Below are 54763 nucleotides of genomic sequence, written 5' to 3'. Positions count from 1 at the left end.
CATTCAACATTGACGTCGACTGACAGCCCCCCTTCGCGAGCAAGCCCGCTCCCACAGGTATTGCGGGTTACTTCTCGACGAATGCACGCTCGATCAGGTAGTCACCCGGCTCGCGCATACGCGCCGAGATCTTCAGGCCGAAGCTGTCGAGCACTTCGCTGGTCTCGTCGAGCATGCTCGGGCTGCCGCAGATCATTGCGCGGTCGTCCTGCGGGTTGATCGGTGGCAGACCGATGTCGCTGAACAGCTTGCCGCTGCGCATCAGGTCGGTCAGACGGCCCTGGTTCTCGAACGGCTCGCGGGTCACGGTCGGGTAGTAGATCAGCTTGTCACGCAGCGCTTCACCGAAGAACTCGTTCTGCGGCAGGTGCTCGGTGATGAATTCGCGGTAGGCGACTTCGTTGACGTAACGCACGCCGTGCACCAGGATCACTTTTTCAAAGCGCTCGTAGGTTTCCGGGTCCTGGATCACGCTCATGAATGGCGCCAGACCGGTGCCGGTGCTCAGCAGGTAAAGATGCTTGCCCGGGTTCAGGTCGTCAAGCACCAGAGTGCCGGTAGGCTTCTTCGAGATGATGATCTCGTCGCCTTCCTTCAGGTGCTGCAGCTGCGAGGTCAGCGGACCATCCTGCACCTTGATGCTGAAGAACTCGAGATGCTCTTCCCAGTTCGGGCTGGCGATCGAGTAAGCGCGCATAAGCGGGCGGCCGTTTGGCTGTTGCAGGCCGATCATCACGAACTGACCGTTCTCGAAGCGCAGGCCCGGATCACGGGTGCACTTGAAGCTGAACAGAGTGTCGTTCCAGTGATGAACACTGAGGACACGCTCGTGGTTCATGTTGCTCATGTACGTGGGACTCCTGGATATTGGGTCTGCGCTCGCCTTTGCGGCCAACAGTGCGCAATTGCATCGCATTCTAATAGCGACGACAATATCTGTTAACTGGATTATTAAGATAAGGGTTATCGGTTATATCGATATGCGATTTACTCTTCGTCAACTGCAAGTCTTCGTCGCCGTCGCCCAGCAGGAGAGCGTATCCCGTGCTGCGGGTCTGCTCAACCTCTCGCAGTCGGCGGCGAGCACCTCGATCACCGAACTGGAGCGCCAGTCCAGCTGCCAACTGTTCGATCGCGCCGGCAAACGCCTGAGCCTCAACGCCCTCGGCAAACAGCTGTTGCCGCAAGCGGTGGCACTGCTCGACCAGTCCAAGGAAATCGAAGACCTGCTCAACGGCAAATCCGGTTTCGGCTCACTCTCGGTGGGCGCCACCCTGACCATCGGCAATTACCTCGCGACCCTGCTGATCGGCGGCTTCATGCAGCGCCATCCGGAAAGCCAGGTGAAGCTGCATGTACAGAACACTGCCAATATCGTGCATCAAGTCGCTCATTACGAAATTGATCTGGGTCTAATCGAAGGCGACTGCAGCCACCCGGACATCGAAGTGCAGAGCTGGGTCGAAGATGAGCTGGTGGTGTTCTGCGCGCCACAACATCCGCTGGCCAAACGCGGCAGCGCGACCATGGAAGAGTTGACGCACGAAGCGTGGATTCTGCGTGAACAGGGTTCCGGCACGCGCCTGACCTTTGATCAGGCCATGCGGCACCATCGCAGTGCGCTGAATATCCGCCTGGAGCTGGAGCACACCGAAGCCATCAAACGCGCGGTGGAATCAGGGTTGGGGATTGGCTGTATTTCGCGGCTGGCGCTGCGTGATGCGTTTCGGCGCGGCAGCCTGGTGGCGGTGGAAACCCCGGATCTGGATCTGGCCCGGCAGTTCTACTTCATCTGGCACAAGCAGAAATACCAGACTTCGGCCATGCGCGAGTTTCTCGAGCTGTGCCGCGCCTTCACCGCCGGGGTGCAGCGCAGCGACGAGATCGTCTTGCCGAGTATCGCTTAAAGCAGAATCACCGCCCACACCAGGGCAATCATGCTCAGGGCCACGAATTGCGCGGCGCTGCCCATGTCCTTGGCGTTCTTCGACAGCGGGTGCAGTTCCAGGGAAATGCGGTCAATCGCCGCTTCCACCGCCGAATTTAGCAACTCGACGATCAGCGCCAGCAGGCACACAGCGATCAGCAGTGCCTGTTCGACGCGACTGACATTCAGGAAGAACGTCAGCGGAATCAGCACCACATTGAGCAGCACCAGTTGGCGGAATGCGGCTTCGCCGGTGAAGGCTGCGCGCAGGCCGTCCAGCGAGTAGCCGGATGCGTTGAGGATGCGTTTCAGGCCGGTCTGGCCCTTGAAAGGTGACATAACGTAAAAACCAACCAGAAAGGAGTGGGAAAGCTAGAGCAACAAAAGTCAAAAAAGCGTGAAGACGCCAGCCTTTATTGGCTCGGAATTGACTCAAGTTGTTGCAGAAGTAATGCCGCCTGAGTCCGGGTGCGCACATTCAACTTGCGAAAGATCGCCGTGACGTGGGCCTTGATGGTCGCTTCGGACACGCTCAACTCGTAGGCAATCTGCTTGTTCAGCAGGCCTTCACAGACCATAGTCAGTACGCGGAACTGCTGCGGGGTGAGACTGGCCAGGCCGTCGCTGGCGGCTTTGGCTTCATCGGAGACACTGACGGCTTCGAACGCCTGCGGGGGCCAGAACACGTCGCCATCGAGGACCTTGCGCACGGCTTGCTGAATCACATTCAGGTCGCTGGACTTGGGAATAAAGCCACTGGCGCCGAACTCCCGGGACTTGACCATGACCGAAGCTTCTTCCTGGGCCGAGACCATCACCACCGGAATCTGCGGGTACTGCCCGCGCAGCATGACCAGACCGGAAAACCCGAACGCGCCGGGCATGTTCAGGTCCAGCAGGACCAGATCCCAGTCGGACTTTTCGGTCAGGCGCGCTTCCAGCTCGGCGATGCTCGCCACCTCCACCAGTCGCACATCCGGGCCAAGGCCCAGTGTCACCGCTTGATGCAGCGCGCTACGAAACAGAGGGTGATCATCGGCAATCAGGATGTCGTATGTGGCCATTTTTCAAATGATCCTGTTTTTTGATGGCAGACCCGACGCATTCGGGCCTCGCCAAAGCAACTCGAGATACCGCCGCACAGCGCTATCCACAGGGGCACGTTCAACGCCAATCACGAGCAAACACGGCGTTTCAAACCTTGGCCGCACCCCAATCGGCGCCAAGCATGCCCAGCGTAGCCGGGGTGGTCAAGCAGCACGGCCGCCGCTGGGTGAAGTATGGGCCACTATGGGGCCAACACCGCTTGCGGCTTTCGTATATAAGGCAAGAGCTCGGCGTGGGCCGGAGTCGACTCGTTGAGCGGCAACTGTTGTTTGGCGCCCAGATAGTGCTGGCTGAACACATCGAAGTAAGCGTCCAGCGCCGACGCTGCATCGCTGTCCCCGGCCAGTTCCAGGCACAAAGCCGCGACTTCGGCGGTGCACAGGTGCTCGCTGCGGGTCGAGCGGCGCAGGCGATAACGCGAGAGTCTGTCGGGCAGCAGGCTGAGAATCGGCAAACGGTCGAAGTACGGACTCTTGCGGAAAATCTTGCGCGCCTCGGTCCAGGTCGCATCCAGCAGGATGAACAACGGACGCTTGCTGCTATCGGGCACGACGGTGTTGGTCACCCGCGACGGTTCTACATATTCGCCGGGAAATACAAGGTACGGCTGCCATTGCGGGTCGTTGAGCAGCGCCAGCATCCGCGGGTCGGGTTCGGTGCGCGACCAGATGAACGCGTGGTTGTCGCGCACCACATCGGCGATCAACCAGCCGGTGTTGCTCGGCTTGAACACTTCCTTGCCGGTCATGATCAGACACACACCGGAACGGGTTTCGACGGTCGGCCGCCAAGCGCACAGGCAGTGGCTGATGATCACCCGGCAGTCGCGGCAACGCTCGGAGCGAAAACCACGGGCCTGAATCGGCTTGATACCTTCGTCCTCGCGCTGGTCACGCAAGCGGGCTACGGCGTTGGGGGCATGATGGATCACGGGCAACGCCTTATGGCAGGAAAACTCGACACACACAGCACTCGGCAAGGCAATAAAGGCCGGCAGTTTACCAGAGCGACGAGCGCAAACCTGTACCGTCCCGACCGGCTCCCCTATAATCCGGCGCCACTGAACGCACAGCCACGGGGCTGGTCGAACCACCAGTCACTGAATCAGGAGAGTTTCATGCTGCGCCTTATCGTTCCTACCGCGGCCATCGCACTGGCGTTGTCCTTCAGCGCACAAGCGGCGTCCTTGAAAGAGCAGAATCTGAACAAAGAACTGCGCAACATCGCCGAGCAAAGCAGCGTCGGCACGCCGCGGGCGATCAATGAAGACATTCTCGATCAGGGCTACACCGTTGAGGGCGTTACTCTGATCAACCACCTGAGCGTCCAGGCCAGCCACGCCGAAAAGATGCGCGCTGACCCAAAAGCCGTGTATTTCCAGTTGGGTGCTTCGGTGTGCAATAACCCGTCGTACCGCAAGCTGATGGCCAAGGGTGCGATCATGCGTTACGACTTCAGTGAATATAAAACCAACAAGGCCATCGGCTCGGCCAGCTACCAGGATTCCGATTGCCCGAAAGCTGCCCCGGCGAAGAAGAAGTAATCATCGGGTATTGGCGCGCCGTTGTTCATCCTCGGCGCGCAATTCGGCCACCAGGGCCTGCAAGTAGCGAGAACGTCGTTCTCCACCTGCCAACCGACGGCAGCACTCCTCTTCGAGACTCACTTGATTGGTCTCGGCTGATGCTTTCAGCATCCGATACAACTGCGTATCGATTTCCAGAACCACTCTGGCCATCTCTCCCGCCTCCATGCCTGCTACCCGCGAATCCTTGAAAAGCGCGCACCCTGCGTACGGTTGCCGACTCAAAGCTGTCGTACAGTGCCTGTAGGTTAGTAAATCAGAGTGATTGCTCTACGGCGTACGTTCGGACGAGTGGTGAATATTCATTGCCAGCCAGCCCGCAACGGTTGCCAGGAAAGCCTGCGCGGCGTAAAGATCAACTCAGCGCAATGGCTCGCAAGGGTCTAGATTCAAAGTATTCCCGATCACCTGTTCACGGCAGAAAAAGGAGCTGCCGAGTGTGTGTTTTTTTGCAGCGCGGCACTGACGCCGCACGTCAGGGCCACCCGCTCTGTGCAGAAGGAGACGTTGAATGCCTTACCAACCGAATGACCTGCTCAGCCGGCATTTTCAGGAAAGCGGCCCCGACCTCATCAGCAAGGTCGAAGAACAGCTCAAACAGATTTCCCCCGACAGCCCGAACCTGCCGATTTATCGCGACATGATCCTGACCGTGCTGCGCATGGCCCAAGAGGATCACAACCGCTGGAACGCCAAGATCACCCTGCAGGCCCTGCGTGAACTGGAGCAGGCGTTCCGGGTGCTGGAACAATTCAAGGGACGACGCAAAGTCACGGTATTCGGCTCGGCGCGCACGCCGGTCGAGCACCCCCTGTATGCAATGGCCCGGGAACTCGGCGCGGCCCTGACGCGATCAGACATGATGGTCATCACCGGTGCGGGTGGCGGGATCATGGCCGCCGCGCACGAAGGCGCCGGGCGTGACCACAGCCTCGGGTTCAACATCACCCTGCCCTTCGAGCAGCATGCCAACCCGACTGTGGACGGCACCGGCAATCTGCTGCCGTTCCATTTTTTCTTCACCCGCAAACTGTTCTTCGTCAAGGAAGCCGATGCGCTGGTGCTGTGCCCTGGCGGGTTCGGCACCCTGGACGAGGCACTGGAAGTACTGACGCTGATCCAGACCGGCAAAAGCCCCTTGGTGCCAGTGGTGCTGCTCGATGTGCCGGGCGGAACATTCTGGCAAGGCGCCCTGGATTTCATTCGCCAGCAACTCGAAGAAAACCACTACATCCTGCCCACCGACCTGAAATTGATGCGTCTGGTCTATAACGTCGATGAGGCGGTGGAGCAGATCAACCAGTTCTACAGCAACTTCCACTCCAGTCGCTGGCTCAAGCGTCAGTTCGTGATTCGTATGCATCACAAGCTCAGTGACGTGGCGATGGCGCATATGCAGGAGGCTTTCGCCGATCTGTGCCTGAGTGACCAGTTCCATCAACACGCTTACAGCGGCGAGGAACATGACGAAGCGCAGTACAGCCACCTGGTGCGGTTGGCTTTCGCGTTCAATGCCCGAAATCATGGCCGTCTCAGGGAACTGGTGGATTACATCAACCTCCCCGAAAACTGGGCTCACACCCAACCCCAGACCGCCCAACGTGCACGTGAGCCATCAAAGGTAATTTGAAGGCAAAAAAAAACGGCCCGCTATTTTCATAGCGGGCCGTTTCTATTTAAACCGATTTAATCGTCCATCCCTCTGCCGCTGAACAAGCGGTTGATCATCTCCATCGAAAAACCCCGATAGGCGAGGAAGCGGCCTTGTTTGGCGCGCTCCTTGGCGTCAATCGGCAAGTGTCCGGAGAACTTGCGTTGCCACGTCTCGCGAAGCTGCTCCTGCCAGTCGATACCGCTTTCACGCAGGGCGAGTTCGATATCGGCGCGTTGCAAACCACGCTGACCCAGCTCTTCGCGAATGCGCAAGGGGCCATAGCCGGAGCGGGCACGGTAGGAAACAAAGCTTTCAAGGTAACGGGCTTCGGAAAGCAGCCCCTCTTCCGTCAATCGGTCGAGGGCTGTTTCGATCATTTCCGCCTCAGCGCCGCGCTGACGCAGTTTGCGCGTCAGTTCGACTCGACCGTGCTCGCGTCGAGCGAGCAGGTCCATGGCGGTTCGCCGCACCGCGACGAGGGTATCGAGTACGGCGGTGGTCATCGCTGCGATCAGATATCAGCGTCAGCCAGGTCGTCTTCGGTCTCTTTGACCGCAGAAGCCTTGGAATCGGCGATCACCGCTGGCGACAGCAGTTTGTCACGCAGCTGCTTCTCGAGCTTGGCAGCGACTTCCGGGTTGTCTGCCAGGAACTTGGCCGAGTTGGCCTTGCCCTGACCGATCTTGGTGCCTTCATAGGCATACCAGGCGCCGGATTTCTCGACGAAACCGTGCAGCACGCCCAGGTCGATCATCTCGCCATTGAGGTAGATGCCCTTGCCGTAAAGGATCTGGAACTCGGCCTGACGGAACGGCGACGCCACCTTGTTCTTCACAACCTTGACGCGGGTTTCGCTGCCAACCACTTCGTCGCCTTCCTTCACCGCGCCGGTACGGCGGATGTCGAGACGGACCGAGGCGTAGAACTTCAGCGCGTTACCACCGGTGGTGGTTTCCGGGCTGCCGAACATCACGCCGATCTTCATGCGGATCTGGTTGATGAAGATCACCAGGCAGTTGGCGTTCTTGATGTTACCGGTGATTTTACGCAGCGCCTGGGACATCAGACGGGCTTGCAGGCCCACGTGCATGTCACCCATTTCGCCTTCGATTTCAGCCTTCGGTACCAGTGCCGCCACCGAGTCGACGATGATCACGTCTACTGCGTTGGAGCGCACCAACATGTCGGTGATTTCCAGTGCCTGTTCGCCGGTGTCCGGCTGGGACACCAGCAGGTCGTCGACGTTGACGCCCAGCTTGCCGGCGTATTCAGGATCGAGAGCGTGTTCGGCGTCGACGAAAGCGCAGGTCGCGCCGGCTTTTTGAGCCTGGGCGATCACGGACAGTGTCAGTGTGGTTTTACCGGAAGATTCAGGACCGTAGATTTCAACGATACGGCCTTTTGGCAGACCGCCGATGCCGAGTGCGATGTCCAGACCCAGAGAGCCGGTGGAGATAGCCGGGATCGCCTGACGGTCCTGATCGCCCATACGCATTACGGCACCCTTGCCGAATTGACGTTCGATCTGACCCAGGGCCGCAGCCAAGGCTTTCTTCTTGTTGTCGTCCATTAAAGTCCTCACGTAATCAATAAGGCCTGACGGCCAACACCTGTATAAGTAGCCAGTATTATTCCACAGCGTTCGCGGATCGCCTACCCCTGATTTTCGATTTCTCGTGCCGCTAGTCGCAACAGCCCCTCTAGCGCGGCCTTCACCGTTTGTCGGCGGACTTCATCGCGGTTGCCGGAGAAGTGCTGAACCTCACTGGAAACCGCATCGCCCACGCCCCAGGCCAGCCACACCGTGCCCACCGGTTTGTTCGGTGTACCGCCATCGGGCCCCGCCACGCCGCTGACCGCCACGGCAAACCGCGCCAGACTGTGCTTCTGCGCACCACGCACCATCGCCTCGACCACTTCGCGACTGACTGCGCCCACCGTGCCGAACAATTCGACGGGGACATTCAGTTGCCGGGTCTTCTGCCGGTTGGAGTAGGTCACGTAACCGGCCTCGAACCACGCCGAGCTCCCGGGAATCCGCGTGATCGCTTCAGCAATCCCGCCACCGGTACACGACTCGGCCGTGGTGACGTGGGCGTTGAGCAACTGCAAACGTCGGCCAAGCTCGGCAGCCAGTTGAGTGATCTCTTTCACGGTGCGCTCCGGATCGGGTGGAATGACTACCACCGTACACGACCCGGTTGCGCTTTCAATACACAGACTCATTCAAAATGTTCGGGCGCCAGCGCTCTGACATAGGCCTGACAGGCCTGCAAGGCAATCAGTCCGCGGTCGCCGGTGTCGGTGATGGCGATAATTCGTTGAGCATGCGCCGGGTCAAGTCGGGCGCGTACGGCTGCATGATCCACGCCGCCGGCGCCGGTGGCGGCTGGCATCCCGCAGCCTGGGGCAGCATCGCCGGCGTCGATGAGGACTGACAGGCGCAGATCAGCAGTGGCAAGACGATCGCGCAGGCGATCCTGATCACGTTGGGCATCACTGAGTGCTCGATAGTGGGTTTGTTCACTGGCCGCGAGGCGTTGCTCAAGGGCCAGACGTTTATCCTGCTCGACCTGCTGCGCGCTGGCGGCGGCCACATTCAGCTGATTGAGAGTGTCGGCGTTTAACCGCGCCTGCTCCGCGAGTTGTCGCCCGTAACGCCAGTCCTGAAACTGCCAGGCCAGCGCAGCGCCTCCCAAGGTCAGTAACAAAAAGCCGGTTAAACGCCAGGAGACGGACATAGCACCGCCCTCGCCCGCGTCCAGATGTCGAGCCGATCCTGCAGGCCATTCAACCCGCCGTTGATTCGGCGGGTGATGCTGTTGAACTGATCGCGGTCGGCCAGATCGTTCAGGCCGTTCTGTTCCCAGAACCATGCCGCCGATTCCGCTGCCCATTGCGGTTGCTCAAGCAATTCCGGCAAGGACAGCAAGCGCTCATCGCCGAACAGGCCGAGGCTGCACTGCCGATAGTTGCTGCGCCCGGTGATCTGGATCAGCCCGCGACCGCGGTATTTCTGCCCATCGCCGTCGGCCTCGGGCGTGTTGCCCAGACGTAACGCCAGCGTGCCAGTGTCGTATTTGCTCAGGTATTGGTTGTTGCCCAGTTCGCGCACGTATTGCAACTGGCCCGACTCGTGACCGATTTGTGCGAGAAACGCAGCGATACGTTTTGGCGAGTCGATATGGCGGCGAGTCATTGCATTGTTGAGTGCAGAAACAAAAACGCCCGCTTGGGAGCGGGCGTTGGGCATGATGGTTTTAAGGTTGTCTTCAGTGATTTGCATGATGCGTAATCCTCCCTGGATGCTCCGATTGAATCATGGTTGACGGACAACGCCCCCCAGCCATTTTTTTGCCAGAGTTGTCAGGGTGTTGTTCGGTGCCGCGACTTCGGGGGCTGTGAACACCCAGCCGAGGGTGCCGAAGTTGGCGTTCCAGTCGATTTGCGGTGTCGGTGTCACGTCGGTGATGTCGACCCACAGCAGATCCGGATGGAACATATCGGCCATGTTGCCGTCAGTCGAGATCAGTTCGGCCACAGTGTTGTTGACGATGCGTGCGTAGGTTTTCATCAGGCGTACTCGTAGATAATCACTGCACCAGGGGCACCGGAAGCCCCCGGTCTGCCAGATTGACTGGGGGCGTTGGCAATGCCGCCCGCCCCGGAACCGAACCCGGAACCAGGGGCCGCGATTGCTCCCTGCGCACTGCTGGCAACACCACCATTGCCCAAGGGCGAGTTGGCACCATGTCCGGCCAGGGTCGACGCATTGATGGAAATACCTGTCGAACCGGCAGAACCCGCCATGCTGACGATGTTCCCGCCTTTCGCAGCTTGGCCGGGATACCCACCAACATACAGACCGATCCCTGGGAAGCTGGTGTAACCCAACGAGGTCGAACCAGCACCGCCAGGCGCTGAAACCAACGATCCCAAGGAGCTGGTTCCGCCCGTTCCAGCGTCGGATGCGATCAAACCTGCGGCGCCACCAACGCCCACCGTGACGATCTGACTGGCTCCAACCGTTGCGGCCGAAAGCCAGGCTTCCGCGTAACTACCAGAGGCCCCTCCACCTGCAAGCGAATACTGGGAAGCAGTTGTCCCAACAATGCCTGCACTCCCGCCCCCTCCGCCGACAACTTTCACCAACACATTCTTCATCCCCACCGTCGGCACATAAGTGCCAGACGAGGTGAACGTCCTCACACTCAACAACCGCCCACTGGCACCACTGCCACCGCCGGCATACACCAGCACCCAACTTTCCAACGCCGCGCTGTACACCACCGAACAAACACTGCCGCCGACAATCTCGGCAGGCCGCAATGCACTCGATGCAAGATTTACCAGCGGCTTGGGCATCAACCCGTTCGGTGCAAAGGTACTCGCTCCGGTATTGGCATTACCGGCGGTAAAGCGCAGCGCCAAGCCGTCCTTCAATGCGGTGACGGGAGGCACATAATTGGCCATGTATAGATTGGCGGCGCCGATGTCAGTGGCATGTTTGTCTTCACCTGCCTGACTGAGTTTTTGCACCGCTTGCAACAATTGGGTTGCATCGGCTTCGCTTGGCTCAAGGCCGGCGGATTTGACGACGTTCAACAACTCATCGGTGACGCTGTTGCCCCAGGTCGCCGGGATCAACGATCCGGGTAATCCCGCGACAACATCTTCATTGACGAACTTGCCGTTCACCAGCCCGACGCTGGGAACACTTTTTGGATAATCCATGTATGTTTCCTCTACGGCTCAAACCGCATTTGCCAACCAACGCGGCGCTACAGGCCGATGCTCACTGAAAGGAAAAAAAGAACCCTGCGGCCAATCGCGCAATTCGCGGCGATAGGTTTGCAGCTCGGCATATTGCTCGCTGGTCAGCGTCGTGCCACCACCGTCTTCAAGCTCATCACGATCACGTGCAACCAGACCATCGGTGGCAGCCAGTTGTGCTGTACGCCAGCTACGTTCAGCATCTGCCGCTTCTTCTGCCGAATAAGGTGGTGGATCAACCAGAGTCGGATAACCGTTATCCGCGTGCACACCGACCACTTTTGCACTCACCGCCAGTTGCTGCAGCAGTGAGATCCAATAGGTCTGGGGAATTTCAATGACGTCATCCGGAATATCCGATGAGTTGATAGCGGGAACATAAACCCCACGGGTGCTGGCGCTGAACAAGACATTGAACGGATTCATTTAATAACCCTTTGCGAAGAAGTTGATACCCCAGCCTGCAGACACTTCGCCGCTGTAGCTTCGAACTTTCAGACGGCACCCCTGCTTCGACGCAGAGTTCGCGTACATGACGACCATCGCTCCATCGCCTCCTACGTGCATAGCGATGATCGAAGAAAACGCGGTAGGGAAAGAGATCGGAAAGACGACGTTGACATCGCCATTGGCATCCGTCGTGCCAACACCCCATTGATCGATATTGCCGCTGGCATAACGCTGGTAGCCAATGTTGCCGTACACACCGGAGTGCGCCGACGCATATCGATCACTCACCGAGCCGCCATAGAGGCGCCACTGTCCCGTGAGTTTGATCAGGTAGGCAGTGTCACCAATACCCAACTTGAGCGGGCCGGATGTGCCATTACAGGTGAGAAGCCCATCGTTACCGGAAGGATTGACGGTCAACACGCCGGTACCTGCGTTGATTACGTGAATGGTGCTCGCATGGGCCACACCATTGGTAGACGGCAGCGTCGCAGTCAGCGCGCTGGCACTGGAGAAACTCGCGACACCGCCAATATTCGCAGCGTTCAATACCGTGCTGGCGGCGTAAGAAGCAAAACCGGAGAACTGTAATCCCGCCCGCGTAACAAACTCAGTGGTGGCCATCGACTGATCATTGGAGAACTGCGGTGAAGTCAAAAACAACTTGTTGCTGCGTAATGCGGTTAACACCTGATCATCTTTCGCTTCCGTCGGAGCGGTGCCGCCAGCATTGATGATATTCAACAACTCTTGGGTAACGCTGTTGCCCCATTTCGCCGGAATCAACGACCCCGGCTTGCCGGTCAGCGGGTCTTCATCGACAAACCGGCCGTTGACCAGACCGGCACTCGGGACACTGTTTGGGTAGTCCACGGTACTTCTCCTTATGTGTGAGTCAGGTGTTTACTGCTGATTCGGGCGCAACCGGCCAGGTAATTTCGTCAGGAAAACCAGCCTGTTTTTCGATCCGGTTCAGCTCGACGCTGTAGAGCTTCCATTCGATCAGCAGCAGTTGTTCGTCGTGGCTGGCATCGCCAATATCCTCGGCGTATTGCAGCGGGGCGATGCGCAGGACGGCGTCGCGCAGCAGTGCGTCGCGCTTGCCGAGACATTGCTGTCTGATGCTCGCCAAACGAGCCTGCTCATCCAGCACCCAGGCGTTGTCGCGCCAGAGGTGGAATTCACCTGGCCATGGTTGCGCGGTCAGGGTGTCAGGCAACTCACCCAGCTCGGTCCATATCTGTTGCGCGCCACCGTCCTTGCGATAAACCATGCCACGGCGGTCTATCAACTCACGGGGAACACTGTTAACCAAGGTCCACACTCGGCCGCTCTCAGGCGCCGGCAACTGGAAAGAAAGTTGAATCGCATTACTCGGCAGTTGAACACCAAGACCCGGTGTGACATCGAACTCGACAGGGCCTGTCAAACAGCCCAAGTGATCAATCAGATAATTAAACATGGGCACCTCAGATAAGTTTGATCCGACCCGGATAGGCAATATTTCGAGGGCGCGTGATACCGCCATGGTTCAGCAAATCAGCGTCCGAGATTGGCGTAACCGGCGCTGCAGGTGTGATGTATTTAACAGTGGAGCCCACGTAATCGGTGTAGTTACCCATATCAAAGCCCAACTGAGGTTTTTGGGAGTTGATATGTGTTGCGAACAAAATGTTGTCGCCCATTCCATTGTCGCCCTGAACTAAAGAGCCTTTTTGCCAAGAGCCAGGTGCACGTCCCGGGTCGATCAATCCGCCTTCAGCGAGTACCCGTAAAAATTCACCGCGAGCCTCTGGTAAACGGAAGTTCGTGGCACCATCTCCAGGCGTCCACGCACCACCACGATCAGCTTCGGAACGCAGCATTCCGGACTGTTGCGCGTGATCCCAAAGCCACGGCCACTCTGCGCGACTGAGTAACGAACCGTTCAAAGCGGCATAGCCACCCGGTAATACTGCCAGCGCAGTTTCAAAGACAATGTGCCCCAGTGAAGAGCCGTCGAAACGACCGACCGGCCACCAGTTACCCGCGCCATCACTGCGCAGATGCCACCAGTCACCTGCGCCCATCAACACCAGAAATGGATACCCCGAGGTGTTCAGGTGGGTATGGAATTTGATTGAGTCACCACTTGAAACTTGAACAACCAGACGACTACCGCTGTTATCCAGCCGCCGGACAATAACGTCTCGCACCCCCAGACCCGCATTGGCTGACGGCAGGCTGACACTGAGTGCGCCAGCACCGGCATCAATGAGGACCAGGCCTAGCTCTTCGCTGGTCAACAACCGGGATGAGTTGACCCGTGTGATGGACGAACGCATGGGGCTGGCCTTGCCGATAATCGACTGAATTGCCTTGAACAGCTGCCCGGTATCCGCCTCGGACGGCACCAACCCGCCACCGTAAATCACACTCAGGATCTCCTGAGTCACGCTGTTGCCCCACACCGCCGGAATCAACGACCCCGGTGTGCCGGCGACCGGGTTTTCATCTACGAAGCGGCCATCGACCAGGCCAACGCTGGGGACGCTTTTTGGATAATCCATAGGTTTCTCGTTCCTCTGAAATAACAAATGAACCGCGTCGTGGCGATCGCGAGTACGAGCCAGCGGCGGTCTGTTTTCTGAAAATAAAAAGCCCACGGTGAAGTGGGCTTGGGTGAAGCAGAACGAAAGCGTTACGACTAGAGATTCTGGCTGCTGAGCAGTTCGCGAATCGCCGCCAACGCGTCATCGCTCGCACTTCGCGCCAGATCGAGATTGCCTTTGGCCGCATGCGCGCGGATCTGGCTTTTGGCCTTCAGGCGCAAGGTGCGCAGGGTCAGCAGATGATCGGTGAGTTGGTCGGCCTTGCTCAGGATCTGCTCGGCTGCCTGTTTGGCAGTTCGACCTTTGACTACCCACGCAGCGACCGACAATGGCACCTCTTTTTTCGGATAGCCGGCGTCTTGATAAACCTGAGCGTCGGCAGCAGCCTGGGCGTACTCCATGGCTTTGAGCGGGTCGCCGGCCAAAACGGTGCGGGCACTGTCGGCGGCCGCGTCGACCTTGGAACACAGCTGTTCGGCTACCTGAAGTTCCAGCTCGGCAACTCTGGACGGATTCAGCTGCCATTTTTCTCCATCCCAATCATGGGCACTGGACGGCTGGGCCGGGCGCAAGCCTTCCTCGAACTGATGCAGCTCTTGAATGATGATCATCGGATCAGCTCCCAGGAAAGATTGATATTCACCGCCGCTGAAAAATTGATCGCAACACCGTTGGCGTAGTCGCTTGGGAGGAGATTTTTGATGCCCATGCTGAACAGCAATTCGTCACTTGAACCGTTATCGGCACCAAAAGCGTGTTCGGCTTGATAGGTCTGCCACAAGGAACGCAACATGCTGTGGTCGAAGCTGGCGGTCAGTGTCGACACGGTTGTGTCACTCACCTCGTTGTTGGTAATAACCCGTACCGTCTCACCCGCAATGGCCCAACCATCCCAATTGCTCGACGCGGCAGCCTTTGGATTGAGAAAACAGTAGTTGGCACCCAGCCATCCGGGTGTAGCAAAATTCACGGCTGTGACGAGCGTCGGATGCGGCGTCGCATTGCCCACCACCAGCCGCGCGGCACGGGCATGCGGGTCAAGTGGCAGGTACACCACGCCATTACCGCTGATTGTTTGCGTCCACGACAAACGACCGCGGTTATAAATCGGTCGGACAATCGGCACCGAGCCAGGGCCTGCTGTCACCACCCATGCCAGACAAATATCCAGCGGCGTCGACTGAAAACCGCCTCCCGCCGCACCATTGATCGTGCCCTTCAAGCCTTCGGGCGTAGCGTCATAGATGATGCCGCGCTGCGTGTAAAAGGTCAGCACGCCGGCAACCACTTGCGCACGCAAAAAGTAATTAGAGTTAGGCAACAGATCAACACTGCTCCAGGCTTGTGTCGTAAATGTGCGCGGACGAGCCAACTGACCAGTCAGCACTTCCTGACCGAGGCTGATCAGCACACCCGCCGGAATCGAGATCCGTCCGCCACTGGTGGCAACCGCTGCCGGAGTGATCGCCAGACGACCGTCCGGCGTCGCCACCGTCGCGGTTGGCAACGACCCGATCGGCAACGCCGAATCCAGATTCCAGCCCTTGGCCGAAACGCTCTGAATCGCCTGCAACAACTGATCGTATTTCTTCTCGTCCGGAGTCAGCTCCCCAGCCTTGATCACGTTGAGAATTTCCTGCGTCACCCCGTTGCCCCAGTCTGCCGGGATCAACGACCCCGGCGTCCCGGTCAGCGGGTTTTCATCGACAAATTTCCCATTCACCAGACCGGCGCTGGGCACACTTTTCGGATAATCCATCCCGTCATTCCTCCCTAGTCATAATTGATGTGCACTTTGGTATGCGCCGGCGCACTGCGGTGGATCAGACACTCCAGCGCCGAGCCCGGGTTCACGCCAAAGCGCTCGCCCCAGTAGCTCGCGCCGTAGCGCCGACCAAGCAAAAGGCGGCCACCGGTGTTGAGCGTCCACATGAATTGCGCTTCCCAGGTGCCCCAGTGCGCGGCGCCGAAACGCGCGCGGCCCATACGGGGGGCTTCGTGTTCGGTGATGCTGGCGTTGGGGTAGCCCTGGCTTTTGGCGATGTCGAGGTAGTAACCGACAGCCTGGCTGCCGACCGCAAGCAAGCGCCGGCGTACGGCGAGGCGGCGGTCGTCGAACAGCGGTGTGGTGCCCAGACACGGGTCGGGCAGCTCCATCACCCGCTCCCAGTCCGGCACCAGTTCGCTGACGCCCGCCGGGTCCATCTCGTTGAGCAGGTCGGCGGCGCGGGCATCGAGGCGCGCCAGTTCGACGGCGACGCCTTGCAGCACTTCCTCGAGTTCCGGAACGCGTTCCGGGTCCCACGCCGGGCCGCTCGGCAGCAAGGCGCGCAGCTGCGCCTGATATTGCGCGGCGGTTCTTATGCCCCCCATACGCAGCCTCCGAAGGTCAGCAGTTCGCTTTGCCCGGCAGGCACGTCAGCGGCCGGTGCGGTCAGCGTGTGGTCGTACTCACCGCCGGCGCTGCTGATGGCTTCGCGGATATGGCTGATCAGCAGCGGTACACCGAGGTCGGCCTCGCGGTTGTGCAGGTCGCGCAATTGCGCTTCAACGGCGGCGCGCACCGCAGTGGTGTCTGGATTGACGTTCTTGAAGCGGTACACCACCGGCACCTGAATCGGCCGCTGCACGTGCACTTCCGCCGTCACCGGGCGCAGCGGTTCGATGTACTCCTGAACCTCCGCCAATTGCTCATCGTTGGGCACCGGTTGCGGGTCTTCATCACGCATGATGAACACCGTCACTGTGCCTGGCCCGAGCAGGCCGCCACGACACCAGGCCCGCGTCACACCCGGCACTTCCAGCGCCCAGGTCTCGTAGTCGCTGGCGGAACCGCCGTGCGGAATGACCCGATAAGAACGGATCACCCGCGAGCGCAACGACTCCAGGCTTTCTCGCGCCACGCCACCACTGAGGCCGGGCGCGAGCACCACAAAACTGTTGCCGACTACACCGGCGATCGGCTGCACCGGGTTCAGCGCCAGACCGGCGCCGGCATTACCGAGGCTGCCAGCGTCGAGCGCAGCAATCGTGGTGGTGTTGCTGCCATTGACGGTGGTGCGCGCGGTGGTGACTTTATAGGTACGGCCATCGCTCGCTTGCAGCAGCGTGTCGACATCCAGCACCGCACCGGCGGTCGCGGTAAAACTGACGCTGCCGGTGGCGACTTGCGCCGGTTTGCGTGGCTGGTTCAGGCGCAGCGCGGCGATGCGTTCCAGGGTCGATTCGTCGGCTTTGTCCGGCAGGATCTGCTCGGCAATCCAGTCGAGATAACCGTACAGACCATAAGCCGCGCCACCAAGTGTGCGGGCCAGCACTTGCGCATCGGACTGGCGCAGCGAATCGCCGGCCAGGTCGCTTTGGGTGCGCTTGATCAGCACCGGCAGCGAAGGGGTTTCAAACGGCATAGATCACCTGCCAACTGTTATCGGGGTTGATGTCCAGACGTTCGCCATCGGCCAGGGTCAGGACCGTGCGCAGGTTCAGGCGCTGGGCGTCGAGGCGTTCGCTGATGATGTCGATGGCGCTGCAGTGGCCGTCGTCCATCAGCCATTGCAAGGCTTCGCGGGCATAGAACTCGGCGTCCATCTGGGTCTGTCGGGTCAGCTTGACCCGACGCAACAGCCACAGCCGCGAACCGATGCGATCGTCGGCGACGGTGGGAAAGCTGTCGCCCCACCAGCCGAAGCGCTCCTCGTCGTCGAGGGCGTCGTCATCGGCGGCGCGGCGCCAGGTGAACAGGCTGATGAGCACGGCGCGGGTCAGTGCGGCGTGGAGGTTCTGGCTGACAAGCATTATTTGCCTCCTGCCGGCGCACCGGTCTGGCCGCTACCGGCCTGCACGCCAACGTGCACGTGTTTGATCTGGCTGATGCCGCCGGCGAGTTGGTCGCCGGTGGAAACGATCTTGCCGGTCTGGTTGATCACCGGCGTGTCGAAGTTCACCGCGCTGCTGGCGCGGATGTTCAGGGTGGCGGTTTCGATGTCGATGATCCGCCCGCGCTTGAAGTGAATTTTGTCGCCCTCGTCGGTGTAGATCGCCACTTCGCCAGAGGCCAGCGACTGCAAGCGATAGCGGCGGTCGGCGACCACCAGGGCGATGGCGTGAGACCGGTCACCGCCGAGAAACGTGACGATGCCTTCGGCGCCGGCCAGCGGGTTGCTGGTGAAACCGTAGGGTTCGAAATGCTCCATGTCGTCGTTCACCTCGCCGGCGGTGAGGCGCATTTGCAGCGATTGCAGCTTGGGTGCCGAATGGGCGAGCACGACAGTGCCGCGCGCCAGTAGGCGTGTCAGTAGGCTCATGAATTGTCCTCAGGGAGCAGACCCGACACGGACAAAATGTGGGAGCGGGCTTGCTCGCGAAAGCGGTGGGTCAGTCAATGGGATGTTGGACCTGCCGACGCTTTCGCGAGCAAGCCCGCTCCCACAGGGAATGGGTGTCAGGCCTGGGTTTTTTTCGGTGGGATGGGGTCGGGATCGAAGGTATGCGGTGGCGCCACTTGCAGCGTGGTCACCGAGCCCTGCGCCGAGAGCGAATACGTGACTTTGGAGATCAGCATGTCGCCGTCAAAGCCGAGTACCGGATCCGTGACCTTCACCAGCGTGTTGTGGCGCCACAGATCGCCATTGGCCTGACGCCAGCCCTGCACCTGATAGGTGGTGGTCTGTGCCCGGCCCATGCGGGTGGCGCTTTCCCATTGGGCGCGTTGCTGGGCCAACTCGAACGTCAGCGCGGTGCCCTCGTTGATGATCGTGGTGCGGCGGCGCTTGAAGCTCAGATCAGCCGCGCTGGATTGAACCTCGCTGACGGCCGCCCCGCTCTTATTGTCCGAGCCTTTCTGCTGACCGATCACTCGGTATTCAGAAAACACCTGGCTCTGATCCATCGGCGCGTTCGCCGACAAAATGTTCTTGCCCAACTCCAGCGCGTCACTGGCCCGACCACCACTACCGGGCTTGGCCAGCACCAGCCGGCCCTGCTCGTCATCGGTGGAAAACACCCGGAACAGCGAGAGCAATCGGTCGATCGACTGGAACACCGTTTCGCCCGGCACGATGGTGTGTTTGGCGAGCCGCGCGGTCTCGGGAATTTCGTTGACCACGTACAGCGAGTATTCCGCCGCCAGAGCCTGGACGATGCTCAGCAGCGGTTGCTCCTGCCATTGGTTCGGCCGGTTGGTGGCTGCGCAATCGACCAGATCCTGAGTCTTGGAGCTACCTTCGATGCTCAGGCTGATCTGGCGTCCGTCGTAACTGATCGGGGCCTTGAACACGTAGCCGGTGAGCACCAGATCCTGGCCGATTTTCACTTCGCACGGGTCACCCGGTTTGATCCGTTGATCCACCGTCTGCCCCGGCCACTGCCAGGTGATATCGAGTTTGAAGGTGCGGAACTGGCGCTCAAGATCGGCGGTGATTTCCACGCTTTTCCAGCCGCCGTATTCCATGTTGTTGACGGTCAGCGTGACATGGTTATCCATCTCGCTCATGGCTCACTCCCTGGACACTTTTACGTCGTTGGGAGAAAAGCCCGGATGGTTCATCGCGTTGCTCTGCGTCACTTGAGTCACCCGTGTGGCATCGGCAAATTGCTTGTAGGCCACCACCAGCGCCGGCAGGCTTTCCTGAAACGATTTGGTGACCTGGCGCACACCGGATGACGCCACTGCCTTGAGATGCGCAATCAGCGCTTCCTTCACATCGTTAATTGCCTGGTGATGTTTGGGATCGGCCTTGTCCAGCATCGGGTCAATTGCCACCCCGACCGCCTTCTGCAGTGCTTTCATTTCTTCGGTCACCGGCACTTCCTGACGAGTCACCGGTTGATCCGCCTGATGCGCCACCGAAGGTGTCGACGACAGCTTCACCGCCGGAGTCGCCACCGGCATCGACGCTACCCACTGCGCCACTTTCACCAGCATGGTGTCCTGCACCAGATCGGCCATGGTTTGTGCCGCCGCGTTGGTGTCCTTGCCGGTGGTGATCTTCGGCGCATCAGCCTTGCGAATGGCTTCGAGTTGTTGGGACACGTCGGCAATCACGCCACGGTAGCCCTCCTTCGCGAATGCCTTGAGCTCCTTGATATCGCCGAGCAAGCCCTTGAACTCCGCTGCCACTTCCTTGGGCAACTCCTTGACGGCTTTGACCAGTTCAGTGATCTGCTTGTACTGCTCGATCAGCGGTTTGAGCTGCTCCTTGATCACCTCATAGACCCCGGTCAGGCTGTTGCGCAGATTGGCAATGCCGATCCGCGCAGCCTTGATCAACGTCATCGCCTGCTCGAAGCGCGCCACCGCAGAACCCAGCAAAGTGTCAGCCTTGGCCAACAGAACTTTTTGCGTACTGACCGTGGCGGTCGGAAACGGCAACGGCCGGTCGGGATAAAACTTCAGACTGAACGTCACCAGCCCGCCGTCCTGGCGGGTGTGGGTCATGTCGCATTCGCCGACCTTGACCTGCAAGCGTCCGAGCCACGGATGCACCAGTTCACCACTCCCCGCCTCCAAGGCCTTGAGCAGCTTGTCGCGCTGCTCCAGGCAATCGGCGCCGATGATGAACGCCGTGATGTCGTGGGTCCTGGCCTGTTGGCCGAGATCCTCGAAATACGGCAGGTCGCGTTGCGGATATTCGTGTAACTGACCTTTGCGACCGACCGGGGTTTTCGCCTGATCGATCCAGAACCCGACACCGCGAAACGATGCCGGCAACAAACGGTCACGCCAGTTCATTGGAACCTCCTGCCGACAGCGAGCGATAGCCGATGCGAGAAGACAGCGCCAGGCCCGGTTGATTGCTTTGTGGTTGATCGGTGCGCAGCCCCGCCGGTGCATTTTCGAAGCGCACGGTCAGGCCGCCTTCAAGTTGCGTACGGTTGTTGGCCGCGCTTTGCTGGATCAGGGCGCTGGAGATTTGTGGCAGCGATCCGCTTTGCAGCGCTCCGTTTCCAGCAGGCACGGGACTCTTGCCAAAGAACGCCGGCGCCAGCTCACCCTTGCCTTCGGCATTGGTCTGGCGTTGCGCCTCAGTCAGCGTTTCGACCTTGCCGGTGACCTTGGCGATCAACCCGGCGAAACCACCGTCGAACAGCTCCTTGATCGGCGCGATGACGGTTTGCAGCTTTTGCCACAACTCGCCGAACCACCCGACAATCGGCCCCCAGCTCTCGATGATCTGATCCAGAGGTTTCCATTCGAACAGGGTGTGCAGGAAGTCCACGACCGGCGCAGACGCCGCCAGCACAACATCCCACAGCGCCGAAAAGACGTCGCCGACCGGCTGCCAGTACTGCGCAATCTGCTCCAGCGGCGACCACTCGAACAGGCTGCTAAAAAAGCCTTTGACCCGCTGCACTGAGGTTTGCAGTGCCGTCCAGATCGGTTCGAAGTACCCGACGACACCACCCCAGGCGCTGGTGATCATTTCCATCGTGAAATAATCGAACAGTGCCCGCAATGTATCCCGGGTGCTTTGCACCGCCGATTGCAGAGTCGTCCACAGCGGCTGGAAGTACGCAACAACACCGCCCCAGGCGCTGGTGATCATCTGCATGGGCGAGAAATCGAACAACGACATCAGGAACTCTTTAGCCGGCTGCGCGACTTTTCGCAGGCCATCGAACATCGGTTCGAAGAACCTGACAACACCGCCCCACGCACTGTTGATCATCTGCATCGGCGAGAAATCGAACAGGTTTCGGAGGAACGCCATCACCGGCACACTCAAGGCCTTGAGCAGTTCCCAGATCGCCGAAAACAGCCCCGTCAGCGGCGCCCAGTTTTCCAGGATCATGCCGGCGGGCGTCCACGAGAACACCGATTTGAAGAAGTCGATGACCGGCGCAGTGACGGCTTTGACCTCGTCCCAGATGCCCGAGAAGAATCCCGCGACCGGTGACCACAGCGCCGCCAGTGCATCCAGTGGTCGCCAGTCAAGAATCGAGCGCAACGTCGCCATCGCATTCGCACCGATGTTTTTCACGCCTTCCCACATGCCTTTGAAGAACGCGCTGATCGGCGTCCAGTTGGCATAGATCAAACCGGCCGCCGCCGCGATGCCCATGGCGATGAGCATGATCGGATTGGTCTTGAGGACCATGCTCATGACATCGAACACTTGTGTGGCGCCGGTGACCGCGGTTTGCATCGCCGAGAAGGCAATGGCCCCCGCAGCCAGGCCTTCCACCAGTTTCGGGTTGTCGGCAAGCAGGCTGCCGAACTGAGTCAGCATTGGCTCAAGCCCGACGACTAACGCACCGACTGCCGGTACCAGCGCCGCGTCGACAGCGGAGGAAACCTTTTCCATCGACGCACTGAACACGTTCATGTTCTGCGCAGCGGCTTTCGGTGCGGCGGGCAGATCCACGGTTTTCGCCGTCTCGCTGACTTCAGTCAATTTGCCCTGAAACGCTGCCGCCGATTTGATCCCGTCCACGAACGGCGTGATCACGCTGCCGCCCTTGAACAGACCGCTGATATCCAGTTTGCCGAGGCCGGTCTGTTCGAGATTTTTCTTGAAGCTCTCGACCTTTACTCGCAGGGCGCCGAGTTTGGGCGACAGTTCATCGATGCCCGTGATCAGCACCGGTGTTTGCACTTTCTTTTCTTCGTCTGCCATCACTGCACCTGCTGCATCGCATTGATCCGTTGCGCGTGCTCCAGCGATTCGCGGAGCACATCCAGTGGCCTGGCCATCATCTGTTCGGGGTCAACCTTCCAGAACCAGGCCAGGTCATAGGCGACTGCGATCAGGTCGGTGATGGCTCCGACGCCGCACTCATGAAAAAACTCGCAACGGCCCAGCTCAGCGCGTTGAGGTCAGCCAGATCGAGCTGGTTGACCGACGACGGCGGGATGCCGGCGCACACGGCGATGTATTTGGCCGCCACGTCCATGTCGAGGCTGACTTCTTCGCTTTTGTCGATCTTGTACGGCAGCGCCTTGATCGCTCGCACTTCCTGCACCGTCGGACGGCGCAGGACGAGTTCGGTCAGGGGCTCGCCGTGAGCTTCGATCGCAACCTGAAGCTTCACGGCGCCGCTCATTGCCAGGTCCCCTTGATGCCTTCGAATTTCAGTTCGATGGTGGCGTCATCGCCCTTGGAAACCGGCTCTTCGACCAGATAGGCACCGGCCAGCACGTAGACTTTGCCGTTGCTGAATTCGCAGGTGACGGTGATGTCGGTGCCTTCGATCAGCTTCTTCAGCGGGAAGTCGGCGGTGTGCAGCGCGGTCACTTTGAACGACGGCGCGACGTCGGTTTCCTTGTAGAAACCCGGTACGACGGTTTCGCGTTTGACGGCCATCAGCGGGGCTTCGCAGCCGCCGTTGATAGTCAGTTGTGCACCGTCGACTTTGACGTAGCAGGTGCCTGCAATCACTTGACCCATGGTGTTACTCCCTTCAAATAAAAAAGCCCACCGGAGTGGGCTGAATGCTTACGGCCAAACGCGGCGATCAGGCCGCGTCGTCGTATTGCAGACGGAATTGGTTGAGCAGTGCGAACACGCGCAGACCGTTGATGTAATCCGGCGGGAACAGCACGTTCACGCGGCTCGGATCCTGTACGTCGCGCTCGACGATCAGGTGCTCGGCGAACAGCTCGGCGTTCTCCACGTGGCCTTCCAGTTCCAGCTTGGCGTACTGCGCGATCAGCTCGCCGCGAATGGTCGCCGGAGTGACGATCGGCTGGCCGGCGCCGAAACGGGTGCCGTCGGAAGCCAGTTTGTGGCGCCCGTATTTGCTGGTGATCACGCTTTGCAGACGACGCACGATGAACGCCGACTGGTGCATGGTTTCGCTGTCCAGATAGGAGTTGTCGGCCTGACCGTAAGCGTTCTTCTGGTAGGTGGTGATCGAACGCTGAATGCGCACGTAACCGCCTTCGTAGTACGCGGTGGCAATGCCGTAGTTGAGCAGCGACTGACGCTCGGTCAGGGTGAATCGCTCGCTGGCCGGCGCCGGATCAACACCCGGCAGGCTGCCGCTTTGGGTCGGACGGCTGGCATCGGCGGAGATGAACACCGCGGTGCGCGCAGCCAATGCGGCAGCTTGTACCCAGAACGGTTGCGGTACGCCCGGCTCCAGCGCCTGAATGGTCATGTGCTGATCGTTACGTGCCTGGCCAGCAGCAACCAGGGTGCCGACGGTACCGCGCTTGGCGCTGTAGACGTGACCGAACAGTTGCTTGGCCCAGGACCAGCGACCGGTGCTGTCATCCATCACTGCTTGCCAGGTATTGAGGGTCGACAGATCCGACCACGGCAGAGCGATGAACTCGAACGGCTCGTCACCCAGTGCAGCCACGGCTGCGACCTGATCCGGCACACCGGCGCCGCCAGTCATGGCGGTGATCGCAGTGGTCAGGCCGGCCGGGGTTTCTTCGCCGTTGCTCTTGCCCAGGCGATTGAACTGCAGGCTGATGTCGTTACCGCTGTCGCCGGTCCATTTGGCGGTCAGGGTGACCACACCTTCAGCAGCCGCCGCGCTCACCGGCAGATCGGCGGTGGCGTTGATTTTCTGTGCCAGTGCGGTAGCCGCTTGAGCAGCGGTGGCACCGTTGACCACGGTGGCCTGCACACGCACACCAGCGACGTACAGGTTGAGCACGCCAGCCTGAGTCGCAGTGCCAGTCAGGGTCAGCACGCCTTTGGCGATGGCGCCTTCAGTGTTGTGCAGCGGCAGGCACCAGATCTCGCCGATCGGGTCGGCCTTGCGGAAGATCTCGTACATCGAGGCGAGCATCGAGCCCTGACCGCCGATGCTTTTTGCCAGAGCGACGCTGGAGACCAGCACCAGTTTGCCGACTTCAGTCGGGGCGATGTTGTCGTTGACCTGAGCGACGATCAGACGGCGCATGGCCGAAGTCGCGCTATTGGCGGCCGAGTTGTCCATTTCGGCATAGAACAGCGGTACACGAATGTCCGCAGGGATGTTGCTGAATCCGATCGCCATTATTTGGCTCCCTGTGCTTTGACTTTTACGGTTTTGAGAGTGATATCGCCGTCGGCCAGACGTCGGCGCCACCAGGCGCTGTCCAGCACTTCACGGCCTTCTTTGGGCAGCAGATCGCCCGCTTCCGGGTCAGGCACGGCACGGCCAGCGGCCGGCAGTACGGTGATGCGATTGCTCATGGGGTTACGTCTCCAGAGAAAGTCAGTTCCACGCGCCCGTCAGGGCCCGGGTGTTTCAGATTGGGGTCGGCCGGGTCGATCGCATCGACCCGCACGGTGACCCCGGTAAAGGACGACAAACCGTCCAGTTCACGTTCGTGCCAACTCTCCGCAGGCTGACTCGGCAGATTGCGGCCGAGCTGGAACTCGGTAAAAAAGCGCAGCCGATAGAAGGCCCGGCTGCTGTTGATCGAGACCATCTCGCCGCCGTCGTAGACGATGGCGCTGTAGTCATTGCCCGGTTTGAATCCCACCAGCGCGCGCCACAGTTCGGCGCGCAGGTCGTGCAACAGATCCAGCGCTTTTGTGCTGTCGCTGGCGTCGAGCGCCAAGACGATTTCGAGGCGGTCGCGGATCGGTTGCGCGGTGAGGTTTTGTGCGGTGCTGTTGCTGGCTACATCGGCCAGCGGCAGCACATGGGCCGAGGGTGTCGGCAGATCAGCGTTGCCTTGCAGCAAGGCCAAATCGACACCCACCGCAATGTGGTTGGCAAGGCTTGGGCATTGCCCACGCAGCTGCGTGAGGATCGGGGTGATCTTCATGGTGGTGTTCCAGAGTGTGGGGGAGTTACCGCAGGACCAATGTGGGAGCGAGCCTGCTCGCGAAGGCGGACTTACATTCAAAAACAGTGTTGATTGATCCACCGCTTTCGCGAGCAGGCTCGCTCCCACAGGGGTTTGTGTCGCTCTGAGAAAGAGTGAATCAGTCTTTGGCGCCCGCCTTGGGATCAAGGCCGCTGGCATCGATCACGCAGCGATAGCTGTTCTCGCGATTGCCGCTGGCAGTGACTTTTTCGATCGACCAGCGCCCACGCATGAAGTCGGGCCAGGTCTCATCGAGCAGCACCAGCCCTTCGGCCGCCAGCAGTGGATTGCCGGGACAAGTGATTTTCACCTTGTACTTCTGCCGGAGCATCTTGCGCACTTCGCCCTCGCCGACGGCGATCGCATCCGCTTCGCTGGGTTGTTTCTGGCGGAGGGTCTTGAACGGCGCAAGCCCCGTTTCAACCCAGCGCAACACACCTGCAGCGCCATCCCAGAAACAGGTCTTGCAACCCTTGGTCTGCTCGCGGGCAGACTCCTCCAGCGTGGCGCTGACGAACGCGTGATCGCCGGGACGGTTGTTGCTGGTCACCGACAAGGTCACGTCCGCCAGCACCTGGCCCGACAACGATTTGGTCTGGCCGGGACGGGCCAGCACGTACACGTCGTTGTAGGGTTTGGTCACCGCGTTGTACTTTTTCGCCAGGCGCGTCAGAAAGCTCATATCGGTTTCGTTGGACTGGTCGACGTGCTCGATCCTGATCATCGCCACCTCGGGCGCAACGCGCGGTGAAAAGCCATGGCTCGACACCAGTTTGCGAAACAGCGCACCCAAGGTGGTCGGGCCATGACTGGCCGTGCGACGTTGCTTGAAGCCCGTTTCGTCATCCTTGCTGAACGGTGCCGCCGTAGCCACCAGCGTCAGGCGAAACGGGAACAGCGTCGGCGTCAGGCGCGTCACTTTGAACTGGCCCTTGTCGACCATTCCCGACTCTAGATAACCGACCTCAAGGCCGATTTTTCCGCCCAGATTCGGCAGCCCTTCGAGGCCTTCAAGATCGATGGTCAACGTCAGTTGATCGGACTCGAAACCGGCTGCATCGATGTGTTCCCAACTGATCAGGCGTTGATTGAGCAGGGCCGAATGGGCCCCGTAGAGTCTTACCGCCGGAGTGAAACCCAGTGCCATGCAACCTCCTTAATCCCAGGCCGTGAGCGGTTTGATCGTGGCCGGTTTCGAGTCGAGTTCCGGCAACGTGACCCAGACGCCCGCAGGCAGGATCGGGCCGTGTTCGGCCAGGGTCGGGTTGAGTGTCCACAGAGCTTCTTCGGCGGCGTCATCACTGCGCCCGGTTTCGCGGTAGAGCAGCAGATTCACTGAATCACCGGCCACGCTTCGTACCTTACGCATTGTTGAACTCCGTTAACCCAACCACCCACTTGATCACCATCGCGGTGCCGTCATCGATGACCTCGCTCTGGTTCTCGTCGATGCTGTTGATCCGCCACAGGCCCCAGTTGCGCCCGATACCGTCAATCAACGGCAGCGGCACCCGCTGTGCCTGAAGTGCGCGTAATTCATCGAGTCGATCCATGGCCACGGCATACATCGAGGTGCCGCTGATGGTCAGCGATTCCGCTTTCTGCCCGGTCTGACTGGACTTGGGTTTGCTGGTCAGGATCTGGATGTCGCTCCAGCCTCCGTCGGACTTTCGCGCCAGCGTGCTGTAGGCGAAGTTGCGCGACAGGCCGAAGATGAAACTGCCCAGCGCCATTTGTTGTTTCATCAGGCGACTCCATCGGTGAGGGCTGCGTCACGGCGGGTGGCGAGGGGGTTGTTTGTCAGCAACGGCAGGAACTGGCCGTGGAATTGCCCGCTCAGTTGTTGCCCGATAATCGTGCGAATCTGCTCGGCAGTATCTGGCGCCGGACAGGTGACCTGGATCAGTGGGGAGAAGGTGACTTGCTGGTTTTGCGTCTGCGCGCTCGGCAGTTCTTTGGCAACCTCTACCGGCGGGGCGAGTTGGTTCGGTGCAGGCGTCGCGAGTTTTTCACCCAATGCGCTTCCCCACTGATTGCCATAGTAGGTGCCAGCTGCTCCGCCAACCCCTCCACCGACAAGTGCCCCGGCAGGACCGGCGAAAGCCCCCAGGAAGGCACCAACGCGCGCCCCCAGGTAATTTCCAGCAACCCCACCCACCAGGCCGCCCGCTCCTCTGGCTGTTTGTTTGCCATCGGCATCGAGCAAGCCGTTGACCACGTCCATACCGGAGTCGAGCATCATCAACGGCATACTCAGAGGGCCAGCTACACGACCGATACGGGCACCTTGACTGACCAGACTTCGGCCTGGACCGGATGTCAGGTATTTAGCTCGGTCAAGCGCAACGGATCCCAGAGTCTTGGCATTGCTAAGCCCAGCGGAACCCCAAGTCTTGGCATTGTTCAGCGCAACGCCCCCCCAAGCCTTCGCACCGTTAAGCGCTGCGGAACCCCAGGATATGGCAGTTGTGCCGACGAACTTGAGGTTGTCGATAGTGGATGTCGTTCCTCTAATGCCCTTGGCCAGCATCGATCCAGCGACCTGCACGCCCTTGATACCGGCAATACTCAAAATCAACGTCCGCGCGAGCTCCGGTGACTCTTCAGCCATGCTGCTCAAGCCATCGGTCGCCCACGCCATCACCCCCGTGAGCCTGTCAAAATCAGGCAGCACAGCAGCGCCAGCGGAGCTAAGGAGACGATCTTTCTGAGCGGTGAAAATGTTCCAGCCCGTTTGCGACGTATCCGACAGCTTCAGCGCAGCCTGATTGACTGCTCCGCCCTCCTCGCCTCGCGCCGAGGATGCGTACTGCTGTTTATCTTTGACGAGATCAAATGCACCTCGCACATCAGCGCTGCGCTCGAGCATTTTCACAACCGGCTGGTCGATCGAAAAAAGCGTCATCGCCAGGCTGGCTTGCTGCTCGGGGGATTTTGTCTTCAGCGCCTCAAGCACCTTGAGAATCGCGCCGGGGGCGCCCCCTTGCATCTGCGCAGCGAGGGCCTTTGGATCGAGGTCAAGTTGAGCGATCACCGCTTTCTGACTAACTGATGCGTTGTCGCCCAACGCCAGCGTCGTGGTGATCCTCTCCAGTGCCACTCCGGCGTCAGCCCTGTTGACGTTGACATTGAGCATTGCCGCAGCAAAAGCCGCAGTCTGTTCGGGACTCAGCCCCGCACCTTTTGCCGAAGCGCCGTAGTTGCTGAGGATCGAACCAATGTCAGCCACCGTGGCACTCAATCGGCTTCCCAGCACGCTGGTGGCATCGGCGAGGTCGAGGGTCTTGGCTCGGTCGAGCCCCATTGAGGTGCGCCAGCCGATCAGCAGATCCGCAACATCCGGCGCCTTCATCTCAAAGGCTGTGGCCGTGATGCCAGTGTCTCGAGTGAAATCACTGAGGTCTTTTTGCCGAGCGGCTTCATTCTTCTGTTCGCTGCCAACTCCACCCTTGACACCGGCATACATCACGCCTGCCAGATCCAGCACCGTGGTACCGCCGGCTGCCACTTTGCGCTCGGCGGCCATTTTCTCCAACGACACCCGCAACGCATCGCGTTGATCGCCCTCAACGCCTGCAACCCGTCCCAGTCGCGCCATCGTGCTATCAAGGTTGATCGCTGGCTGCAGGTATTTGAAAGGTTGCGTTGCGCCATTGACGCCTGACGGTTTCGACTCAGCTCCCACGGCCGCGCTGCCCGCTAGTGCTGGCCGGTCATTGAGAGACTGTTGCAGCGAGCGCTGTGAAATCAGCACAGCGTGTATCGACCCCAACACATCCCTGAGCTGAACCTGCTCGGCGGTCAGATTTCGCAATTCGCTGGTGGCATCGGCCAGCGCCAGGCTTAGCCCGGCAACACTGCCGTCAAAGTTCGAAGCAGCTGTTGCGGCTCCTGCTGACATCGTCGGAGCCATCAAGGCGGCAGTCTTGCTGGCCGTGCTCAATGCCCGGGTTTCTTGATTGACCTCAGCGAACGTCAACGCATAGTTATCATCTGCCATGCCGCTCTACTCCTGTTTCACGCCAAGGCGAGTGATCGCTATGTCGTAGCGGCGCAACGCCTTTTCGGCGTCCCATTCCAGAATCTCCGCCTCACTTACCGGGTAAATGAGCGGGACGATATCGAGGATTACTTCGATGTCGCGTTCCGAAAGTAGGCCGCCGGCTGGTTTAAAAAATCGTCGATGCGCACCTGCAATTGGGTCCAGTCAGGGACGCTCAGCTGGGCCAGATCGGGGATCATCAGACCGGTGCAGTGGGCAGTGATGAACTCGGCGCGTTCCTTGGCCGTTTTCAGTTTCTTCATCACTTTGGTGGCGCGCAGTGCGGGCATTTCCAGCGACAACGAGGTCACGGTGCGGCCGGTCACGGCGAGCGGTTGCAGCAGTTGCACTTCGTCAGGATCGTCGGACTTTTCCGCGTCCTCGACCTGCTCCAGAAAGTACGCCGCCGGACGGGTCGACATCTCGTGCACGTACTGGGCGATGCTCACGTAGTCCGGGCGTTTCAACTGGTCGAGTTCCTTGACCGACAGGCCGGTGGCGAGCAGCGCCAGTTCGAAGAACTGATCGTCTTCATCATCGCCGGCGCGTTCCAGCGCTTCTTTTTGCGCGGCGTAGAACAGCGGCTTGAGCTGGATCTGTTCGATCTGCGCGCCGTCGTCGCCGGTGATCGGCGACAGCAGGTCATGCTTGGGTGGCATCCACGACATGTATGAATTCCTTGGTGATTCTTGAGGGGGTGTTGCGCAATGGGGCCAGTCAACCCGGCCCAGTGTGGGAGCGAGCCTGCTCGCGAAAGCGGTCTTACAGTCACATAGGTAGCGAATGTGATGGCCTCTTCGCGAGCAGGCTCGCTCCCACAGGTTTTGCGGTGTAACGGGTTACGGCATCAGCACCGCACGACGCGCATCACCAAGGATGTCGACGCCGTTGAGCACGAATTTCTGGGTGCGTACGTCGATGTCGATCACCGGCACGCCGTTTTCCAGGCGGTTGTAGGTGCGGCAGGAGAACTCCAGAGTCGTCAGGGCTTTGCCGCCCATCTTGATCGCGTCTTCACCCATGGTTTTGAGCTTGCCGCCGATGGTGTGATAGGTGAACCAGGTGTTGCCGTCCTGATCCTGACCTGCTTCACGAACGTTCAGCAGGATGTCGTCGCCCAGCTTCACCCCCATCGCCAGCAACACTTCAGCACCGGTGCCTTGCAGCTTGAGCGTGGCATTCAGCGCCTTGGCGCTCTTGGCCATTTCCTCAACGATGAAGCGCCCGCCCGTCATGCTTTCCATGTCGAAATCGATTTTCGGCGGGGTAAACTCCTCAACGGTCGCCGACAACGGCAAACCTTGCAGGGTGGCCGCGATGGCCTGTCTTACGCGGTTGGTAAACATTAGAGAACGTCCTCCAGGAACTGCTCGATGATTTCATCGCGGGCGTTGAGTTGATAAACCATGTGTTCGTTCGGCGCGTAGCGGCCGTAGTCGATGACCACGTACCAGGTGCCGTTCTTGTACTTCTCGACGCTGTTGAGTTCCGGGTGCAGATAGACGCTGCCGCCAGGAATGGTTTCGTCGGCGACCAGGGTCTGCAGCCAGTCGTTGATGCGTTTGACCTCCTGATCCATGAACGACTTGGTCAGGTTCTTGGCCATGGCTTTCTGGCCGGCCTTGACCAGCTTGCGGCTAATCGCATCTTCAAGGCCGACGTAGCTGATGAACTTGCCGGTAATCGAACGGTTACCCAGCAGCGAGAAGCCGCCGAGCACGGTGCGGGCGTAGTAGCTGACGCCGTAACGGTTGAGCAGATCGCCTTCGGTGGAGGTGTCGAGGATGTTGTACTCAACGACCCGGGACACGTCTTCGGCGTAGGTCACCTGGTTGCCCGGGCTTTCCCACTGCTTGACCTTGGCCAGTGCGGCAATCGCCAGACTGGACGGCGCGAGGAACACATTTTTCTTTGCCGCTTTCGAGTACACCGCCGGCATGTTGTGCACCACCAGGCAACGGTCGAAACCGAGATCGGCGCCGCCCAGTTCCTGGCTGTAAGTCACTTGATCAGCGACCGAGGCATCCTTGCCGTCCAGCACCACACGGGCCTTGATGCGTTTGCCGAACGAAGCGAACTCGCTGGCCACTGCTTTGGTACCGGTGAAGCCCGGCGCGCCGATGATGGTCAGGTCTTCCGGGACACTGCCCAGTGCCGCCAGACCGAGCTTGCGGCCAGTGGTTGGATCGACGCCGCCGATCACTGCGTTGACGGTGTCGGCCGGGGTCGCGCCCGCTTCGACGATCACCACGTACACCGGCACCTTGACCACTTTGAGGATCTGGTAAACCGCGTGATACAGCGTGCCCTCTTCGGCGCCGGTCGGATCGAGCAGCGCGTGAGTGGTGAAGTTGTTGATGCGGAACGGTGCGTTGCGCGGAATCAGCGGATCGGCTTTCGGCGCAGTGCCGACCAGACCGATGACGTTGTCACCTAGGCCACCCATGGCCTCGGGGGATTCGGTGGCATTGACGGTAATGCCGTTGTGCTCGAAGTTCAGAACCTCAGCCATGGTTAGTCAGCCTTCTTGGCAGCGGCCTTTTGGGCCTGGGTGGTAGGTGTTTTCAGTTCCAGTCGACCGGCGCTGTGCAGCGCACTGGCCTCGACGTCGAGCAGATCAAGGTCTTGACCGACGCTCGACCAGTGCCCACCGCCGGTGGGGAATGGGACGAGCACGGTGTAGGTTTGGCGGGTTGCCATTTTTCGTTTCTCCATAAACGGGAAAGCCCCTCGTGGGGAGGGGCTTTGGCGGGTGTTGATTTGTTTTAAGCGGACAAGAAAACGCCCCGGGGTGCAGGGGCGTTTTACTGAAGGTTTGGGACTGGCGTTTCAGGCAAGGAATTTGGCCAGCCCTCGGTCAGCATTTCGTTGCCGAACGTTCCTGCTCGAGCAGACTCGGACAGCGCTTTTTCCCGATCAAAACAGGCCTGAACATGAGACCGTACAGCCTGTGCAATTTGCAGGATCTGTTGAGCTGTCAAATCGACAAACCCGGCAACAGACTTGTAGCTGCAACGATATTCAGGATCGAGCATCGCGGAAACCGCCATTCCAGCAATCAGCGATTGACTGTCACGGGATGAATCGATAATCAAACCGGCGACCACGATACCCGAACCTTCTCGGCGAAATCGCTCCTGCGCAATCAGGTCCAATTGGCGCTTCAAGACCAGCTCGCCGTTCGCGAAACCAAATGAGTTTTCCAGTTCCTGAAGGGTGGGTTCATGGTCGAAGAGTACTTCACCGTCAGCCAATGGCCAGTCCGAGGCGACACATCGAAAGGTCGTCCCCACATTTGAGTAGGCTCTCAACATAGATGACTCCTTAAAAAGTGTATTGGGAGATGTGGACATCGTTTGCACGAGAGACCGACGCATAGAGACGGTAATAGATCGTCTGTGGAGTCGCCATGACCAGGTCCGAGAACGGACTTAGAACACCCAGTCCGACGATTCCACCAATGCCGCATGCTTTCATACCTACTTCGGTAACATCCGGAGAAAGCCCCAGAGAGCCACCGCCCGGAAAATCAGCGCTACCAATGTAATGAATGTAGCCACCGACGGTTTTTGCATTCTTCGGAACAACAGAGGCCAGCGAGATCGGTGTCGGCGACATCGACATGCCGTTTTCCAGCACTACCGTCCGAGCAATGGAAATTGAACGCTGATGTTGAATGCCGGGGTTCATCAATCGACTGGCACCGGTTTGCCACACGCTGACCAGCGCACTGGCGCTATAACCGGCGGGCATATTCGTGCCCGCATAAATTTCAGGAGCGGTACTCAATGTCGCATTGACGCCCAGCAGCTTCGCAACCTTCAACTCGGGGTTGTAGATGACGTAAATCCCGACACTGCCGTTTGCTGGAGCGATACCGGTGTCCATGCCACCTGCACCGACGGTTGTCAGATCGAGTGATAGATTGAGATTCGACAACTTGTACTGCGCGACACCCGGTTGCTCGACAATCAGTTGATCAGCAGTAACCGTTGCAACGGAAGTAGCGACAGGCAGCGATATTCTCAGATTACGCATGGCGCCTACTTCCGCACCATTTAGGCGAGCCAGTTTGACTTCAGTAGCCAGAGAGGCGATGTCGATGCTTCCCTGATTGATAGGTGCGTTCCAAGCTTTGATGCACCACATGACGGCGAGGTTTCGAGGCCTTGACCGCATGAAGTCCACGCCGATATAGGCGGTACCCGGAGTCTGCACTCCATCCATGTTGAGCCCTTGCGAGGCAGCAGTAGTCGTGCCATTAACCGTCACGGACTCGACAACCGCCGGAGTCGTGTCGTACTCAAGCCCAAGAACCCTCACATGTTTGGGGTCATTCAGGTTCGGGATCGGCAGATTGACACCATCACCATCGCCATAAGTTGCGGTGCCTACTTGCCAGCTACCAATTGCCCGCCCCGTGTCAGCACCACGCCCATGATCCCAACCACGGAGAAACTCACCGCGGGAATCCGGCAAGCGGAAGTTGCCCGCGCCCTCATCTCCCTTGTTGTAAGTGGTACCGAGAAAAGCCGCCAGATCCGGATAAGTCGCAATGCTCTGCACACTGCCATCCAGTTCCAGATAACCCGGCGCGACGATCCCCGTCGGGAATGCCAGAACGGCCCCCACCGGAACAGCGGATTTGAGCCGTTCGACTTCCTTGGCCAGTGCGGCTACATCGATGGTTCCCTGATTGACCGGGGCGTTCCAGGCTTTGATGCACCACATGACGGCGATGTTGCGTGGGCGAGTTTCATTTCCCCCTGCATTGACGGTAGTTGTGGGCGACGTCAGATTGTTTGAATCAGGCCCTGAAGTTGCCAGATACCCACCCGTAGCGGGAGGTGTTACGACACCGTTAACAACTCCAGCGCCCGTACCCCCAAAAGGGTCAATGTTTGCAGCTACGCTGTCAAAGTACCGGTGACTGTGACTTTTATAATCATCAGCCTGAAGGCTACCGACTTGACGTCCCAGGTCGACTCCCCGTCCATGATCCCAACCGCGTAAAAATTCCCCACGCGCTTCCGGCAAACGGAAATTCCCGACGCCCTCATCACCCTTGTTGAACTTGCCTCCCAGATAAGCGCTCAAGTCCGGGTAAGTCGCACTGCTCTTGACGCTGTTATCCAGCTCCAGAAAACCCGGCGGCGGTGCATCCACCGGGAACGCAACAATCGAACCCACCGGCAACGCCGAGGCCTTGGCGATCAGCGCTTCAACTTCCGCCTTGGTGTAGGAATCCTTGATGCCAAAACCGGCCAGCGTTTCAGGATTCGCACCTGCCGTCGCGCGGCCATATTCATCAACCGTCAGACTCTTGTAAGTGCCGGCAGCAATCCCGGTGCGCCCGGCCAACATCTTGAACGTCAGCGCGGTGGTGCCAAGAGTGATCGGCGCATTGGTGGTCAGGTGCCACAGCGAATCACCGTTCGCCGTGCCCTCCTCGACCATGACCGTCAGCCCTGGCGTGACCTTGGCGCTGGAGTTGGCATCGGTTGCCCGTACCCAATCGCCATTGGCGACGATCCACAGGCCGTTGTCCTTGGCCAGCGTCTGGTTCGCCAGCAGCACACGGTCGCCGGAAATCACGGCCACGCCGTCGATCTGTTGCGCACCGTTCAGCACGATGTTGGTAGAGGCCGCGACGCGCACCGATTGCTTGCCATCGAGTTTGCCGAGTTCTTCGGCGAGGTAACTCATGACCCAGGCACGGGTGGCCTTGACCACGGTGTCGTCGATCAGCAGCGTTACCAGCGATGCATTGCTGGTCTCGAAAATCGAGCGAATATAGAACTCTTTGCCCGAGCCCGACGTGGCTAACACCGGTTTGAACGACTCCGGATATTTGACGATCGCGTAGAGAATCCCGGTGTCGGTCCAAAGCCCCGCTTCACGCACGTACCAGCCGCCGACATCCGGCGGAATGGTCACTTCGGCGAGCAGCCAGCTCGGATTTTTCTCGTCCTGGAACAGCGCGTTGAGCGACCCGCGCCAGACTTCGCGCTTCAGCGCAGTGGCGGTCGCGGCCGGGTTGTAGACCGCGCCGCCGCCATCACCGACGGAAATCTGCGTCAACTTGATCGGCGTGCCCGCGGCCTTGCACGCCGTTTCGTAGGCAATCCCTGCGTTGGTGAGCAGGGTGTAATAGTCAGCCATTCAGGCCCCCTGGGGATAAATAGTGGATGTTTCGACGGTGTACAAAGCAGCGGCCATGAACGCCTCGCCAGAGGTTTCGAGCCCTTCGATGAACACCGGATAAACCGTGGTCAGCTCACCGCAGAAAGTCGCGGCGGCGATGGAGTGGCTGCCGAATGCGCTCAAGCCAACCGTCACCGAAAGGATGTCCCGTTCGCTCTTGGCATCCGCCAGACGACGGTCGAGACGGGCGTCGACTTCTTCGCTGTAGGGTTGGTCGCTGAAAGCGCGCACCCTGAAGCTGTAAGGCACGCCGGGAGGCGTCTGTTCGTACCAGGCGCGGACTTCGGGGCGCAGTTGCAAACCCTTGGCCGCGTTTTCCAGCGCCTTGCGAGTGCCGGCCTGCCGCGCGGTGGGCCAGGCCAGTTCGACGGTCAGGCGCTTTTCCGCTTCCGGTGCGCTGGTGCTCCATTCGGCGACGCCGCGATCCGCTGCCAGATACGGCAGGAACGCCACCGGTGTTTCGCTCGGATTCATCAGCTCGGGGAACGGCGGCACGATGCGATCAAGCAGTGCGCCAAAGCCCAGATCCAGACCGCGTTCGAGTGCCGAGCTGTTGGCTGGCAACAAGGTCGGGCGTTGTATTGGCTCACTCATAACGTCAGCACCTCGACCTCGACCGCCGTGCAGTACGGTGCCTGAAACGCAGTGCTCACGATCGGTGCCAGCGGTTCAAGAATCTGCAGTTGCACGGCGCCAGCGCTGTGCAGCGTGTAGTCGATCCAGCTCGGATCGACCCGCCCTTCGAGGCGATGGCAACTGTCGGCGTAGGCCTGCAATTGCTGCTGTGCGGCAACTTTGGTCAGGCCCGAGTCGGGGCCGGAATTGATCTTCGCCACCACACGAATCTTGTAGCGCTGAATGTCGGCAGCCTTGACCGTGACGAGGTCGGTTTCCGGCCGCACATCAGGGCGGGCGAAGTGCTGACGCACGCCATCCAGCAACGCTGCAGACGGAGTGCCATCGCCGTCTCGCGACAACACCGTGACCTGCACTTCGCCCGGCGCAGTGCGCCGACCATTGCCGTCCTTGACCTGTGCCGCCAAGCCGTCCGGGTTGAAGGTGTAGGTGACGTTCACCACACCGCCATCGCTGGATTCGACCTTCACCGTTGGCCGTTCACCGAGGGTGAATACCTCGCGGCGATACTGCATTCGCGAACCCGCAGCCGGGGCGTGCGGTGCCAGGTAATAGCGCAGCCGGGCGTCGTCGTCGCTTTCGTAAATCGCGGGTACCGGCGGGAAGGCTGCAGGGTCGCCCGGATCGAGCAACTGCCGCTCCAGGCCCATGTCCGCCAGCCGTGCATCGAGGTTGCTGCCGGTCGCCCACCACGCCAGCATCTGCTTGATGCGGGCGTTGTATTTGCGTTCGTGGGTTTGCAGGCGCACGCAAAAAGCTTCGAGCGCCAGGGTCAGCAATTCGCTCTCGTTTTCCAGGCTGGTCTTGAGTTTCGCCGCGCTGTCCGGCGCTCGGGCGCCAACGTACTCGACGACGAAAGTCTTGAACTCGGCGAGCAGGTCTTCGAAGGCGTCGACGGTGATCAGCGCCGGTTCGGCCAATTGATTCTGGCCGGGGATCAACATGCTCATGTCACGACCTCGAATGTCTGTTGACGGTTTTTCCAGGTGCCGGCAAAACGCAGCAGCAGACCGGCGCCCTGACGGCTGGCGACGATCACGCTCGGCTGAAAATCGCTGATCCCGTTCTGCGCGTTGTAGAACGCCTGAGCCGCGTGGCTCTGGGCCAGAAGCAGAACGTCGTCACCGAGGTTCTGCCCCAGCAGCGTGGGGATCAGCGAGCCATAAAGGGGCCTTTTTTGCCGGGTGCCCAGCGGCGTGGTCAGGGCCCGGGTCGCGCGCTGCACAAACTGCAGCCAGTCGTCGACCGTGGCCCCGGAGTCTCTATCGATTCCGATCATGGGAAGCTCTTGATTCAGGGGCTGATGACGCGGCCCTGGTGATCCACCAACGGGCCGCTGAAGTGCACGCCCGAGGCGTCGATGCTCAGGCCGACGGCGCCGAGTTGCAGGCTGATCAGCTGTGGCGTCATCGTCAGTTGCGCCGGGCCGATGCTCAGTGCAAGCGATTCGCGAGAACCGGTGAAAGCCGCCGGGCCGTTCTGCCAGTGCAGAATGTGTGTGGCGTCGTCGTAGCCGCTTTCACTGCCATCAACGTGCACCCGGCGCGTCAGCGTCGGTACCGTTGCCGTCGGTGGAAAGCGGTCACTGTTCAAACCAAACAACGCCACGCTTTGCGCGCCACTTTCACCGCTGCCGTAGTTGAATAGCAGGCACTGCTCGCCCACGCTCGGAATCCGCGACTCGCTCTGCGCTCCGGCGCTCGGGTTGAAGAATTTGATGGCTGGCGTCAGCAGTCCACCGTGACTGACCTGGCAAGTGTTGCTCGCCGCATCGACTGTCTGACAAATGCCGATGCGACAAAAACTCTCGGCGCGGCGGTGCAGGTCATCGATCTCCGCTTCCATCTCGGCCAGCCGCTCGATGATCGGCCCCAGTTGCATGCGCAGTAATGCGTCGAACATCGGTCAGGCCTCCAGCGCGGTGTATTGGTCGGGGTCGTCGATGTCGCTGACTTCCCAGGTACGGGCGAATTTCGGCGTGCCGAGCGGGTCGTCGAGCAAGGTCGGGCCGAGATAGAGGGTCTGGGTGAAAGTCAGGGTCCAAGCCTTGTATTGCTGATCGGCGCGTGTGAGCACTGACGGCAGACCATCAATGTTCATCGGCAAATCACATTGAGTGCCGGGCAGGCTCCAACGGTTGTCGGTGATCAGGTTTTTCAGTACGGCGATCAGATCGCAGGCGGCAAATGCGCTCGCAGAAAGTGCCGGAATGACTTGCAGCGACACCGTCATGACGTGGGCGATACGCCCGTCAGCGGCACGTGCGCCCGGTGCATTACGGTCGAAGTCGATCAACGCCCAGGCCTGAGCGCCGGGTGCCGTGAAGTCGTCGTGATTGCCGACCTGCAGATTCAGGCCGGCGCTGTTGCGCAAGGTTGTCGCCATCGCCGTGAACAGCTGCGAAGGCTGCTGGATCGGTGCGGGCATGCATGACCTCCTTTTCAATTGTCCACGCGCAGCCCCGCCGCATCAGTTGCAGCGAGGCAGGAAAGTGTTGAGTTACTGGGGATCGCGCGGCGAGGGAACTTCGCAGACGCCGATGCGCTTGGCGGCCCAGCGTTCGTACAGACCGATGGCGACGTCGGCACCGGCCATGGCGGTCAGGCAACCGAAGGCACCGGCGGCCCAGATCGACAGCCCGGCTGCATACAGCAGCATGATCGCCGAGACGCCGCAGATCATGCAGGCGCCGGAGCGCAGGGCCAGACGCCGCAGCAATGACCAGCCGCGGGCGCCCTCCTTGTCGGCGCGCCACATTTCGCCGGACACCCCGCCCACGACAGCGAGGAGGATGACCAGCCAGATCGGCATGTCCGCCAACGCTTGTTGCTCGTTTGTCATGTCACGCCTCCTGGTTCTAGTTGATGAGTATTGTGTGTTGGGTTCAAGCGATGTCTCTTCAGGTAGGCATTCCGAAAAGCCCGGCGCTGAGGCCGGGCTTTTCAGTAATGCGCTCCCGCTGACGGGGTTAACGCTTATGCCTGAATCAGAACGGAGCCACTGGCCAGTCAATCGTGTAGGGATAGCCAGCCTGTTTTTTCACGTCGGAGACTGCAATGTAATATTGCTGATAAGCGAGCCATGCGGCTTCTTCCTCTGGCGTGGCAACACCGAGATTCACCTTGTAATTGACCGGGTTGATATCAAGCCAGCCAGCGGCTACGCCGAGCCGCTGTCGTACAAACAGCGTTACCTGATCAACATGGTCTTGATAAGTGGGCTCAGAAAACTCCCAGCCATTCGCGCCGTATGTAGCCTTCCAGCCCACTTGAACAACGGTGTCAATTGCAAATCCGTACCAACCGCCGGCTATGCCCGGGGGATTGATGACAGGTTGGTCCTCAGAGACCTGAATCATTACCGCCTTGGAATACGCAGCAATATTGCTCATCTCAATGAAAACGTATTTCTTCATGAATATTTCCTTATAACAACATGGGCCGAGACAAAGTTCTCGATGCGCCAAAGATTCAGTAAGGCGCAACAGGCCAAATGATTTTTTCGGATAGCCGGACTGTTTCAATGTCGCTGACAGCCATGGAATACTGCTTGTGAGCCAGTAGCAACGCATGTTCTTTTGGGGTAGCTACAGAAATCAGGCAGGCATTTCGAAAGCCCGTTGGTGAGACCGGGCTTTTCAGTAATTCGCTCTAAGAGGCAGGCGCGTTAACGCATTTGCATCAGAACGGGGCGACTGGCCAGTTGATTGTCGGGAAGGTGTTCTGGTTGATAACTTCGCTGACGGCAACGCAGTACTGCTTATAGGCAACCAATGCCGACTCATCTGCCGCAGTGGCGATGCCGAGATCCAGCTTGTATTGCAAAGGGTTGAACATCAACCAGCGCCCGGCTGCGTCAAAGCGTTGTTGCATGCGGCCATTGGTGGTCATCTGTTGCTCGAGGAGAGTTGTCTCAACATACTCATCGCCAAAAGGCCCCCAGCTGATTTTCATTCCCGGTTGCGCAATGTCGTTACCGGTGATGTTTCGCCATTGGGCAAAAGGTTCATTTGCCGGAACAGCGGGTGCCGCGCCCTCAGACTCGACGATCTGAAGAATCACGGTGTAACCCATTACTGTCGTTGTAAGTGCGTAACGATTCATTCCAACTTCCTTTTTATTGATTACCAGCGAACGCTGTTTGTCATGTCTGTCAGTACGGGGCGACTGGCCAGACGATAGTTGCCGGATAACCCGGCTGTTTATCGATGTCGCTGACGGCGATGCAATATTGCTTGTGCGTCAGCAGCAGGGCTTGTTCTGCCGGGGTGGCAACGCCGGTCTCAACTTTGTAATTCAGGGAGTTGAGCAGCAACCAGCCAGCGGCAACATTCAGCAATTGCCATTTCTGCTGCTGCGCTTCATCGCGCAGGTCTTGCTCGGAGGGCGGCGTGAATGTCCAGACGCCATCGAATGTTGCGCCCCAACCGACGCGAATCTGTGTATTACCTGTTACATCAACCCAAAACGAAGTTGGCGAAGCAGGTGCTTCCGGGCTGACTTCACTTTCCTTGAGCTGGGTAACTTTGCTGTATTCAACCAGTGCATAGAGATTCATTTAGTCTTCCTTTGTGCGGTGTTAGCGATGAATGTCGTGATGGATCTGGCAGGCATTCCAAAAAGCCCGGCACTTAGCCGGGCTTTTCAGTAATGCGCTCCTTCGCCTTCCTTCAAATCCTGTATCCGAGAAGGAAGCTGACTTTTCGGCGCTACTGGCGCGGTACGAGTCCATTCAAATTGTTTTTCCGACCGCGGTCCCTGCCCGCCGGATAACTGCTCTTGGTGCTTTACGCTGCACACCCGGGTCAGTTGCCAACCCTCTGAACCGTTGAGGCCGGTTCATCGCTGCCTGTTCTTGTGGAACTAAAGAGCTGTTGTTGCCAGCCGCTTTGTCGAGCGGCTTGGTGGCAAGAATATGCATGGATGCATATACAGTCAATGCATAAATGCATTTATTTATGCGAAGGAAATGCACGAACGCATGCAGGCCGCATAAATCAAGGGCTCGAGGGTTTTATTCAGGCGAAAAAAAACCCGCTAGGAGGCGGGTTTCTTTGACGGGTGAAAATCTATCGGGCGTACATGCCCCACCAGAAGACGTGACCGAGGATGACGATCTGCTCGTCCTGCATATCCTGGAAGCTGTAGTCCTCGTCCGGATGTTCATCGCGGTTGAAACTGCGCAGACGGATACCGGTCGGCAGGCGATAGAGCTGCTTCACGCGCAACTGACCGTTGTGATTGATCGCGTACAGGTCGCCATCAATGATGTCGCCGATCCCGCACTTGCCAGCGTTCACCCCGACCGTGGCGCCATCACGCAACACCGGCATCATACTGTTACCGCGCACCGTCACGCATTTGGCCTGGTCGAACTGCACACCGTTATGGCGCAGGCTGCGTTTGCCGAAGCGCAGGCTAGAGCGTTCGCTCTCTTCGATGACGAATCTTCCTGATCCAGCAGCCAATTCAACCTCACGAAGAAAGGGCACCGACACCTCGTCGTCATCGACAGGGGTATCGTCGTCACACAGGCTTATGTCCTTGAGTTCCGCATGCACGTCATCGCGCGCGCCACCGGTCGCGATCGCGACATCGGCGCGGCCACGCAATTGATCGGTGCTCACATTGAAGTATTCGGCGATCTTCGAGATATGTTTATCCGAAGGATCGACGATCTTCCCGCTGAGAATCCGCGAGAGCGTTGATTGAGGCACGCCGGTGCGACGGTGGAGCTCCGTGGGGGAGATCCCGTGCTGGTCGAGCAGTGCTCTTAAGACGGAGGATACGTTGCGTTTTTGCATAACGCGCATAGTGCTTGAAGTTTTTTCCGAAGACAAATGCTGATTCGCATAAATCGTGCATAAATCACAATTAAACGCAGAAAGTATCAGCCGGCCGTCATGCCTGCGTCGAGCCGACCGCCCATGGTAACCTTGCGCCCATCGCGGAAAAGCCCGGCGGTTGCCCTCGCTTTTGCCCTACATCATTTAACGAGTTACCTGACAATCCGATGAATAAAGCCGTCTCCGACCTGTCCTCCCACACCCCGATGATGCAGCAATACTGGCGCCTGAAGAATCAGCACCCGGATCAGCTGATGTTCTATCGCATGGGCGACTTCTACGAGATCTTCTATGAAGACGCGAAGAAGGCGGCCAAGTTGCTCGACATCACTCTGACCGCGCGCGGCCAGTCGGCGGGGCAAGCGATCCCGATGTGCGGGATTCCTTACCACGCGGCGGAAGGTTACCTGGCGAAACTGGTCAAGCTCGGCGAGTCGGTAGTGATCTGCGAGCAGGTCGGCGACCCGGCCACCAGCAAGGGCCCGGTAGAACGTCAGGTGGTACGGATCATTACCCCGGGCACGGTCAGCGACGAAGCGCTGCTCGATGAACGTCGCGACAACCTGATTGCCGCCGTGCTGGGCGACGAGCGTCTGTTCGGTCTGGCGGTGCTGGACATCACCAGCGGCAACTTTACTGTGCTCGAGATCAAGGGCTGGGAAAACCTGCTGGCGGAGCTGGAGCGAGTCAACCCGGTGGAACTGCTGATCCCGGACGATTGGCCGAAAGACCTGCCAGCGGAAAAACGCCGTGGTGTGCGTCGTCGCGCGCCGTGGGATTTCGAGCGTGATTCGGCGCTGAAAAGTCTCTGCCAGCAGTTTTCCACACAAGACCTGAAAGGCTTCGGTTGCGAAACCCTGACCCTGGCCATCGGCGCCGCCGGTTGCCTGCTGGCCTATGCCAAGGAAACCCAGCGCACCGCCCTGCCCCATCTGCGCAGCCTGCGTCATGAGCGTCTGGACGACACCGTGGTGCTCGACGGCGCGAGCCGCCGCAACCTCGAACTCGACACTAACCTGGCTGGTGGTCGCGACAACACCCTGCAATCGGTGGTTGATCGCTGCCAGACCGCCATGGGCAGCCGTTTGCTGACCCGTTGGCTGAACCGTCCGCTGCGCGATCTGACCGTGCTGTTAGCGCGCCAGACCTCGATCACTTGCCTGCTCGACGGCTACCGCTTCGAAAAGCTGCAGCCGCAGCTCAAGGAAATCGGCGACATCGAGCGGATTCTGGCGCGGATCGGTCTGCGCAATGCGCGCCCTCGTGACCTCGCTCGCCTGCGCGATGCCCTCGGTGCCCTGCCGCAACTGCAAGTGGCGATGACCGACCTCGAAGCACCGCACCTGCAACGCCTGGCGACCACCACCAGCACCTATCCGGAACTGGCGGCGCTGCTGGAAAAAGCCATCATCGACAACCCGCCAGCGGTGATCCGCGACGGCGGCGTGCTGAAAACCGGTTACGACAGCGAACTCGACGAGTTGCAATCGCTGAGCGAAAACGCCGGCCAGTTCCTTATCGATCTGGAAGCCCGGGAAAAGGCCCGCACCGGTCTGGCCAACCTGAAAGTCGGTTACAACCGCATTCACGGCTACTTCATCGAACTGCCGAGCAAGCAAGCCGAATCGGCTCCAGCCGATTACATCCGGCGCCAGACGCTCAAGGGCGCCGAGCGCTTCATCACGCCTGAGCTGAAAGAATTCGAAGACAAGGCGCTTTCGGCCAAGAGCCGTGCCCTGGCTCGCGAGAAAATGCTCTACGAGGCGCTGCTGGAAGACCTGATCAGCCAGTTGCCACCGCTGCAGGATACTGCCGGCGCATTGGCCGAGTTGGACGTGCTGAGCAACCTTGCCGAGCGTGCGCTGAACCTTGATCTGAACTGCCCACGCTTCGTCAGCGAGCCGTGCATGCGCATCACCCAAGGGCGTCACCCGGTGGTCGAGCAAGTGCTGACTACGCCATTCGTGGCCAACGACCTGAGTCTGGATGACAACACCCGGATGCTGGTGATCACCGGCCCGAACATGGGTGGTAAATCCACCTACATGCGCCAAACCGCATTGATCGTGCTGCTGGCGCATATCGGCAGCTTCGTGCCGGCGGCCAGTTGCGAGTTGTCGCTGGTGGACCGGATCTTCACCCGAATCGGTTCCAGCGATGACCTGGCCGGCGGTCGGTCGACCTTCATGGTCGAGATGAGCGAAACCGCCAACATCCTGCACAATGCCACCGAACGCAGTCTGGTGCTGATGGACGAAGTCGGTCGTGGCACCAGCACCTTCGACGGTCTGTCCCTGGCATGGGCCGCCGCCGAGCGTCTGGCGCATCTGCGTGCCTATACTCTATTTGCCACGCACTACTTCGAACTGACCGTGCTGCCGGAAGCCGAGCCGTTGGTGGCTAACGTGCATCTGAATGCCACCGAGCACAACGAGCGCATCGTATTCCTGCACCACGTGTTGCCGGGGCCTGCCAGCCAGAGCTACGGCCTGGCGGTGGCGCAACTGGCCGGCGTGCCGAGTGAAGTGATCGTGCGTGCCCGTGAGCACCTGAGCCGACTGGAAGACACCGCATTGCCGCATGAAGCGCCCAAGCCTGCCGTCAAAGGCAAACCGGCCGCTCCGCAGCAGAGCGACATGTTTGCCAGCCTGCCGCACCCAGTGCTCGATGAGTTGGCGAAAGTGGATCTCGATGACCTGACCCCGCGTCGAGCGCTCGAATTGTTATATGCACTTAAGAACCGGATCTAAGCAGCGAAGAACCGGATATAACGCAAACGGCTTCAAGCTGTTAGAATCTCGCGCGGTTTGGGATGCTGCTGGCTAATAGCCTGGCTGGCAGACATCGCTCCCGAACCTGGCGACCCCAACCGTGAAGGGGCTACGCTGCCGCCGCCTGAGGAGAAAATTAGAAATGACCTTCGTCGTCACCGACAACTGCATCAAGTGCAAGTACACCGACTGCGTAGAAGTCTGTCCGGTGGACTGCTTTTACGAAGGCCCGAACTTCCTGGTGATTCACCCGGACGAGTGCATCGACTGCGCCCTGTGCGAACCGGAATGCCCGGCCGTCGCGATTTTCTCCGAGGACGAAGTTCCGGAGGATATGCAGGAGTTCATTCAACTGAACGTTGAATTGGCCGAAATCTGGCCGAACATCACCGAGAAGAAAGAATCGCTGCCGGATGCCGAAGAGTGGGATGGCGTCAAAGGCAAGATCAAAGATCTCGAACGCTGATCTGTCGCGCGTTACCAAAAGGCCCCTTGCGGGCCTTTTTGCTTTTTCGGAATTTACTTTTCTACAGGCAAAAAAAGGGGCGGTTTGACCCGCCCACATTTTTTCCCTATTCCCTGTATTCCTTTTCATCGTCCTGATGAATCGCGTCCTGCGATGTCCATTCCCCTCTTCCCTGAAGGGCGTGTCTGTCCGTCGACACAGTGCTGATACTAGAGAGTTCCCTGCCGAGAGCAATCGGCCCGGCGGGGTGAAAGTCGCTGTAATAAGCACTTCATATTAAAAAATAAGCATATAAATCAATTGGTTAAATACGACTCTCGGCAGAAGTCGACGTCTACCGTCCTGCAAAAATGGGGAACGCTTACGAAAGAGTACGCCAAGGCTTACACCGCGAGACTACAAACGATGGAAATGCTGACCATTTGTCCGGCAATGAACTTTGTGGCGAGGGAGCTTGCTCCCGCTTGAGTGCGTAGCGCTCATGAATTTTTGGGGTTGCTGCGCAACCCGGCGGGAGCAAGCTCCCTCGCCACAGACAGTCATCAGCCAATATCCGAGCAATAAAAAAGCCCCGAACCAGTCGGGGCTTCTTGCGGCAGGCGTGTGAGGCGCTTACTGAAACAGCGACTCGCTCGACAGGCCATTCTTCTCGAGGATTTCGCGAAGGCGCTTGAGGCCCTCCACCTGGATCTGCCGCACCCGTTCACGGGTCAGGCCGATCTCCAGGCCTACGTCTTCCAGCGTGCTGCTCTCATGGCCGCGCAGGCCGAAACGGCGTACGACCACCTCGCGCTGCTTGTCGGTCAGTTCTGAGAGCCATTGATCGATGCTCTGCGACAGGTCGTCATCCTGCAGCAGTTCACATGGATCGGTCGGACGGTCATCCGTCAGGGTGTCCAGCAGGGTTTTATCCGAATCCGGACCCAGCGAGACATCGACCGAAGAAACCCGCTCGTTCAGGCCGAGCATGCGCTTGACCTCGCCCACCGGTTTTTCCAGCAGGTTGGCGATTTCTTCGGGTGAGGGTTCGTGATCGAGCTTTTGCGTCAGCTCCCGTGCCGCCCGCAGGTACACGTTGAGCTCCTTGACCACATGGATCGGCAACCGGATGGTCCGGGTCTGATTCATGATCGCGCGCTCGATGGTCTGACGGATCCACCAGGTCGCGTAGGTCGAGAAGCGGAAGCCACGTTCGGGATCGAACTTTTCCACTGCGCGGATCAGGCCGAGATTACCCTCTTCGATCAGATCCAGCAGCGACAGCCCCCGATTGACGTAACGCCGGGCAATCTTCACGACCAGCCGCAGGTTACTTTCAATCATGCGCTTGCGCCCGGCAGGGTCGCCACTTTGCGACAGACGCGCAAAATGAACTTCTTCCTCCGGGGAGAGCAGTGGTGAAAAGCCGATTTCGTTGAGATACAGCTGCGTGGCATCGAGTGCCCGAGTGTAGTCGATGTACTTGTGTTGTTTAAGTGAAGCGGATTGTCTGGATTTGGAACGAACGGAAGGTGGAGCAGCCCCTTCATCATTCGACATCGAAGATTCCGAATCGATGCCGGCCTCCATAAGGAGAACCTCATCGTCGATGTCAAACTCCGGCACTTCTTTACTGAGAGCCATTGTTATAGTCCTTTGGTGAGTTCGACCCCAAGCTCAAGCGACGCCTTTATCCTTGGCAGCGCTGGAGCCTGTCCCCTCTACGCGACGGAACAGGCTGGCCTCAAATCAACGTTTGGGCAGGAACTGCAGCGGATCTACAGGTTTACCTTGGCGGCGAATCTCAAAATGCAGTTTCACCCGGTCTGTACCCGTGGACCCCATTTCGGCAATTGTCTGTCCGACCTTGACCTGCTGCCCCTCCCGTACCAACAGCCTGCGGTTATGTCCGTAGGCACTGACGTAGGTTTCGCTGTGTTTGATGATGACTAATTCGCCGTAGCCCCTTAAGCCACTCCCGGCGTAAACCACCGTCCCATCAGACGCAGCTAAAACAGGCTGTCCCAAATCTCCGGCGATATCAATTCCTTTATTCAAACTACCGTTTGAAGAGAATTTTCCAATCAGAATGCCATTAGATGGCCATCCCCAGCCGGTCGGGGCCGGGCCCGGTGGAGGCATCGGAGCCGGAGCCGATTTGTTCGCGACGGACGGTGCAGCCCCCGCAGCAGCGGCTCCGGAGCCGGTCACGGTGGTGGTCGTCGTGCCATTCGCCTGGCGCCGGATTACCGTGGTTTTGCTCGACGATGATGGCGCGGAACTGCCGTTGCTCACCACCGCTGTCGGTGTTGAACCGGTGCGGCCGTCAAAGCGAATTGTCTGACCCGGGTGGATCGTATACGGCGTAGGAATATTGTTGCGGGCCGCGAGGGCTTTGTAGTCCCAGCCATAGCGAAAAGCGATGGAAAACAGCGTATCGCCCGGACGGACTACATACTGCCCGGTCGTGACGGCCGGACGCTGGGCCGCCGCGCTGTTGCGATCGACCACCCGCACGTTGCTCGATTTGGTGCTGGAGCAACCGACCAGCAAGGTGCTCAATACAAGGCCAGTCACCAGGCGCTGAAAGCTCGTGTTACCCATACGCTGCGCAATGACTGTGAGACTCACCCGCCGCTCCCTTTGTGGTGGCTGAAATATGTGGAATGCCGAATCGCGGCAAGTAGTGTCGCAAGTATAACGGGCCGAACCGGCTTTACCGTTAAAGATGCGAAAACGCTTCACGCACACGTTTGCCCGTGGACAGTTCGTAGCGTTTAAACCATCACTGCCGGTGTAAGACACAGGCCAGCGCAAGGAATTCAGCGCCCGCAAATAAATGCTCAGGCCAGCGGGCCATTGAGCAATGGCACGAAGCGCACAGCTCCCAATACGTGACGGGAAAAGCCGTGTTCTTCACGCACGATCAACATCAGTTGCTGCAGTTCCCCCGAGCCGACCGGAATCACCATCCGCCCACCCGGTGCCAGTTGATCGAGCAAGGCCTGCGGCACGTCGGTCGCGACTGCGGTGACGATAATACCGTTGTACGGCGCCAGCGCCGGCCAGCCTTCCCAGCCATCGCCCCAGCGGAACACCACGTTGCGCAGGTTGAGTTCGACCAGGCGTTCCTTGGCCCGATCCTGCAGGACCTTGATGCGTTCGACCGAAAATACCCGCTCGACCAGTTGCGACAGCACGGCCGTCTGGTAACCCGAACCGGTACCGATCTCCAGCACCTTGTCCAGCGGCCCCGCCTCCAGCAGCAGCTCGCTCATGCGCGCCACCATATAAGGCTGGGAGATGGTCTGGTTGTGGCCGATCGGCAGTGCGGTGTCTTCGTACGCGCGGTGCGCCAGCGCTTCATCGACAAACAGATGACGCGGCGTACGGCGGATCACTTCCAGCACCTTGGCGTTGGACAGACCTTCTTCATACAGCCGCTGGATCAGACGTTCACGGGTGCGCTGCGACGTCATGCCGATGCCACTGCGCAGTCTGTCTTCGTGTTCACGAGCCATCAGCGCAGTTCCTCCAGCCAGCCGTCGAGACTTCTGAAGGCATCATTGAACGTGCGATCGAGCTGCAACGGCGTGATCGACACATACCCCTGCATCACCGCATGAAAGTCAGTGCCCGGGCCGCCGTCTTCGGCATCACCGGCCGCAGCAATCCAATAGCCGGCCTTGCCACGCGGGTCGACCACTTTCATCGGCGCCGCAGCACGGGCGCGATGGCCCAGACGGGTCAGTTGAATGCCACGAATATGATCGATCGGCAGATTGGGAATGTTCACGTTCAGCACCGTGCGCGGCGGCAGGTCCAGCCCGGCGTGGGCTTCGACCAGTTTGCGCGCGAAATGTGCGGCTGTCGCCAGGTTGTCCACCTGTCGCGAACACAGCGAAAACGCAAACGAAGGGCGCTCGAGAAAGCGCCCTTCAAGGGCAGCCGCCACGGTGCCGGAATACAGCACGTCATCGCCCAGATTGGCGCCGAGGTTAATCCCGGAAACCACCATGTCCGGCTCGCGCTCCAGCAGGCCGTTGAGGCCCAGGTGCACGCAGTCGGTCGGCGTACCGTTGAGGCTGATGAAACCGTTGGCCAGGTATTGCGGGTGCAACGGACGGTCGAGCGTCAGCGAACTGCTGGCGCCGCTTTTGTCCTGCTCCGGGGCGATAACCACGCACTCGGTGTAATCCGCCAGCGCAGCATAAAGCGCGGCGAGACCGGGTGCGGTTACCCCATCGTCGTTAGAAATCAGAATACGCATGGGCTGTCCGTCTGCCCCACCGGCACCAGATCAACGAGTTCGCGCACCAATACGGTGGCGAAGCATCCGGCCGGGAGGACGAATTCCAGTTGCAGAATGTCAGGCTGGGGATAATGCCACGACAACCCGCCAATGGGCAGCCGCAGGATGCGACGTTCGTGGCTCATTCCGGCATTGATCAACCAATCGCGCAGATCCGCTTCACGCTCGGCAATCCCCTGCTCCAGATCATGGACAGCGCCAGCGGCGGGTGAGTCACCTTCGCCCCACTGCGGACCGGTCGGGTGCAGGTCGAGAATCGCCAGGCGCGGATCGCTGCATTCGGCCTCACCGGCCGGGAAAAAACTGCGGCTGTCGGTGAACGCCAGCAGATCGCCGACTTGCGCCTGCTGCCAGGTGCCATCGGCAACCCGAGCGGCCAGTACCTGATTGAACAGAAAACTGCGCGCCGTCGATAGCAGCCGCGAGCGCACATTGCGCTGCTCCGGTAGCGCATTGCGCGCCGCCCAGGCACGCGCATCAACGACGTTACCGCCGTCATGGCCGAAACGCTGGGCGCCGAAATAATTGGGAATGCCTTGCCTGGCGATCAGTTGCAGACGCTGCTCGATCGCATCCTTGTCGCCGGCAAACCGGGTCAGGCGCAAGGTGAAGCCGTTCGCCGAATGCGCGCCGCGTTGCAGCTTGCGCTTGTGGCGCGTGGTCTTGAGGATCTTCAGCGTGTCGTTTTCCGCCGCCGACAGATCCGGATCAGCCTTGCCCGGCAGTTGCACGCTGAACCACTGACGGGTCAACGCCTGACGATCCTTCAGCCCGGCATAACTGACGGTGCGCAACGGCACGCCGGCGGCCTTGGCAATTCGGCGCGCTGCTTCTTCGGTATTCAGGCCACGTTTTTCGACCCAGATCCACAGGTGCTCACCATCGCCGCTGAACGGGATGTCGAGCACTTCATCGACCTGAAAATCTTCGGCAATGGCTTTCAGAACCGCAGTGCCGAGTGGTTCGCCATAGGCCCGCGGGCCAAGCAATTGCAGTTCGTTCATGCGCGCAGCAACAAGGCAACGGAATGCACGGCGATGCCTTCTTCGCGACCGACAAAGCCGAGCTTTTCGGTGGTGGTAGCTTTCACGTTCACTTGATCCAGTTCAACTTGCAGATCGGCGGCGATCAACGCGCGCATCGCTTCGATATGCGGGGCCATTTTCGGTGCCTGAGCGACGATGGTGTTGTCGACGTTGCCGACTTTCCAACCCTTGGCGTGGATCAGCGCGACCACATGCCGCAGCAGGACACGGCTGTCGGCGCCCTTGAATTGCGGGTCGGTGTCCGGAAAGTGCTTGCCGATATCGCCCAGCGCGGCCGCGCCGAGCAAGGCATCGCTCAAGGCATGCAGCAGGACGTCACCGTCGGAATGAGCGAGCAGCCCGAAGCCGTGTGCAATACGCACGCCGCCCAGAGTAATGAAATCGCCTTCAGCGAAACGGTGAACATCGTAGCCGTGGCCAATACGCATAAAAAAACGCCCCGATTTTTGTCAGGGCGTGATTCTACCTGCATTAACCGCGCAGGGCGCGTGCGTGATGCTGCAAGTGGTCGTCAATGAAGCTTGAGATGAAGAAATAGCTGTGGTCGTAGCCCGGTTGCAGGCGCAGCGTCAGCGGATGACCCGCTTGTTTTGCAGCTTGTTGCAGGGCTTCGGGTTTGAGCTGCGTGGCGAGGAAGTCATCGCGATCACCCTGATCGACCAGCAACGGCAGTTTCTCGTCGGCGTCAGCAATCAGCGCGCAGGCATCCCATTCTTTCCACTTGGAACGGTCTTCGCCCAGATAGCGGGAGAATGCTTTCTGCCCCCACGGACAATCCATCGGGTTGTTGATCGGCGAAAACGCCGACACCGACTGATAACGCCCCGGGTTGCGCAGCGCGCAGACCAGTGCACCGTGACCGCCCATGGAGTGGCCGCTGATGCTGCGTTTGTCCGACGCCGGGAAATGCGCTTCAACCAGTGCAGGCAATTCCTGCACGACATAGTCATGCATCCGATAGTGCCGCGACCACGGTTCCTGCGTGGCATTCAGGTAGAACCCGGCGCCAAGGCCGAAATCCCAGGCGCCATCTGGATCACCCGGCACATCCGGGCCGCGCGGACTGGTGTCCGGCGCGACGATGATCAGACCGAGTTCGGCGGCCATGCGCATCGCCCCGGCCTTCTGCATGAAGTTCTCGTCGGTGCAGGTCAGACCGGACAGCCAGTACAGCACCGGCAGCTTGCCACCCTGCTCCGCTTGCGGCGGCAGGTATACGGCAAACACCATGTCGCAGCCGAGCACGTCGGAACGGTGGCGATAGCGCTTGTGCCAGCCGCCGAAACTTTTCTGACAGGAGATGTTTTCCAGACTCATGTAAAGACTCCTACGCGGCCCCGGCTATAAACCTTCAAGGTCTGTAGCCGTGGCGTCGCGATTGATCAGAAATGAATGACGGTGCGGATGCTCTTGCCTTCGTGCATCAGGTCGAAGGCCTTGTTGATGTCCTCCAGACCCATGGTGTGGGTAATGAAAGTATCCAGCGGAATCTCGCCGCTCTGCGCCATGTCGACATAGCTTGGCAGCTCGGTACGGCCACGCACGCCACCGAACGCCGAACCACGCCAGACGCGACCGGTCACCAGTTGGAACGGACGGGTCGAAATTTCCTGACCGGCACCGGCAACACCGATGATCACCGATTCGCCCCAGCCCTTGTGGCAGCATTCCAGCGCCGCGCGCATCAGTTGCACGTTGCCGATGCACTCGAAGGAGAAGTCGACGCCGCCGTCGGTCATGTCGACGATCACTTCCTGGATCGGACGATCGAAGTCTTTCGGGTTGACGCAATCGGTGGCGCCCAACTGCTTGGCGATCTCGAACTTGGCCGGGTTGATGTCGATGGCGATGATCCGCGCAGCCTTGGCTTTCACTGCACCGATGACTGCCGACAGACCGATGCCGCCGAGACCGAAGATCGCCACGGTGTCACCTGGCTTGACCTTCGCAGTGTTGATTACCGCGCCGATACCGGTGGTTACGCCGCAACCGAGCAGGCAGACCTTTTCCAGCGGCGCATCCTTGGCGATTTTCGCCACGGAGATTTCCGGCAGTACGGTGTATTCCGAGAACGTCGAAGTACCCATATAGTGGAAAATCGTTTGGCCCTTGTAGGAAAAGCGCGAAGTGCCGTCCGGCATCAGGCCTTTGCCCTGAGTGGCTCGAATCGCCTGGCACAGGTTGGTCTTGCCCGACTTGCAGAATTTGCACTGGCCGCATTCCGGGGTGTACAGCGGAATCACGTGATCACCGACGGCGACCGAGGTGACGCCCTCGCCGATGGCTTCAACGATCGCGCCACCTTCGTGGCCAAGGATCGACGGGAAGATGCCTTCCGGATCCGCGCCGGACAGGGTGTAGGCGTCAGTGTGGCAAACCCCGGAAGCCACCACGCGCAACAACACTTCACCGGCCTTGGGCATGGCCACATCGACTTCTACGATTTCCAGCGGCTTCTTGGCCTCGAAGGCAACGGCGGCGCGCGACTTGATCATGCTGACTCTCCAGTGAATCCAATGAATAAAAAACCAGACCGGCAGTGTAGTTCAGCGCCAACTGATTAATAATCCGGACAAATGCAAAATATTATTGCTGTACAGGGATAATCAAATGTCCGAAAACCGCTGGGAAGGTATCGACGAGTTCGTCGCCGTCGCCGAATGCAGCCAATTCACCGCTGCGGCCGAACGCCTTGGGGTTTCTTCCTCACACATCAGTCGACAAATCGTACGGCTGGAGGATCGATTACAGACGCGCCTGCTCTACCGCAGCACCCGTCGTGTGACCCTGACCGAAGCCGGTCAGACCTTTCTGCAGCATTGTCAGCGCCTGCAGGACGGTCGCGAAGAAGCTCTGCGCGCGGTCGGCGACCTGACCAGCGAACCGAAAGGCATGCTGCGCATGACCTGCGCCGTGGCCTACGGCGAGCGGTTTATCGTGCCGTTGGTGACGCGGTTCATGGGGCAATACCCGCAACTGCGCGTTGATATCGAGCTGAGTAACCGCCAACTCGATCTGGTGCATGAGGGACTGGATCTGGCGATCCGCCTGGGCCGATTGCAGGATTCTCGATTGGTCGCCACCCGCCTGGCGCCGCGTCGGATGTACCTGTGCGCGTCTCCTTCCTACGTGGAACGGTATGGCCGCCCACACAGCTTGTCGGAACTGAGCCGGCACAATTGCCTGATCGGCAGTTCGGATCTGTGGCAACTGGAACAGAACGGCCGGGAATTTTCCCAGCGCGTGCAGGGAAACTGGCGCTGCAACAGTGGGCAAGCAGTGCTGGATGCGGCGCTACAAGGGGTAGGCCTGTGTCAGTTGCCGGACTATTACGTGCTGGAGCATTTGCACAGTGGTGCGCTGATTTCGCTGCTGGAGGCGCATCAGCCGCCGAATACGGCGGTGTGGGCGTTGTATCCACAGCAGCGGCATTTGTCGCCGAAGGTGCGCAAGCTGGTGGATTTCTTGAAGGAAGGATTGGCCGAGCGGCCGGAGTATCGGGGCTGAGTGATGGGTTGCTTGAACGATCGCCTTCGCGAGCAGGCTCGCTTGTATGTTTAGACTTGAAGGGGTGGGCGGGACTACAGACTCGATTCTGACTCTGACCAGTACAGACCGTGGGA

The 54763-nt window shown here is 59.6% G+C and carries 64 protein-coding genes; 6 read left to right on the top strand and 58 right to left on the bottom strand.

Annotation, left to right across the window (positions count from 1 at the left end; genetic code table 11):
* Positions 1-67: 67 nt before the first annotated feature.
* On the bottom strand, positions 68-847 hold the full coding sequence (gene fpr / locus HDC30_RS05360) for a ferredoxin-NADP reductase (protein WP_007908723.1): 780 nt from the start codon (positions 845-847) through the stop codon (positions 68-70).
* A 133-nt stretch (positions 848-980) separates the two neighbouring features.
* Here fpr and HDC30_RS05355 point away from each other — a divergent pair, with 133 nt between their 5' ends.
* Positions 981-1907 (top strand): LysR family transcriptional regulator, encoded by a 927-nt coding sequence (locus HDC30_RS05355; RefSeq protein ID WP_027611091.1) that lies wholly within the window; start codon positions 981-983, stop codon positions 1905-1907.
* On the opposite strand, the gene HDC30_RS05350 is transcribed toward HDC30_RS05355, so the two are convergent.
* From HDC30_RS05350 to HDC30_RS05340, 3 genes are all read right to left on the bottom strand, one after another.
* Positions 1904-2266, bottom strand: coding sequence for a diacylglycerol kinase (locus tag HDC30_RS05350; RefSeq protein WP_003222276.1), 363 nt, complete (start codon positions 2264-2266; stop codon positions 1904-1906). The two genes, HDC30_RS05355 and HDC30_RS05350, sit on opposite strands and share 4 nt — an antisense overlap.
* 74 nt (positions 2267-2340) lie before the next feature.
* Positions 2341-2991, bottom strand: coding sequence for a response regulator transcription factor ErdR (erdR, locus tag HDC30_RS05345; protein WP_027611090.1), 651 nt, complete (start codon positions 2989-2991; stop codon positions 2341-2343).
* Positions 2992-3215: 224 nt separating this feature from the next.
* Complete coding sequence (locus HDC30_RS05340) at positions 3216-3962, bottom strand: tRNA-uridine aminocarboxypropyltransferase (protein WP_177408950.1); 747 nt, start codon at positions 3960-3962, stop codon at positions 3216-3218.
* A 189-nt stretch (positions 3963-4151) separates the two neighbouring features.
* Between HDC30_RS05340 and HDC30_RS05335 the strand changes: the two genes are divergently transcribed.
* Complete coding sequence (locus HDC30_RS05335) at positions 4152-4577, top strand: PA3611 family quorum-sensing-regulated virulence factor (protein WP_027611088.1); 426 nt, start codon at positions 4152-4154, stop codon at positions 4575-4577.
* On the opposite strand, the gene HDC30_RS05330 is transcribed toward HDC30_RS05335, so the two are convergent.
* Entirely contained in the window at positions 4578-4772 is a 195-nt protein-coding gene (locus HDC30_RS05330) for a hypothetical protein (protein WP_027611087.1), read from the bottom strand.
* Between the two features lie 358 nt (positions 4773-5130).
* Between HDC30_RS05330 and HDC30_RS05325 the strand changes: the two genes are divergently transcribed.
* The gene (locus HDC30_RS05325; protein ID WP_097086513.1) at positions 5131-6249 is read left to right on the top strand and encodes a TIGR00730 family Rossman fold protein; all 1119 of its coding nucleotides are present in this window, start codon (positions 5131-5133) and stop codon (positions 6247-6249) included.
* A gap of 56 nt (positions 6250-6305) precedes the next feature.
* Here HDC30_RS05325 and recX read toward each other — a convergent pair whose 3' ends face one another.
* The 45 genes from recX to HDC30_RS05100 form a co-directional block, all read right to left on the bottom strand.
* Positions 6306-6776 carry a recombination regulator RecX gene (gene recX, locus HDC30_RS05320; RefSeq protein WP_003222270.1) on the bottom strand — a complete coding sequence of 157 codons (471 nt, stop codon included), beginning with the start codon at positions 6774-6776 and terminating at the stop codon, positions 6306-6308.
* 8 nt (positions 6777-6784) lie between these two features.
* Positions 6785-7843: a recombinase RecA gene (recA, locus tag HDC30_RS05315; RefSeq protein WP_003222269.1), complete on the bottom strand. Its 1059-nt coding sequence runs from the start codon at positions 7841-7843 to the stop codon at positions 6785-6787.
* A gap of 83 nt (positions 7844-7926) precedes the next feature.
* Positions 7927-8427 (bottom strand): CinA family protein, encoded by a 501-nt coding sequence (locus HDC30_RS05310; RefSeq protein ID WP_027611084.1) that lies wholly within the window; start codon positions 8425-8427, stop codon positions 7927-7929.
* 68 nt (positions 8428-8495) lie between these two features.
* Positions 8496-9014, bottom strand: coding sequence for a lysis system i-spanin subunit Rz (locus HDC30_RS05305; protein WP_183781452.1), 519 nt, complete (start codon positions 9012-9014; stop codon positions 8496-8498).
* Entirely contained in the window at positions 8993-9559 is a 567-nt protein-coding gene (locus HDC30_RS05300) for a glycoside hydrolase family 19 protein (protein WP_183781450.1), read from the bottom strand. The genes HDC30_RS05305 and HDC30_RS05300 overlap by 22 nt, the downstream gene beginning before the upstream one ends.
* 33 nt (positions 9560-9592) lie before the next feature.
* Complete coding sequence (locus HDC30_RS05295; RefSeq protein WP_183781448.1) at positions 9593-9847, bottom strand: hypothetical protein; 255 nt, start codon at positions 9845-9847, stop codon at positions 9593-9595.
* On the bottom strand, positions 9847-11007 hold the full coding sequence (locus HDC30_RS05290; protein ID WP_183781446.1) for a hypothetical protein: 1161 nt from the start codon (positions 11005-11007) through the stop codon (positions 9847-9849). Before HDC30_RS05290 ends, HDC30_RS05295 begins: the two co-directional genes overlap by 1 nt.
* Before the next feature lie 18 nt (positions 11008-11025).
* The gene (locus tag HDC30_RS05285) at positions 11026-11472 is read right to left on the bottom strand and encodes a phage tail assembly chaperone (RefSeq protein ID WP_097086504.1); all 447 of its coding nucleotides are present in this window, start codon (positions 11470-11472) and stop codon (positions 11026-11028) included.
* Positions 11473-12369 carry a phage tail protein gene (locus HDC30_RS05280; RefSeq protein ID WP_097086502.1) on the bottom strand — a complete coding sequence of 299 codons (897 nt, stop codon included), beginning with the start codon at positions 12367-12369 and terminating at the stop codon, positions 11473-11475. It lies immediately after the preceding gene.
* A 22-nt stretch (positions 12370-12391) separates the two neighbouring features.
* Entirely contained in the window at positions 12392-12958 is a 567-nt protein-coding gene (locus HDC30_RS05275; RefSeq protein WP_183781444.1) for a tail fiber assembly protein, read from the bottom strand.
* 7 nt (positions 12959-12965) lie between these two features.
* The gene (locus HDC30_RS05270) at positions 12966-14045 is read right to left on the bottom strand and encodes a tail fiber protein (protein ID WP_183781442.1); all 1080 of its coding nucleotides are present in this window, start codon (positions 14043-14045) and stop codon (positions 12966-12968) included.
* Positions 14046-14182: 137 nt separating this feature from the next.
* Positions 14183-14698: a phage tail protein gene (locus tag HDC30_RS05265; RefSeq protein WP_183781439.1), complete on the bottom strand. Its 516-nt coding sequence runs from the start codon at positions 14696-14698 to the stop codon at positions 14183-14185.
* Entirely contained in the window at positions 14695-15846 is a 1152-nt protein-coding gene (locus HDC30_RS05260) for a phage tail protein (RefSeq protein WP_183781437.1), read from the bottom strand. The genes HDC30_RS05265 and HDC30_RS05260 overlap by 4 nt, the downstream gene beginning before the upstream one ends.
* 14 nt (positions 15847-15860) lie before the next feature.
* Positions 15861-16460, bottom strand: coding sequence for a YmfQ family protein (locus HDC30_RS05255; RefSeq protein ID WP_183781435.1), 600 nt, complete (start codon positions 16458-16460; stop codon positions 15861-15863).
* Positions 16448-17494 carry a baseplate J/gp47 family protein gene (locus tag HDC30_RS05250; RefSeq protein WP_183781433.1) on the bottom strand — a complete coding sequence of 349 codons (1047 nt, stop codon included), beginning with the start codon at positions 17492-17494 and terminating at the stop codon, positions 16448-16450. Before HDC30_RS05250 ends, HDC30_RS05255 begins: the two co-directional genes overlap by 13 nt.
* Positions 17484-17882 carry a phage GP46 family protein gene (locus HDC30_RS05245; protein WP_103367828.1) on the bottom strand — a complete coding sequence of 133 codons (399 nt, stop codon included), beginning with the start codon at positions 17880-17882 and terminating at the stop codon, positions 17484-17486. Before HDC30_RS05245 ends, HDC30_RS05250 begins: the two co-directional genes overlap by 11 nt.
* Positions 17882-18391, bottom strand: a complete 510-nt coding sequence (locus tag HDC30_RS05240) for a phage baseplate assembly protein V (RefSeq protein WP_183781431.1) — start codon at positions 18389-18391, stop codon at positions 17882-17884. Before HDC30_RS05240 ends, HDC30_RS05245 begins: the two co-directional genes overlap by 1 nt.
* Before the next feature lie 137 nt (positions 18392-18528).
* Positions 18529-19578, bottom strand: a complete 1050-nt coding sequence (locus tag HDC30_RS05235) for a phage baseplate assembly protein (RefSeq protein WP_183781429.1) — start codon at positions 19576-19578, stop codon at positions 18529-18531.
* 3 nt (positions 19579-19581) lie between these two features.
* Positions 19582-20817, bottom strand: coding sequence for a DNA circularization protein (locus tag HDC30_RS05230; RefSeq protein ID WP_183781427.1), 1236 nt, complete (start codon positions 20815-20817; stop codon positions 19582-19584).
* Positions 20804-22702: a phage tail protein gene (locus tag HDC30_RS05225; RefSeq protein WP_183781425.1), complete on the bottom strand. Its 1899-nt coding sequence runs from the start codon at positions 22700-22702 to the stop codon at positions 20804-20806. The genes HDC30_RS05230 and HDC30_RS05225 overlap by 14 nt, the downstream gene beginning before the upstream one ends.
* A 130-nt stretch (positions 22703-22832) precedes the next feature.
* On the bottom strand, positions 22833-23129 hold the full coding sequence (locus HDC30_RS05220) for a phage tail assembly protein (RefSeq protein WP_003222226.1): 297 nt from the start codon (positions 23127-23129) through the stop codon (positions 22833-22835).
* Positions 23126-23473: a phage tail tube protein gene (locus HDC30_RS05215; RefSeq protein ID WP_007964335.1), complete on the bottom strand. Its 348-nt coding sequence runs from the start codon at positions 23471-23473 to the stop codon at positions 23126-23128. Before HDC30_RS05215 ends, HDC30_RS05220 begins: the two co-directional genes overlap by 4 nt.
* 67 nt (positions 23474-23540) lie before the next feature.
* The gene (locus HDC30_RS05210; RefSeq protein WP_183781423.1) at positions 23541-25037 is read right to left on the bottom strand and encodes a phage tail sheath subtilisin-like domain-containing protein; all 1497 of its coding nucleotides are present in this window, start codon (positions 25035-25037) and stop codon (positions 23541-23543) included.
* Complete coding sequence (locus HDC30_RS05205) at positions 25037-25216, bottom strand: DUF2635 domain-containing protein (RefSeq protein WP_027611066.1); 180 nt, start codon at positions 25214-25216, stop codon at positions 25037-25039. The genes HDC30_RS05210 and HDC30_RS05205 overlap by 1 nt, the downstream gene beginning before the upstream one ends.
* Entirely contained in the window at positions 25213-25797 is a 585-nt protein-coding gene (locus tag HDC30_RS05200; protein WP_183781421.1) for a hypothetical protein, read from the bottom strand. The genes HDC30_RS05205 and HDC30_RS05200 overlap by 4 nt, the downstream gene beginning before the upstream one ends.
* A 160-nt stretch (positions 25798-25957) precedes the next feature.
* Positions 25958-26986: a phage late control D family protein gene (locus HDC30_RS05195; protein WP_183781419.1), complete on the bottom strand. Its 1029-nt coding sequence runs from the start codon at positions 26984-26986 to the stop codon at positions 25958-25960.
* 9 nt (positions 26987-26995) lie between these two features.
* Positions 26996-27208 (bottom strand): tail protein X, encoded by a 213-nt coding sequence (locus HDC30_RS05190; protein WP_096795852.1) that lies wholly within the window; start codon positions 27206-27208, stop codon positions 26996-26998.
* The gene (locus HDC30_RS05185; protein WP_047601251.1) at positions 27201-27584 is read right to left on the bottom strand and encodes a phage tail protein; all 384 of its coding nucleotides are present in this window, start codon (positions 27582-27584) and stop codon (positions 27201-27203) included. Before HDC30_RS05185 ends, HDC30_RS05190 begins: the two co-directional genes overlap by 8 nt.
* Positions 27584-29839 (bottom strand): phage tail tape measure protein, encoded by a 2256-nt coding sequence (locus HDC30_RS05180; protein WP_183781417.1) that lies wholly within the window; start codon positions 29837-29839, stop codon positions 27584-27586. The genes HDC30_RS05185 and HDC30_RS05180 overlap by 1 nt, the downstream gene beginning before the upstream one ends.
* A gap of 128 nt (positions 29840-29967) precedes the next feature.
* Positions 29968-30549, bottom strand: a complete 582-nt coding sequence (locus HDC30_RS05175) for a phage tail assembly protein (protein ID WP_183781414.1) — start codon at positions 30547-30549, stop codon at positions 29968-29970.
* 171 nt (positions 30550-30720) lie between these two features.
* Positions 30721-31227: a phage major tail tube protein gene (locus HDC30_RS05170; protein WP_183781410.1), complete on the bottom strand. Its 507-nt coding sequence runs from the start codon at positions 31225-31227 to the stop codon at positions 30721-30723.
* On the bottom strand, positions 31227-32393 hold the full coding sequence (locus HDC30_RS05165; protein WP_183781406.1) for a phage tail protein: 1167 nt from the start codon (positions 32391-32393) through the stop codon (positions 31227-31229). Before HDC30_RS05165 ends, HDC30_RS05170 begins: the two co-directional genes overlap by 1 nt.
* A 2-nt stretch (positions 32394-32395) precedes the next feature.
* Positions 32396-32581 (bottom strand): hypothetical protein, encoded by a 186-nt coding sequence (locus HDC30_RS05160; protein WP_183781403.1) that lies wholly within the window; start codon positions 32579-32581, stop codon positions 32396-32398.
* A gap of 104 nt (positions 32582-32685) precedes the next feature.
* On the bottom strand, positions 32686-33195 hold the full coding sequence (locus HDC30_RS05155; RefSeq protein ID WP_183781400.1) for a DUF4376 domain-containing protein: 510 nt from the start codon (positions 33193-33195) through the stop codon (positions 32686-32688).
* Positions 33196-33205: 10 nt separating this feature from the next.
* Positions 33206-36043 (bottom strand): phage tail protein, encoded by a 2838-nt coding sequence (locus HDC30_RS05150; RefSeq protein WP_183781399.1) that lies wholly within the window; start codon positions 36041-36043, stop codon positions 33206-33208.
* Entirely contained in the window at positions 36044-36679 is a 636-nt protein-coding gene (locus HDC30_RS05145; protein ID WP_183781395.1) for a phage tail protein I, read from the bottom strand.
* Positions 36676-37671: a baseplate J/gp47 family protein gene (locus HDC30_RS05140; protein WP_183781392.1), complete on the bottom strand. Its 996-nt coding sequence runs from the start codon at positions 37669-37671 to the stop codon at positions 36676-36678. The genes HDC30_RS05145 and HDC30_RS05140 overlap by 4 nt, the downstream gene beginning before the upstream one ends.
* Entirely contained in the window at positions 37668-38000 is a 333-nt protein-coding gene (locus HDC30_RS05135; protein ID WP_003222189.1) for a phage baseplate protein, read from the bottom strand. The genes HDC30_RS05140 and HDC30_RS05135 overlap by 4 nt, the downstream gene beginning before the upstream one ends.
* 14 nt (positions 38001-38014) lie before the next feature.
* Positions 38015-38623 (bottom strand): phage baseplate assembly protein V, encoded by a 609-nt coding sequence (locus tag HDC30_RS05130; RefSeq protein ID WP_183781389.1) that lies wholly within the window; start codon positions 38621-38623, stop codon positions 38015-38017.
* Between the two features lie 3 nt (positions 38624-38626).
* Positions 38627-39148 carry a hypothetical protein gene (locus HDC30_RS05125; RefSeq protein WP_150370373.1) on the bottom strand — a complete coding sequence of 174 codons (522 nt, stop codon included), beginning with the start codon at positions 39146-39148 and terminating at the stop codon, positions 38627-38629.
* Positions 39149-39220: 72 nt separating this feature from the next.
* A complete protein-coding gene (locus tag HDC30_RS05120; protein ID WP_150370372.1) occupies positions 39221-39562 on the bottom strand; it encodes a phage holin family protein in 342 nt (113 codons plus the stop codon).
* A 145-nt stretch (positions 39563-39707) separates the two neighbouring features.
* Positions 39708-40136 (bottom strand): tail fiber assembly protein, encoded by a 429-nt coding sequence (locus HDC30_RS05115; RefSeq protein WP_178085231.1) that lies wholly within the window; start codon positions 40134-40136, stop codon positions 39708-39710.
* A gap of 265 nt (positions 40137-40401) precedes the next feature.
* On the bottom strand, positions 40402-40824 hold the full coding sequence (locus HDC30_RS05110; protein ID WP_103367843.1) for a tail fiber assembly protein: 423 nt from the start codon (positions 40822-40824) through the stop codon (positions 40402-40404).
* A 49-nt stretch (positions 40825-40873) separates the two neighbouring features.
* Positions 40874-41278, bottom strand: a complete 405-nt coding sequence (locus HDC30_RS05105; RefSeq protein WP_123587030.1) for a tail fiber assembly protein — start codon at positions 41276-41278, stop codon at positions 40874-40876.
* Positions 41279-41789: 511 nt separating this feature from the next.
* Complete coding sequence (locus tag HDC30_RS05100) at positions 41790-42524, bottom strand: XRE family transcriptional regulator (protein ID WP_183781386.1); 735 nt, start codon at positions 42522-42524, stop codon at positions 41790-41792.
* Positions 42525-42733: 209 nt separating this feature from the next.
* Here HDC30_RS05100 and mutS point away from each other — a divergent pair, with 209 nt between their 5' ends.
* Positions 42734-45316 (top strand): DNA mismatch repair protein MutS, encoded by a 2583-nt coding sequence (mutS, locus tag HDC30_RS05095; protein ID WP_007964305.1) that lies wholly within the window; start codon positions 42734-42736, stop codon positions 45314-45316.
* 163 nt (positions 45317-45479) lie between these two features.
* Complete coding sequence (gene fdxA / locus HDC30_RS05090; RefSeq protein WP_003222178.1) at positions 45480-45803, top strand: ferredoxin FdxA; 324 nt, start codon at positions 45480-45482, stop codon at positions 45801-45803.
* Positions 45804-46415: 612 nt separating this feature from the next.
* Here fdxA and rpoS read toward each other — a convergent pair.
* The 8 genes from rpoS to HDC30_RS05050 form a co-directional block, all read right to left on the bottom strand.
* Entirely contained in the window at positions 46416-47426 is a 1011-nt protein-coding gene (rpoS, locus tag HDC30_RS05085) for an RNA polymerase sigma factor RpoS (protein WP_007964304.1), read from the bottom strand.
* A 105-nt stretch (positions 47427-47531) separates the two neighbouring features.
* A complete protein-coding gene (locus tag HDC30_RS05080; protein WP_027611047.1) occupies positions 47532-48413 on the bottom strand; it encodes a peptidoglycan DD-metalloendopeptidase family protein in 882 nt (293 codons plus the stop codon).
* A 212-nt stretch (positions 48414-48625) separates the two neighbouring features.
* Positions 48626-49261: a protein-L-isoaspartate(D-aspartate) O-methyltransferase gene (locus HDC30_RS05075; protein WP_183782138.1), complete on the bottom strand. Its 636-nt coding sequence runs from the start codon at positions 49259-49261 to the stop codon at positions 48626-48628.
* 41 nt (positions 49262-49302) lie between these two features.
* Positions 49303-50052, bottom strand: coding sequence for a 5'/3'-nucleotidase SurE (gene surE, locus HDC30_RS05070; RefSeq protein WP_047601272.1), 750 nt, complete (start codon positions 50050-50052; stop codon positions 49303-49305).
* Positions 50040-51098, bottom strand: coding sequence for a tRNA pseudouridine(13) synthase TruD (gene truD / locus HDC30_RS05065; RefSeq protein WP_183781384.1), 1059 nt, complete (start codon positions 51096-51098; stop codon positions 50040-50042). The genes surE and truD overlap by 13 nt, the downstream gene beginning before the upstream one ends.
* Positions 51095-51568: a 2-C-methyl-D-erythritol 2,4-cyclodiphosphate synthase gene (gene ispF / locus HDC30_RS05060; RefSeq protein WP_027611044.1), complete on the bottom strand. Its 474-nt coding sequence runs from the start codon at positions 51566-51568 to the stop codon at positions 51095-51097. Before ispF ends, truD begins: the two co-directional genes overlap by 4 nt.
* A 43-nt stretch (positions 51569-51611) precedes the next feature.
* Positions 51612-52457, bottom strand: a complete 846-nt coding sequence (gene fghA, locus HDC30_RS05055) for an S-formylglutathione hydrolase (protein ID WP_134785548.1) — start codon at positions 52455-52457, stop codon at positions 51612-51614.
* Positions 52458-52522: 65 nt separating this feature from the next.
* Positions 52523-53635, bottom strand: coding sequence for an S-(hydroxymethyl)glutathione dehydrogenase/class III alcohol dehydrogenase (locus HDC30_RS05050; protein WP_027611042.1), 1113 nt, complete (start codon positions 53633-53635; stop codon positions 52523-52525).
* Between the two features lie 115 nt (positions 53636-53750).
* On the opposite strand from HDC30_RS05050, the gene HDC30_RS05045 reads away from it, so the two are divergent.
* On the top strand, positions 53751-54647 hold the full coding sequence (locus HDC30_RS05045) for a LysR substrate-binding domain-containing protein (protein ID WP_007964295.1): 897 nt from the start codon (positions 53751-53753) through the stop codon (positions 54645-54647).
* The last annotated feature ends 116 nt before the right edge of the window (positions 54648-54763 follow it).

It is taken from the genome of Pseudomonas sp. JAI115, assembly GCF_014200835.1.
In the GTDB taxonomy this organism is placed as follows: Bacteria; Pseudomonadota; Gammaproteobacteria; order Pseudomonadales; family Pseudomonadaceae; genus Aquipseudomonas; species Aquipseudomonas putida_A.
The sequence above is the reverse complement of the archived record's forward strand: the minus strand, read 5'-3'. Positions and strand labels throughout refer to the sequence as shown.

Bases quoted from the DNA above. Each gene is read 5' to 3' on its own strand.
- fpr (WP_007908723.1), bottom strand. From the start codon at position 847: ATGAGCAACATGAACCACGAGCGTGTCCTCAGTGTTCATCACTGGAAC.
- HDC30_RS05355 (WP_027611091.1), top strand. From the start codon at position 981: ATGCGATTTACTCTTCGTCAACTGCAAGTCTTCGTCGCCGTCGCCCAG.
- HDC30_RS05350 (WP_003222276.1), bottom strand. From the start codon at position 2,266: ATGTCACCTTTCAAGGGCCAGACCGGCCTGAAACGCATCCTCAACGCA.
- erdR (WP_027611090.1), bottom strand. From the start codon at position 2,991: ATGGCCACATACGACATCCTGATTGCCGATGATCACCCTCTGTTTCGT.
- HDC30_RS05335 (WP_027611088.1), top strand. From the start codon at position 4,152: ATGCTGCGCCTTATCGTTCCTACCGCGGCCATCGCACTGGCGTTGTCC.
- HDC30_RS05330 (WP_027611087.1), bottom strand. From the start codon at position 4,772: ATGGCCAGAGTGGTTCTGGAAATCGATACGCAGTTGTATCGGATGCTG.
- HDC30_RS05325 (WP_097086513.1), top strand. From the start codon at position 5,131: ATGCCTTACCAACCGAATGACCTGCTCAGCCGGCATTTTCAGGAAAGC.
- recX (WP_003222270.1), bottom strand. From the start codon at position 6,776: ATGACCACCGCCGTACTCGATACCCTCGTCGCGGTGCGGCGAACCGCC.
- recA (WP_003222269.1), bottom strand. From the start codon at position 7,843: ATGGACGACAACAAGAAGAAAGCCTTGGCTGCGGCCCTGGGTCAGATC.
- HDC30_RS05305 (WP_183781452.1), bottom strand. From the start codon at position 9,014: ATGTCCGTCTCCTGGCGTTTAACCGGCTTTTTGTTACTGACCTTGGGA.
- HDC30_RS05300 (WP_183781450.1), bottom strand. From the start codon at position 9,559: ATGCAAATCACTGAAGACAACCTTAAAACCATCATGCCCAACGCCCGC.
- HDC30_RS05295 (WP_183781448.1), bottom strand. From the start codon at position 9,847: ATGAAAACCTACGCACGCATCGTCAACAACACTGTGGCCGAACTGATC.
- HDC30_RS05290 (WP_183781446.1), bottom strand. From the start codon at position 11,007: ATGGATTATCCAAAAAGTGTTCCCAGCGTCGGGCTGGTGAACGGCAAG.
- HDC30_RS05285 (WP_097086504.1), bottom strand. From the start codon at position 11,472: ATGAATCCGTTCAATGTCTTGTTCAGCGCCAGCACCCGTGGGGTTTAT.
- HDC30_RS05275 (WP_183781444.1), bottom strand. From the start codon at position 12,958: ATGTTTAATTATCTGATTGATCACTTGGGCTGTTTGACAGGCCCTGTC.
- HDC30_RS05270 (WP_183781442.1), bottom strand. From the start codon at position 14,045: ATGGATTATCCAAAAAGCGTCCCCAGCGTTGGCCTGGTCGATGGCCGC.
- HDC30_RS05265 (WP_183781439.1), bottom strand. From the start codon at position 14,698: ATGATCATCATTCAAGAGCTGCATCAGTTCGAGGAAGGCTTGCGCCCG.
- HDC30_RS05260 (WP_183781437.1), bottom strand. From the start codon at position 15,846: ATGGATTATCCGAAAAGTGTGCCCAGCGCCGGTCTGGTGAATGGGAAA.
- HDC30_RS05255 (WP_183781435.1), bottom strand. From the start codon at position 16,460: ATGGGGGGCATAAGAACCGCCGCGCAATATCAGGCGCAGCTGCGCGCC.
- HDC30_RS05250 (WP_183781433.1), bottom strand. From the start codon at position 17,494: ATGCCGTTTGAAACCCCTTCGCTGCCGGTGCTGATCAAGCGCACCCAA.
- HDC30_RS05245 (WP_103367828.1), bottom strand. From the start codon at position 17,882: ATGCTTGTCAGCCAGAACCTCCACGCCGCACTGACCCGCGCCGTGCTC.
- HDC30_RS05240 (WP_183781431.1), bottom strand. From the start codon at position 18,391: ATGAGCCTACTGACACGCCTACTGGCGCGCGGCACTGTCGTGCTCGCC.
- HDC30_RS05235 (WP_183781429.1), bottom strand. From the start codon at position 19,578: ATGAGCGAGATGGATAACCATGTCACGCTGACCGTCAACAACATGGAA.
- HDC30_RS05230 (WP_183781427.1), bottom strand. From the start codon at position 20,817: ATGAACTGGCGTGACCGTTTGTTGCCGGCATCGTTTCGCGGTGTCGGG.
- HDC30_RS05225 (WP_183781425.1), bottom strand. From the start codon at position 22,702: ATGGCAGACGAAGAAAAGAAAGTGCAAACACCGGTGCTGATCACGGGC.
- HDC30_RS05220 (WP_003222226.1), bottom strand. From the start codon at position 23,129: ATGAGCGGCGCCGTGAAGCTTCAGGTTGCGATCGAAGCTCACGGCGAG.
- HDC30_RS05215 (WP_007964335.1), bottom strand. From the start codon at position 23,473: ATGGGTCAAGTGATTGCAGGCACCTGCTACGTCAAAGTCGACGGTGCA.
- HDC30_RS05210 (WP_183781423.1), bottom strand. From the start codon at position 25,037: ATGGCGATCGGATTCAGCAACATCCCTGCGGACATTCGTGTACCGCTG.
- HDC30_RS05205 (WP_027611066.1), bottom strand. From the start codon at position 25,216: ATGAGCAATCGCATCACCGTACTGCCGGCCGCTGGCCGTGCCGTGCCT.
- HDC30_RS05200 (WP_183781421.1), bottom strand. From the start codon at position 25,797: ATGAAGATCACCCCGATCCTCACGCAGCTGCGTGGGCAATGCCCAAGC.
- HDC30_RS05195 (WP_183781419.1), bottom strand. From the start codon at position 26,986: ATGGCACTGGGTTTCACTCCGGCGGTAAGACTCTACGGGGCCCATTCG.
- HDC30_RS05190 (WP_096795852.1), bottom strand. From the start codon at position 27,208: ATGCGTAAGGTACGAAGCGTGGCCGGTGATTCAGTGAATCTGCTGCTC.
- HDC30_RS05185 (WP_047601251.1), bottom strand. From the start codon at position 27,584: ATGAAACAACAAATGGCGCTGGGCAGTTTCATCTTCGGCCTGTCGCGC.
- HDC30_RS05180 (WP_183781417.1), bottom strand. From the start codon at position 29,839: ATGGCAGATGATAACTATGCGTTGACGTTCGCTGAGGTCAATCAAGAA.
- HDC30_RS05175 (WP_183781414.1), bottom strand. From the start codon at position 30,549: ATGTCGTGGATGCCACCCAAGCATGACCTGCTGTCGCCGATCACCGGC.
- HDC30_RS05170 (WP_183781410.1), bottom strand. From the start codon at position 31,227: ATGTTTACCAACCGCGTAAGACAGGCCATCGCGGCCACCCTGCAAGGT.
- HDC30_RS05165 (WP_183781406.1), bottom strand. From the start codon at position 32,393: ATGGCTGAGGTTCTGAACTTCGAGCACAACGGCATTACCGTCAATGCC.
- HDC30_RS05160 (WP_183781403.1), bottom strand. From the start codon at position 32,581: ATGGCAACCCGCCAAACCTACACCGTGCTCGTCCCATTCCCCACCGGC.
- HDC30_RS05155 (WP_183781400.1), bottom strand. From the start codon at position 33,195: ATGTTGAGAGCCTACTCAAATGTGGGGACGACCTTTCGATGTGTCGCC.
- HDC30_RS05150 (WP_183781399.1), bottom strand. From the start codon at position 36,043: ATGGCTGACTATTACACCCTGCTCACCAACGCAGGGATTGCCTACGAA.
- HDC30_RS05145 (WP_183781395.1), bottom strand. From the start codon at position 36,679: ATGAGTGAGCCAATACAACGCCCGACCTTGTTGCCAGCCAACAGCTCG.
- HDC30_RS05140 (WP_183781392.1), bottom strand. From the start codon at position 37,671: ATGAGCATGTTGATCCCCGGCCAGAATCAATTGGCCGAACCGGCGCTG.
- HDC30_RS05135 (WP_003222189.1), bottom strand. From the start codon at position 38,000: ATGATCGGAATCGATAGAGACTCCGGGGCCACGGTCGACGACTGGCTG.
- HDC30_RS05130 (WP_183781389.1), bottom strand. From the start codon at position 38,623: ATGTTCGACGCATTACTGCGCATGCAACTGGGGCCGATCATCGAGCGG.
- HDC30_RS05125 (WP_150370373.1), bottom strand. From the start codon at position 39,148: ATGCCCGCACCGATCCAGCAGCCTTCGCAGCTGTTCACGGCGATGGCG.
- HDC30_RS05120 (WP_150370372.1), bottom strand. From the start codon at position 39,562: ATGACAAACGAGCAACAAGCGTTGGCGGACATGCCGATCTGGCTGGTC.
- HDC30_RS05115 (WP_178085231.1), bottom strand. From the start codon at position 40,136: ATGAAGAAATACGTTTTCATTGAGATGAGCAATATTGCTGCGTATTCC.
- HDC30_RS05110 (WP_103367843.1), bottom strand. From the start codon at position 40,824: ATGAATCGTTACGCACTTACAACGACAGTAATGGGTTACACCGTGATT.
- HDC30_RS05105 (WP_123587030.1), bottom strand. From the start codon at position 41,278: ATGAATCTCTATGCACTGGTTGAATACAGCAAAGTTACCCAGCTCAAG.
- HDC30_RS05100 (WP_183781386.1), bottom strand. From the start codon at position 42,524: ATGCAAAAACGCAACGTATCCTCCGTCTTAAGAGCACTGCTCGACCAG.
- mutS (WP_007964305.1), top strand. From the start codon at position 42,734: ATGAATAAAGCCGTCTCCGACCTGTCCTCCCACACCCCGATGATGCAG.
- fdxA (WP_003222178.1), top strand. From the start codon at position 45,480: ATGACCTTCGTCGTCACCGACAACTGCATCAAGTGCAAGTACACCGAC.
- rpoS (WP_007964304.1), bottom strand. From the start codon at position 47,426: ATGGCTCTCAGTAAAGAAGTGCCGGAGTTTGACATCGACGATGAGGTT.
- HDC30_RS05075 (WP_183782138.1), bottom strand. From the start codon at position 49,261: ATGACGTCGCAGCGCACCCGTGAACGTCTGATCCAGCGGCTGTATGAA.
- surE (WP_047601272.1), bottom strand. From the start codon at position 50,052: ATGCGTATTCTGATTTCTAACGACGATGGGGTAACCGCACCCGGTCTC.
- truD (WP_183781384.1), bottom strand. From the start codon at position 51,098: ATGAACGAACTGCAATTGCTTGGCCCGCGGGCCTATGGCGAACCACTC.
- ispF (WP_027611044.1), bottom strand. From the start codon at position 51,568: ATGCGTATTGGCCACGGCTACGATGTTCACCGTTTCGCTGAAGGCGAT.
- fghA (WP_134785548.1), bottom strand. From the start codon at position 52,457: ATGAGTCTGGAAAACATCTCCTGTCAGAAAAGTTTCGGCGGCTGGCAC.
- HDC30_RS05050 (WP_027611042.1), bottom strand. From the start codon at position 53,635: ATGATCAAGTCGCGCGCCGCCGTTGCCTTCGAGGCCAAGAAGCCGCTG.
- HDC30_RS05045 (WP_007964295.1), top strand. From the start codon at position 53,751: ATGTCCGAAAACCGCTGGGAAGGTATCGACGAGTTCGTCGCCGTCGCC.